The following is a 56,206-nucleotide window of genomic DNA, read 5'->3' on the forward strand; positions in this document are numbered from 1 at the left end:
ACACACTATTGAGTTCTCAAACAACACGCCGTTTTCGGGCAACCCCACCAACCTACTACCTCTTGGTCGGGCTGTCAAGCTCTTGCTCTGGGCTTTTTCGGCCCCGCTCGCTGCTGACTTGGAATACATTAGCGGGCTGATCTTGATTTTACAAAACGGCTGCATATGGGCGGTTTTTCGGCGAAAACGCGTTGCACAGCTGTCCGTCGGAACGGTCAGTGCGACACGCCAATCCCCGTCAACTGACCCGTTCGATCTCCGCGCCCAGACTTACGAGGTTCTCCACGAACAACGGGTACCCCCGGTCGATGTGGAAAACGTCGTGAACCTCGGTGTCACCGTCGGCGACCAATCCCGCCAACACCAAACCGGCGCCGGCGCGAATATCCGACGCCCATACCGGTGCACTCGACAACAGCGGAATTCCGCGGACCACCGCATGGTGTCCGTCGGTCCGCGCATCGGCGCCCAGGCGGATCATCTCCTCGACGAACCGGAACCGCGCTTCGAACACGTTCTCGGTGATCATCGAGGTGCCTTCGGCGATGCACGCCAAGCCGATGGCCATCGGCTGCAGGTCGGTCGGGAATCCGGGATACGGCAGCGTCGCGACGTTGACGGCCTTCGGCCGTTCGTACTGCACGACGCGGAAACCGTTGTCGTGCTGGGTCACGGTTGCGCCGGCGTCGTGGAGTTTGTGCAGCACCAGCTGCAGGTGCTGCGGGTCCACCCCGGTCACGGCGACATCGCCCCGCGTCATCGCCGCGGCAATTCCCCAGGTCGCTGCCACGATCCGGTCACCGATCACCCGGTGCTCGGTCGGATGCAGCTTGTCCACCCCGGTGATGGTCAGGGTCGAGGTCCCTCCCCCACTGACCTTGGCACCCATCTGGTTCAACATGTCGCAGATGTCGACGATGTCCGGCTCACGCGCAGCGTTGTGGATGACCGTCACGCCCTCGGCGAGCACGGCAGCCATCAGGATGTTCTCGGTCGCACCCACCGACGGGAACTCGAGCTGAATCTCGGCCCCACGCAGGTGATCGGCCTCAGCGACCACGCAACCGTGCTCGATGTTGCATCGGGCACCGAGTTGCCGCAGACCGGATTGATGCATGTCCAGCGGCCGTGATCCGATCGCATCGCCACCGGGCAACGCGACTTTCGCCTTCTTGCAGCGGCCCACCAACGGCCCGAGCACACACACCGAAGCGCGGAACTGCCGGACCGCGGCGAAATCCGCGTCGTACTTGGGTTCGTCAGGTGAGGTGATTCTGGCCACGTCACCTTCGAGCTCGACGGTGGCCCCAAGACCGCGCAGCACCTCGGCCATCAATGGCACATCCAGGATGTCCGGACAGTTGGTGATCGTGGTGGTGCCCTCGGCCAGCAGTGCCGCGGCCATCAGCTTCAGCACGCTGTTCTTAGCGCCCCCCACGGCAACTTCGCCGGACAACCGGCTACCCCCAGTCACCACGAAACGCTCGCTCACGCGGCTAAGTGTAGACAGCGGCGTCGGCCGGTGTCAGGCCACGAAGAAGTCTCCGCGAGTACGGTTTGACCATGGCTGTTCACCTGACCCGTATCTACACCCGGACCGGCGACGACGGGTCGACCGGACTCAGCGATTTCAGCCGCGTGTCGAAGAACGATTCGCGCCTGGCGGCGTACGCCGACTGCGACGAAGCCAACGCCGCGATCGGCGTCGCCGTCTCCGCGGGCGCACCCGACGAACGAATTCGCTTGGTACTCCTGCAGATTCAGAACGATCTCTTCGATGCCGGCGCGGACCTCTCGACGCCGGTGGTCGAGAATCCGGAATACCCGCCGTTGCGGATCACCCAGCCGTACATCGATCGGCTCGAATCGTGGTGTGACGAGTTCAACGAACCACTGCCGAAACTGACGTCGTTCATCCTGCCCGGCGGCACTCCCCTGTCGGCGTACCTGCACGTCGCCCGGACCGTGGTGCGGCGGGCCGAGCGAGCTGCCTGGCAGGCGATCGACGAACACGGCGACGGCGTCAGCATCCTGCCGGCCAAATATCTGAATCGGCTGTCGGATCTGCTGTTCATCCTGTCGCGGGTCGCAAACCCCGATGGCGATGTGCTGTGGCAGCCCGGCGGCGGGATGCAGTAGCAGAAATCAGACCGCGCGGCGGCGCGACCGCGGCGACGGCCGGGCCTCCAGCCACGACGTGAAAGCCGTCAAAGCCCCACGGTCCAAAGCGATTTCGTAACCGCTGCGCCGTTCGGGGCTGTTGTCGCGCAGCTCGAGAATGACCGTTTCGATGGTCATGATGTCGAATTCGTCGCCCCGCGGGGCGCGGCGCCCGACGACTTCCAGGCCACGACGGGACAGTGTCCGGTCGGGCCACCAGCGCAGGCTCGACAAACGATAAAAGCCGGCCTCACCACCGCGGTAGCGCATGACTCCATGCCGCCACCCGTGGCCGCCGGCAGCCGGGTAGTCGCGCAGGATGGCGGCAGTACCGCCAACCTGACGCAACTTCCACAGCCGATAACTCAGTGCGGCTACAGCCAGCACCAACACACCGACGAGCGCGACCATCATCAACATGGACGCGCTCATCGGGATATCAGTCGAGCTGGCCTACGGCGCGTAGACGCGCCCGGCCCCACGCAGCGGTCGCCTCGTCGTCCGACGCGGCATCGGCCTTGGCCGCATGCGCATCGATCTCCGACTCCAGCGCCGCGTCTTCCACCAGAATCCGCACGGTCTCCTCGGTCACCGAGAGGAACCCGCCGGACACTGCGATCCGCAGATCATCCTCGCCCTCGCGCTCGACCCGGACCATCGCGTCCTCGACCAGCTGGCCGACCAACGGGATGTGCCGGGGCAGGATGCCGATCTCGCCGGCGGTGGTGCGAGTGAAGACGAATGTGGCCTTGCCTGTCCACAGCGCGCGCTCGACGGCGACGATCTCGACGTCCATTTCGGCCATGTCACACCACCTTTCGTGCTCGAGTAACTACGACGGTCACAGCTTGGCGCCGAGGCTTTCGGCCTTCTTCGCCAGGTCGTCGAGACCACCGATGAGGAAGAACGCCTGCTCGGGCAGGTGGTCGAAGTCGCCCTTGGCGAGACGGTCGAACGCCTCGATGGTCTCCTTCAGCGGCACCGTCGAACCCGGCTGGCCGGTGAACTGCTCGGCGGCCATCATGTTCTGGCTCAGGAAGCGCTCGATCTTACGGGCGCGGTACACCAGCACCTTGTCCTCTTCCGACAGTTCGTCGATACCGAGGATGGCGATGATGTCCTGAAGGTCCTTGTAGCGCTGCAGGATTCGGATGACTTCCTGAGCCACGCGGTAGTGCTCGGCACCGACGACGCTGGGGTGCAGGATCGTCGAGGACGATGCCAGCGGGTCCACGGCCGGGAAGATGCCCTTGGAGAACACCGCACGAGAAAGCTCGGTGGTGGCGTCCAGGTGGGCGAACGTGGTGGCCGGGGCCGGGTCGGTGTAGTCGTCGGCGGGCACGTACACGGCCTGCATCGATGTGATGGAACGACCACGGGTCGAGGTGATGCGCTCCTGGAGCTCACCCATCTCGTCGGCCAGCGTCGGCTGGTAACCCACGGCCGAAGGCATACGACCCAGCAGGGTCGAGACCTCGGAACCGGCCTGGGTGAACCGGAAGATGTTGTCGATGAACAGCAGCACGTCCTGGCCCTGCTCGTCGCGGAAGAACTCGGCCATGGTCAGGGCCGACAGGGCGACGCGCATACGGGTGCCTGGCGGCTCGTCCATCTGGCCGAACACAAGCGCGGTGTCCTTGAGCACGTTCGCGTCCGCGAGCTCGACCCACAGGTCGTTACCCTCACGGGTGCGCTCGCCGACGCCGGCGAACACCGAGGTACCACCGAAGTTGCGGGCAATACGGTTGATCATTTCCTGGATCAGAACCGTCTTACCGACACCGGCACCACCGAACAGGGCGATCTTGCCACCACGCACGTACGGGGTCAGCAGGTCGACGACCTTCAGACCGGTCTCCAGCATCTCGGTGCGGGGCTCCAGGTCGGCGAAGGCCGGCGGCTTGCGGTGGATGGACCAGTGCTGGAAGTCCTTGCCGTAGCCGGGCTCATCCAGGCAGTCGCCGAGGGCGTTGAACACGTGGCCCTTGACGCCGTCGCCGACGGGCACCGAGATGGACGCGCCGGTGTCGCGGACCTCGGTGCCACGCACCAGGCCGTCGGTCGGCTGCATCGAGATGCAGCGCACCAGGTTGTCACCGAGGTGCTGAGCAACCTCGAGGGTCAGAGTCTTTGCCAGCGCACCGAAGGTGATGTCGGCGTGCAGAGCGTTGAACAGCTCGGGCACCGAGCCGCGCGGGAACTCGATATCCACCACCGGGCCGGTGATGCGAACCACGCGACCGGCGGTCTTGGTCTCTACGGCAGAAGTCATATCTCTCTTCGCTTCCTACGGGGCCTATTTCGCGTCGGCCAGCGCGTTGGCGCCACCGACGATTTCGCTGATTTCCTGGGTGATCTGGGCCTGGCGCTCGCGGTTCGCGGCGAGCGTGAGGGCCTTGATCAGGTCGTCGGCGTTGTCCGTTGCCGACTTCATGGCGCGTCGACGCGAAGCCGACTCCGAGGCCGCGGCCTCAAGCAGTGCCGCGTAGACACGGGTCGCGATGTACCGCGGCAGCAGCGCATCGAACAACACGTCCGCGCTCGGCTCGAACGAGTACAGCGTCTGGATGCCGACCGGCTCGTCCGAGTACTCGACGGCCAGCGGGGCGATCCGTACGGCCTCGGCGGTCTGCGACAGCATCGACTTGAACTCGGTCGAGACGATGTGCAGCTCGTCGACGCCCAAGATGCCATCGGCACCCGGTCCGTCACCCTCGTCGTCGGCTCCTGCCATGAACGCCGCCACCAGGGTGTCGGCGATCTCCTTGGCGTTGGTGTACTCCGGACGCTCCGAGAAGCCGGTCCAGGACTCCGCGACGGCACGCTGACGGAAGCTGTAGTAGCCCAAGGCCTTTCGGCCGACCACATACAGCACCGGGTCCTTGCCCTCGTTGCGCAGCAACGTGAACAGTTCCTCGGCCCGACGCAGCACGTTGGCGTTGTAACCGCCGCACAGGCCGCGGTCCGACGACACCACCAGCACCCCGGCACGGCGAGGATTCTTCCGCTCGACGAGCAGCGGGTGGTCCAGCGCGCTGGCCCCCGCAAGCTCGGTGAGCATGTTGGTGATCTCGGTGGCGTAGGGCCGGGCTGCATCAACCCGGGCCTGCGCCTTGGCGATCCGCGACGTGGCGATCAGCTCCTGCGCCTTCGTGATCTTCTTGATCGACGAGGCGGATTTGATCCGTCCGCGTAGCTCGCGCAGTGTGGCTGCCATTGGTTACCTAGGCCTTCTTCGGTGCCGGCTTGTGGACCTTCACCGACTCCTGGCCGAGCTCAGCAGGATCCAGTGCCTCGACACCGGCTTCCTTGACCACGACCGAGCTGCCGTCGGTGGCGGCGAAGCCCTTCTTGAACTCGTTGATGACCGAGACCAGCTTCTCCTCGTTCTCCTCCGAGAGCTTCTTGGTCGTCTTGATCCCGTCGAGGATCTCGGCGTGGCTGGCCTTCACGTGCTCCAGCAGCTCGGCGGAGAAGCGCGAAACATCCTCGGCCGGAACCGAATCCAGGTGGCCCTGGGTACCGAGGAAGATCTCGACGACCTGATCCTCGACGGCCAGCGGGCTGTACTGCGGCTGCTTGAGCAGCTCGACCAGGCGAACACCGCGGTCCAGCTGAGCCTTCGACGCCGCGTCCAGGTCCGAGGCGAAGGCCGCGAAGGCCTCCAGCTCGCGGTACTGCGACAGGTCGAGGCGGAGACTTCCTGCCACCTCTTTCATCGCCTTGATCTGAGCGGCACCACCGACGCGGGACACCGACACACCGACGTTCACGGCCGGGCGCACACCCTGGTTGAACAGGTCGGACTCCAGGAAGCACTGGCCGTCGGTGATCGAGATGACGTTGGTCGGGATGAACGCCGAGATGTCGTTGGCCTTGGTCTCGATGACCGGCAGACCCGTCATCGAACCGCCGCCGAGCTCGTCGGACAGCTTCGCGCAACGCTCCAGCAGACGCGAGTGCAGGTAGAAGACGTCACCCGGGAACGCCTCGCGGCCCGGCGGGCGGCGCAGCAGCAGCGAGATGGCGCGGTAGGCGTCAGCCTGCTTGGACAGATCGTCGAACACGATCAGCACGTGCTTACCGGCGTACATCCAGTGCTGGCCGATGGCCGAGCCGGTGTACGGAGCCAGCCACTTGAAGCCGGCGGGGTCGGAGGCGGGGGCCGCGACGATGGTGGTGTACTCCATCGCGCCACCCTCTTCCAGCGCGCGCTTCACGCTGGCGATGGTGGTGCCCTTCTGGCCGATCGCGACGTAGACGCAGCGGACCTGCTGCTTCGGGTCGCCGGTCTCCCAGGCCTCACGCTGGTTCAGGATGGTGTCGACGCAGACCGCGGTCTTGCCGGTCTTACGGTCACCGATGATGAGCTGGCGCTGGCCACGGCCGATCGGGGTCATGGCGTCGATGGCCTTGATACCGGTCTGCAGCGGCTCGCCGACGCCCTGGCGCTGAACCACCGAAGGGGCCTGGAGCTCGAGCACGCGGCGGGTCTCGGCGACGATCTCGCCCTGACCGTCGATCGGCTCACCCAGCGGGTTGATGACGCGGCCCAGGAAGGCGTCGCCGACAGGCACCGAGAGCACCTCACCGGTGCGCTTGACCTGCTGGCCCTCTTCGATCTTCTCGAAGCCACCCAAGATGACCGTACCGACGCTGTGCTCGTCGAGGTTCAGGGCCACGCCCAGAACACCGCCGGGGAACTCGAGGAGCTCCTGCGTCATAACCGAGGGCAGACCCTCGACGTGTGCGATGCCGTCACCGGCGTCGACGACGGTGCCGATTTCCTCGCGATCGTTCGAGGCCGAGAACGTCGTTACGTAGTTCTCGATGGCACCTTCGATATCAGCAGCCGAGATTGTCAACTCTGCCATGGTTTTTGGTCTTCCTACCTAGTCTTGGGTGTTTCGGAGTCTGGGTTAGTCCGGCAGCCGGTTGGAGGCGGCGGCCAGTCGTGACGAGATGGATCCGTCGATCACCTCGTCACCGACGGTGATGGTCAGACCACCGAGGAGGCTCGGATCGACATGCAGCTGGACGGACACCGGGTGGCCGTAGATGCGGGTCAGGACCGACGTGAGTCGGGTCCGCTGGGCATCGGACAGTGCCGCGGCGGCTTCCACGTGGGCAACAACCTCACCGCGGCGGGCAACTGCCAGCTCTGCCAGGTCGAGGACTGCCTCATCGGCACGTTCGCCGCGCAGCAGGCTCACGGTCTGCGTCAGCAGCGCCTTGACGGAGCTGTTGACCGAGCCGTTGGCACCGGTAAGGACCTTGTCCAGCAAGGCAACTCGGCCATCGACCGGAGTGCCGTAGTCACCGAGCAGCGTCGACAGGCGCGGCTGCGCGTCCAGCACACGGCTGAACCGGAACAGCTGGTCCTCGACTTCGGCGACCTCACCGCTGACATCGGCCCGCTTGATCAGCGCCAGGCGAGCGATGTGCTCGACGGCGTCGACCAGGTCGGACTGCTCCGACCACCGCGACGACACCGCGGAGCGCAGCAGCTCCAGGGCGGGGGCGCCGATCTTGCCGGACAGCACCGCGTCCAGCAGCGCGACCTTGGGAGCCGGGTCATCTGCGGGCTCGGCCAGATGCCGGTCGAGGTTGACCTCGGTCAGCAGCAGCCGGGCGACGGCGGCCAGATCGTCGGCCAGCGCCGTGAGCGCAGCCGCATCCAGTCCGTTGGCCGTGGCGTCGAACTTGCCGACCAGCGCGGTCAGTGACTCCCGGCTCGCGGCCCGCAGCTTCACCTCGGCGTGGGTACCGACCTCAGCCGAGGACGGCGCCATCTGCTCGAGATCGGCGAGGAAGCGGTCGACGGTGCCGGCCTGAGCGGCGGGCTCGGCGACGAACTGGCGCACCAGCTCGTCGGCCTTGGCCACCGACTCCGCACCCAGCCCCTGACGGAGCTCGCGGATGACGCCCTGGCGCATCAGCTCGACGTGCTGGACGCCCTGCGCCTTGATGCGCTCGGCGTCGACGCCGGCCTGCTCGCTGAGCTGCTCGACGATGCGCCGCGAATCGTGCCGGGCCTCGTCGGTCACCTTGCCCGACTCGGCCTTCGCGTCGGCGAGAGCCTTGGCGTGCATCTCGTCGGCGTCAGCGAGTTTCTTTGCGGCTTCGGCACTTTCGGCCAGCGCGACGCGAACGGCCTCCTGCTGCTTGGCCATCAGACCCTTCACCGGAGGTACCACGTACTTCCAGATGATGGCCACGATGACGGCAAAGCCGATCAGCTGCCCGATGAAGATTTCCATCTACTGGCTCCCGCCTGATTTCACGTCCACGCCGAGGATTCGGCTCGCCAGCGTCTGGGACAGGTTGTCAACCGACGACTGCAGTTCGGTCTGCGTGGACTGCCGCTTCGCGGACAGTGCCTGGTCGGCACCCTTGAGGGTTTCGGCCACCTCACCACTCGCCGCTGCACGCGCCTGGTCGACGACCTTGCGGCCCTCGTTGCGGGCCTCGTCACGGATGGCCGAGGCCTCCGTGCGAGCGCCCGCCATCGCCGCGTTGTAGTCCGCCTCTGCGGCGGCCACCTGCTCAGCCGACTTCCGGTTATCAGCAGCGGTCTTGGCCAGCATTTCCTCGCGTTCGACCAAGACCTTGCTGATCGGTGGCACAACCCACTTGCCGATCACGCCGAGCACGATCAGGAAGATGATCAGCACGACGAAGAAGGTCGCGTTGGGGATCAGGAAGTTCTGACCCCCGCCGCCTTCCGCTGCTGCCTGGCCCGAGGCCAGGATGGTTGCGCTCAATTCACCCATGTCGACGGATTACGACAGGCCCGGGGTGGCGAACACGAAGAGCGCCATGAAAGCCAGGTTGATGAAGTACGCGGCTTCCACCAGACCGACGGTGATGAAGAACGGGGTGAACAGGCGGCCCTGGGCCTCCGGCTGGCGGGCGATGCCCGAGATCAGCGCGTTGCCGGCGATACCGTCACCGATACCGGCGCCGATGGCGCCACCGGCCATGATCAAGCCACCGCCGATGAGGGCGCCCTGGATGATAGTGGCGTTCGTTGCTGCGTCGGCCATTCTCTTTTTCCTCCTTGGTAACTGGTAGCTGCGCTACCAGGGTCTTATTTGCGGTTCCTACAGGTCTTGCTGATTAGTGGTGCTCGTCGAGTTCCATCGACTGGCTGAAGTACAGGATCGTCAGCAGCGCGAAGATGAACGCCTGGATCAGGCCGACGAAGAGGTCGAAGGTCTTCCAGATGGCGTTCGGCGCCCACTGCACGTACCAGGGGAACATCGCGATCAGCGCGACCAGGATGCCGCCGGCGAACATGTTGCCGAAGAGTCGCAGAGACAGCGAGACCGGCTTGGCGATCTCCTCGACGATGTTGATCGGCGCCAGGACCGCGACGTGGCCCTTCAGCAGCTTCTTGAAGTGGCCGAAGAGGCCCCGGCGCCAGATGCCCGCAGCGTGGTAGCAGAGGAACACGAACAGCGCGAGCGCCAACACGTAGTTGATGTCCGAGGCCGGCGGAGCCAGCAGCTCCTTGGCGCCGCCGCCTTCCCCACCGAACTGCACCGGCAGGACCGAGAGCCAGTTGGAGATCAGGATGAAGGTGAAGATCGTGACGGCCAGCGGCAGCACGAACGGCGCGACCTTCATACCGATCGCGGTCTCGATCTGCTGGCGCATCTGGATGGTGATGGCCTCGAAGAACAGCTGAACACCACCGGGAACTCCGGTCGAGGTCACCTTCGCCTTCACGAAGAAGGCCAACGCAATGACGATGACCGCGGCCACACTGGTGGCGATGATCGTGTCGACGTTGAAGGTGTAGCCCCACAGCTCGTGCTGCTCGTGGTGGCCGACCTCAATGGCGGCCTCGGCGGTGAATTGTTGAATCACTTGGGTCGTCAGTCCTTTGCTTCTGATCCGTCGTGTGCGTCTGGTCCGTCGGCGCCGGCGCCACCCTCACGCTGGCCGGCGCGCACCTTCTTCATGACCGGCAATGCCGTGCTCATGACAAGAATCGCCTGGAACAATGCCACCCCGAACAGCACGCCGATGCCGGTTGGCTTGAAAAACCATGTGATCAGCAGGGCGATCACAGAGATGGCCACCAACCGCATCGCGGAGTTGGCTGCCATCTGCATCTTCAGCGGGTGGTCCTTGGCGGTGACCTTGGCAACCGCGCGGCGGACCATCATGGCGTTGGCCAGACCGAGCGCCATCCCCAGGCCGAAGAAGGCGCCGAATTTGAGATTGCCGCTCACTGTGTAGCCGCCACCGAGCGCGATGGCCGTGACGAGGAGCGAGATAGCAAACAAACGCACGGGCTGAAAAGCCACTGCCGGCAACACCAAAGGCGCGTCTTGCGCTGGCGTCGTCATGGTATTCACCTCAATCCCGCGGTCACGAGTGCCGTCCCCATATACCTGGCAATCCTGTGTGCGTGCCCACAGAGCGTATCGAAGATCACATCGAGCGCGTCGGGCACACTGGAATCACCCAAGGGGAAGCTCCCTTTGTCGGTCGTCATTCGGCGCCGATCGGCTTGTGTGAACCGATGGGCCGGGCCGGCAACCCGCGAGGTTTTTCGGGTTCTGCCAGAACCGTACCACATGGTGGGCACCCAAAAACGGGCACCTACTACTTTTTGTCGTACTCGCCTTCTGGCAGGTCATCGCGCCGCCGCAGCAGCGGGATCAGGGTGAAAATGGCGGCCAGCAGGATGGCTCCGAGCATGACCGCACCGGTGTATCGGGGGTCGAAGAATATGGTGCTGGCCGCCCCCAGCGCGACGATCCCGACCCATAGGTAGATGAGCAGTACGACGCGTCGGTGCGAGTGGCCGATCTGCAGCAGCCGGTGGTGCAGATGCATCTTGTCGGGGCTGAACGGACTGAGGCCGGCACGGGTGCGGCGGACGATCGCCAGCAGCATGTCGAGGGCCGGCACGAACATCACCGCAACGACCAACAGGAACGGCGACAGCAAAGCGAACACGTCGCGCGCGCCGTAGGCGTTCTGGGAGATCGGGCCGGCCGCGGTGGTCGACGCGGCGGCCAGCATCAGGCCGATCAGCATGGACCCGGAATCCCCCATGAAGATGCGGGCCGGATGGAAATTGTGCGGCAGGAAGCCCAAGCACGCGCCGGCAAGCACCACCGAGATGACGGCCGGCGGGTAGAACAGCACGTCACCGCCGTGGTCGCGCAGCAGCCCGACCGAGAAGATGCAGATGGCCGACGCGGTGATCAGTCCGAGCCCGGCAGCCAGGCCGTCGAGGCCGTCGACGAAGTTCATCGCGTTGACGATCGAGACCGTCAGCGCCAGGGTCAGCAGGATCGATGACGCCTGGTCCAGCACGATGGTGCCAACGCCGCCGATCGGGATGTACAGCACACTCCAGGCCACGCCCATGGTGACCAGGACGCTGGCCGCGGTGATCTGGCCGGCAAACTTGGTCAGGGCGTCCAGGCCCCAGCGGTCGTCGATCAGACCGATCAGCATGATCAGGCCGCCCGCCACCACGACCGCGGGCATACCGGAGGAATAGACGAAACCGCGTGTCAGCGCGGGCAATTGGGAAGCCAGCAGAACGGCGGCGGCCACCCCGATGTACATGGCCAGCCCGCCCATCCGCGGGACCGGCTGGACGTGGACGTCGCGTTCGCGCGGGTAGGCGACCGCACCGAACCGGAAGGCCAGCGCCCGTACCCAGCCGGTGGCGAAGTACGTGATGATCGCCGCGGTGAGACCGACCAGCACCAGCTCCCGGAGCGGGACCCCGGTGCCACGATCGATCTGCGCGAGCAGCCTGCCGGCGTCGGCAACTACGGTCACGGCACCTCGCCGGTCAGGGACTCCGCGTCGACACCGAGCACTTCGGCGATCTGCGCGGCAGAGATCGGCCCTTCGCGCAGCACGCGCGGCGTCGCGCCGGTGAGGTCGACGATCGTGGACGCGGCCTGCTTGGTCGCCGGGCCGGCATCGAGGTACACCTCGACCTTCTCGCCCAGCTGCTCGCGCGCTTCGTCAGCGGTGACCGCGGGCGGCTGGCCGGAGATGTTGGCGCTGGACACGGCCATGGGACCGACCTCGCGCAGCAGCTCGATCGCCACCGGGTGCAGCGGCATACGCAGCATGACGCTGCCGTTGGTGTCGCCGAGATCCCATGACAGCGACGGGGCCTGGCGCACGACCAGGCTCAACGCTCCGGGCCAGAACGCCTCGATCAGATCTCGGGCCGAGGGCGGGACGGTGTAGACCAGGCCGTCGATGGTGCGCCAGGAACCGACCAGAACCGGGACCGGCATGTTGCGGCCCCTCCCCTTCGCGGCCAGCAGCGCCGCGACGGCCTCACTGTTGAAGGCGTCGGCGCCGAGACCGTAGACGGTGTCGGTGGGCAGCACGACCAGGCGCCCGCCTTTGAGGGCACTTATGGCCGACGCGATCCCGGTGCTGCGTTTCGCCGCATCGCCGCAGTCGAACGTCTCCATCTATGACTCCTCACGCAAGCGTTCGTCGGTTGCCATGACCCGTTTACCGTCGAGTCGCGGTGACGAACCGGGGCCGCCCGGTCAGATCGCGCCGTGCGGTGATGTCACCGAACGTACCGTCGCGGTCCAACGCGGCCACCACCTGATCCGCCGTGGTGTCGTCGTGCTCAATACCCAACTTGCCGCCCGGACGCAGCAACCGGGCCGCCAGCGCGATGATCGGCACGATGACGGACATGCCGTCGGGCCCGCCGAACAGGGCCGCGGCCGGGTCGTGGTCGATGACTTCGGGATCGAGCTCGGCGCCGTCGGGGATGTAGGGCGGGTTGGACACCAGCAGGTCCACTGTGCCGTCCCTGTCTGCCAGCAGGCTGGGAACGGTGACGTCGGCCTCCAGCACCTCGACGGCGCTTCCGGCACAGTTACGCCGGGCATAGACCAGGGCCTCCGGGGACTTCTCGACGGCCACGACCTGCGCCTGCGGCCAGGTGTGCGCGAGCGCCAGGGCCAGCGCTCCCGACCCGGTGCACAGGTCCACGATCACCGAGCTCGGCGGCAACGGCTGGTTCATCGCCCACTCCAGCAGCGCCTCGGTCTCCGGGCGGGGAATGAACACCCCCGGACCGACCTGCACCTCGACCGGGCCGAACGCGGCTGTTCCGATCAAGTGCTGCAAGGGAATTCGCTGTGCGCGACGCTTGACCAGATCACTGAACCGCGGATAGAACGCCGGGTTGGGCTCGGCGAACATCACCCGGGCCCGGTCCACCCCGGCCGCGTGCGCGGCGAGGTATTCGGCGTCCACCCGCGCTGAGTCGACGCCCGCGGCGGCCAGCACGGCCGCGGCGTCAGCGATCGCTTGTCTGACGGAGTTCACTCGGGCCGGTCACTCTTGCGCGAGCCGGGCCTGCTTGTCGGCGGCGGCGAGGGCGTCGAGCAGCGCGTCCATGTCGCCGTCGAGCACCTGGTCGAGGTTGTGGGCCTTGAAGTTGATGCGGTGGTCGGCGATCCGGTTCTCCGGGAAGTTGTACGTCCGGATGCGCTCGCTGCGGTCGACGGTGCGGATCTGGCTGGCGCGGTCAGCGGAGGCGTCGGCGGACGCCTGTTCCTCGGCGAGGGCCTGCAGGCGCGCGGCGAGCACCACCATGGCGCGGGCCTTGTTCTGCAGTTGCGAGCGCTCGTTCTGGCAGGTGACGACGATGCCGGTGGGCAGGTGGGTGATGCGGACCGCCGAATCGGTGGTGTTGACGCCCTGACCGCCCTTGCCGGATGACCGGTAGACGTCGATGCGCAGGTCGGATTCGTCGATCTGCACCTGCTCGACGTCTTCGGGCTCCGGGTACACGAGGACGCCGGCTGCCGACGTGTGGACGCGGCCCTGCGATTCGGTGACGGGCACGCGCTGCACGCGGTGGACGCCGCCTTCGAACTTCATGCGCGACCACACGCCGTCGGCGGAATCGCCCTTGCTGGCGATGGTGATGGTGGCGTCCTTGTAGCCACCAAGGTCCGACCAGGTCTCGTCGAGCACGGTGACGGTCCAGCCGTGGCGCTCGGCGTACCGGATGTACATGCGCGCGAGGTCGGACGCGAACAGCGCCGACTCTTCGCCGCCCTCACCGGATTTCACCTCGAGCACGACATCGTCGGCGTCGTGCGGATCACGCGGGGCCAGCAGATCGGTCAGCTTGGCATCGAGTTCGGCGACGCGGGCCTCCAGCTCGGGCACCTCCGCTGCGAACGCGGCGTCCTCTGCCGCCAGCTCGCGGGCCGCTTCGAGGTCGCCTTGGGCGGCCTCGAGCTTGCGGTAGGTCACGACGATCGGCGACACCTGTGCGAAACGACGACCGACCTTGCGGGCGGCGCCGGCGTCAGCGTGCAGACCCGGGTCCCCCAGTTGCCGTTCGAGATCGGCGTGCTCGGCCAGCAGCGCCTCGATGCGGGGCGCTGTATCTGTCTGTGCCACTTGAGGACTCCTGCGGTAGTTCTGGGGTGCCGGGTTCTGGATACGAAAACGGCGCCCGGACCTGACGCGAATGCGACAGATCGGGCGCCGCCCGTGAAAGCTAGCTCTCGGACTCGGCCTTCGCGCCGGCGTTGCGCTTGCCGTACCGCTTCTCGAAGCGAGCCACGCGGCCGCCGGTGTCGAGAAGCTTCTGCTTGCCCGTGTAGAACGGGTGGCACTGCGAGCACACCTCGACCACGATGTGGCCGCTGTCCTTGGTGCTACGAGTCTGGAAGGTGTTGCCGCAACCGCAGACCACAGTGGTCTCGACGTATGCGGGGTGAATACCCGATTTCATTTCATGGTCCTCTGCGATCGATGGCGCCGGGTCGCCCGATTATTCGGACGTGAACCGGAACCGAGGGGGTTCGGCGGTCGATTATGCCAGGTCAGCCGCCAAGGTCCTAAACGCGGCCGGGCCGCCGGCTATTCCGTGGCGGTGCCACGATGCAGCTCGGCCAGCCGGCGCTCCAGGAATCGTCGTTCCGCCTCGGTCGTGGCCAGTGCCAGCGCTCGTTCGAACTCGCCGCGCGCCTCATCGGTGCGGCCCAGCCGGCACAACAATTCCGCCCGAGTGGACGGCAGATAACGGTAATCGCCCAGGTCAAGCGCGTCGATGAGGTCCAGCGCCCGGGCGGGATCACCGGCCTCGGCGACCGCCACCGCACGGTTGAGTGCGACGACCGGTGATCCGGTCAGCTCTTCGAGCCGCTCGTACAAGACCACGACCTCGTCCCAATCGTTCTCCTCATCGGCCTGCAACGAGGCGATGGCCGCCTGCAGCACGTACGGCCCGGCGGCCAGCCGCAGCGCCAGCGCCCGGTCGAGGGCGGCCCGCCCGGCGTCGACCTTGGTCTGGTCGTGCAATGTCCGATCCTGTTCGGCGAGCGGCACCACTTGGCCGTCGACCACGCGGGCCGCGCGTCGCGAATCGTGCAGCAGCATCAGCGCCAGCAGCCCGTAGGCCTCGGGTTCGTCGGCCAGTAGTTCGGCGAGCAGCCGACCGAGCCGGATCGCTTCGGCGGCGAGGTCGTCCCGCTCGGTGAAGCCCTGGTTGAAGATCAGGTAGATCGCCGCGAGGACCGCAGCCACCCGGTCGGGCAGCAGCCGGTCGGCCGGCAGCGCGAAGGGGATGTTCGTCGCCTTGATCTTGGTCTTGGCGCGGGAGAGACGCCGCTTCATGGTGTCCTCGGAAACCAGGAACGCGCGCCCGATCTCGGCGGTGGTCAGCCCGCCGAGGGCCCGCAGCGTGAGCGCCACCTGGGCCTCACGTGCCAGCGCCGGATGGCAGCACATGAAGATCAGCTGCAGGCGCTCGTCGCCGATGGTGCTGTCATCGAGGTCGATCTCGTCCATCGTCGTTGCCTGTTGATCCGCTTCGAGCAGCCGGGTCTTGGCGCGCAGCGTCTGCTCGCGGCGCAACCGGTCGATCGCCACATTGCGTCCGGTGCGCACCAGCCAGGCCACCGGCGCAGCCGGCACGCCGTCGCGGGACCACCTCTCGGCGGCTCGGGCGAACGCCTCCTGCGCGGCATCCTCGGCGAGGTCGAAGTCGCCGAGGATGCCGATGAGCGCGGCCAGCACGCGGCCCCACTCGCGCTGGAAGATCGCCTCGATCAGTAGCCCGTCTCCACCGGTACCTCGAAGAGCGGCCGTACCTCGACGCCACCACCGAGTCGTACGGCCGGGATCCGCTGGGCGAATTTGAGGGCCTCGTCCAGATTGTCGGCCTCGATGACGAAGTAGCCGGCGAACACCTCTTTGGTGTCGGCATACGGGCCGTCGGTGATCAGGCCGTCACCGCGCACCGTGGTGGCCGTCTCGACCGGCTGCAGGTGGCCGCCGCCGACGCATTGCGGCTCGAACCGCAGGGCCATGTACTCCGCGCTGAGCGCGGCCTGCTCGTCGTCGGTGAGCTCCGCGTCATGGCTGCCCGGCCGGGTGTAGATCAGCGTTGCGTATTTCATGGTGGTCTCCTTCTGGGTTGATCGTCCAACAGCAGTGAGACGAACGGGGGCCCGTTGAGGGGACACGTCGGCAGAAATCAGTTTTCGGTCAGCTGCCGGTACTCGGTACCGTCGCGCTTCCACACCAGCCGACCGACCGGATCCGCGCCGAGGACGACCAGTTCCCGCTTCAGAATCTTGTTGGTCGCGGTGCTGGGCAGGTCGTCGGCGAGCCAGACATACCGCGGCCAGGACTTCGGGGACATGTCCGGCTGGGCGGCCAGGAATTCCGCGAATGACGTCGCGTCGAGGGTTTGTCCGTCACGCAGCACCATGGCGGCCATCACCTGGTCGCCGACGAACTCGTCGGGCACCGGATAGACAGCGACCCGGCTGATCACCGGGTGGCGCAACAGGATTCGTTCGATGGGGGCCGCCGTGATGTTCTCCCCGTCCACCCGCATCCAGTCGGCGGTGCGGCCGGCCAGATAGATCCAGCCGTCGGCGTCGCGGTAGGCCAGATCGCCCGACCAGTACATGCCGTGCCGCAGCCGTTCGTCGGTCGCGCCCTGGTCGTTGTGGTAGCCGCGGAACATCCCGCTGCCGTTCGTGTTCACCAGCTCGCCGGTGGCGGCGTCGCCGTTGACCAGCGCGCCGGTCTCGTCGAAGCGGGCGACCTCGCACTCTTCGACGGTCTCCGGGTGGTAGATCGCGACACCCGGGAAGCCCTGTCCGACGCTGCCGGCCGGGGTGCCCTCGGAACGGGTGATGATGATCGCGAGCTCGGTCGAGCCGAAGCCGTCCCACACGCTGCAGTCGAACCGGCGGCTGAACTCGTCGATATCGCGGTCGGCGGCCTCGTTGCCGAAGGCCACCCGCAGCGGGTTGTCGTGGTCGTCGGGCTGCTCGGCGGTGGCCAGGATGTAAGCCAGCGGCTTGCCGACGTAGTTCATGTAGGTCGCACCGTAGCGGCGGATGTCCGGGAGGAATCTCGACGCGGAGAACTGTGCCGGCGCCATCGCCGCTCCAGACCCGAGGGCGACACCCCAACCGGCGTAGACGCCGTTGGAGTGGAACAGCGGCATCGCCAGGTAACAGGTATCGGCCTCGGTGAGGTGGTAGCGCTGCACCAGCGCCGCGGCCGAGAACAGCACGATGGTGTGCGCCACCTCGACGGCCTTGGGCTCGCCGCTGGTGCCCGAGGTGAAGATCATCATGAAGGTGTCGTCGGGCCCGACTTCACGATGCGGCGTCAGGTCCTGCTGCGGCCACTCGGTCGCGGTGACGTCGATGACGGTGACGCCCGGCAGTTCGACGTCCTGGAGGAGCTCTCGACCCGCCTGATCTACGAGCACGATCTGGCATTCGACGCGCGCGATGTCGCGCGCGAGCGCCTCACCTCGACGGGTGTTGTTGATGCCGCACAGCACGTAGCCGCCCAGCGCCGCGGCGGCCAGCGCCGTCAGCATGTCGGGGGTGTTGCCCAGCAGCGTGCCAACGTGCAGCGGCCGCAGCGGGTCGGCCTGACCGACCAGGGCGGCGGCCTGCGCCTTGGCTCCGGCGACGTACTCTCGCCACGTCCAGGTCGTCTCGCCATACTTGACGGCGACGGTGTCCTGGTCGGCGCGTTCGCGAAGCAGCTGCTGAAGGGTCTCCGCCATTTAGGCTCCCGGTGCGGTGGGCGGTCACGAACCACCCAGAGTGAACAGATTCTAGAAAGTGTCTACCATGGCTGAGGGGTAGCGCACTAGCGTCCGCGCCCTGGCAGAATCGTCGTTCGCCCGGTTGACAAGTGAGGAGACATCCGGTGGCTAGCCCAGAATCCCCGAAAAGTGTGCGCGATCGACTGATCGACGCCGCTGAAGAGTGCATGCGCGCCAAGGGAATTCGCGCCACCACGGTATCCGAGGTCGCCGAGGCCGCCGGCGTCTCACGCGGCTGGCTCTACCGGCATTTCCCGGACAAGGTGACACTGCTGGGCGCGGCGATCGTCCGCCTGAACAACGCCTACTGGACCGACGCGCACGCCATGCTGGAGTCGATCGACGGCCTGGACAACCAGATGGTGACCGGAATCCAGCACGGCCGCACCGCCTACGACGACCCCGGCGCCCTGCTGATGAAGCTACGCGTCGAAGAACCCGACGAGTTCGCCGCCTGCGCCGGCGCCGGCGTGCAGGGCCTGGTGCCCGACCTCGCCGATTTCTGGTCGCGGTACCTCGTCAGCGCCCGCGACAACGGCGAGATCCACCCCGACACCGACATCGACGACGCCGCCGAGTGGGTCGCGCGGGTCATCCTGTCGCTGGCCACCATGCCCGGGCAGCGGCTGGACGCCAACAATGCCGAGGAACTGCGCGCGCACGTCCGCCGCTACGTGATGCCGGGGTTGAAGGCGCAGCCGTAGCAGTACCCCAGAACGCACTGAAGGCCGCAACTCGGGCAGAGTTGCGGCCTTCAGTTTCAAGAACTGCGACGGTTAGTCGTTGTCCGGACCGCCGGGGGCAGTCTTGGAGACCTGGACCAGGAACTCGTAGTTGGTCTTGGTCTTGCGCAGCTGGCTCATCAGCAGGTCGATGGCCTGATGCGGATCCAGACCGCTGAGCACGCGACGCAGCTTGTGCACCACCGCAAACTCGTCGGTGGACAGCAGCAGCTCGTCCTTACGCGTACCGGACGGGTTGACGTCGACCGCCGGGAACACCCGACGCTCGGAGATCTTGCGGTCCAGTTTGAGCTCGGCGTTACCCGTGCCCTTGAACTCCTCGAAGATGACGGTGTCACCGGTGGAGCCGGTCTCGACCATCGCGGTGGCGATGATGGTCAGCGAGCCGCCGTGCTCGATGTTGCGGGCAGCACCGAGGAACCGCTTGGGTGGGTACAGGGCGGTGGAATCGACACCACCGGAGAGGATGCGGCCCGACGCCGGCGACGCGTTGTTGTATGCGCGGCCCAGACGGGTGATCGAGTCCAGCAGCACCACGACGTCCTTGCCCTGCTCGACCAGGCGCTTGGCCCGCTCGATGGCCAGCTCGGCGGCCTGGGTGTGGTCTGACGGCGGACGGTCGAAGGTCGAGGCGATGACCTCACCCTTCACCGAGCGCGTCATGTCGGTGACCTCTTCCGGACGCTCGTCGACGAGCACCACCATGAGGTGGCATTCCGGGTTGTTCTGAGTGATCGCGTTGGCGATGTCCTGCATGATCGTCGTCTTACCGGCCTTCGGCGGGGACACGATCAGCGCACGCTGGCCCTTACCGATCGGCATGATCAGGTCGATCACACGCGTGGTCAGCCGGTCCGGAGTGGTCTCCAGACGCAGCCGCTGGTTCGGGTACAGCGGGGTGAGCTTGTTGAAGTCTGGACGGTTGCGGGCAGCCTCGACCGGGCCGCCATTGACGCTGTCCAGCCGCACCAGCGGGTTGAACTTCTGACGGGGGTTGTTTCCACTGCTGCTGGCGCCGGTTTCGCCCTCGCGCGGGACCCGCACGGCGCCGGTCACCGCATCACCACGGCGCAGGCCGTTCTTGCGGACCATGTTCATCGAGACGTAGACGTCGTTGGAGCCGGCCAGGTAGCCCGAGGTGCGGACGAACGCGTAGTTGTCCAGCACGTCGAGGATGCCGGCGACCGGCTGCAGGACGTCGTCCTCGCGCAGTTCGGTCTCGGCGTTGCCGCCGCCCTGGTTGTCGCCGCGTTCCCCACGACGACGACGGTCACGGTCGCGGAACCGACGGCCGCGACGGCCTCCACGGCTGTCGTCGTCGTCATCATTGTTGGAGTTGTCGTTGCCGCCCTGGTTGCGGTTGCCACCCTGGTTGCGGTTGCCGCCCTGGTTGTCGCCACCGCGATCGCGGTTGCCACCCTGGTCGCGGTTGCCGCCCTGGTTACCTTCGGACTTGTTGCCGCCCTGGTTGCTGTTGTCGGCGTTCCGCTCGCGGTTGCGCTCCTCGCGCGGGGCGTCGGTGTTGTCCGCGTTCTCGGCGGGCTTGTCGCCGGCATCGCCGGATTCGCCGTCGGCGGGCGCACCGGCCCGGCGCGCCGAGCCGCGGCGTTCGCGGCGCGGGGCCTGCTCAGCGGCGGGCGCGTCAGCGGCAGCTTCGCCGCCGGTGTTCGCGGCCGCGGCCGGGGCTTCCTTGGCCTCGTTGGCGGCGTCGTTGCCGTTCACAGCCTCGGCGGCCTTGGTTTCGGTCTTGGGTTCAGCCTTGGCGGCCTTGGCTTCGCTCTTGGCGCCGTTTGCCTCGCCGCGGTGTTCCCGGATGGCGGCGATCAGTTCGCTCTTGCGCATGCCGGAGGTGCCCTTGACGCCGGCTTCGGAAGCGAGCGCACGCAGGTCGGGGAGCAGAAGACTGGTCAGCGATCCGGAGCGTCCGGCCGCCGGCGCTTCAGTTGCCGGGGCATCAGTGGTGCCATCGGCGGTGAAGAGGTCCGTATCAGTCACGGATTTCCTTTCTGTGCCCTCGCGCATCGGATCAGGCGAGGGTTTTGTTCGCAGTCGGACGGCTTCCCCGAACCGCAATCGGCAAGAGCCCTGGTCAGCTGAGGCAGTGCAACAGCCAAGCACCGGGATTTGCCGCCGTGCGGCGAACCATCAGTCCACGAGTTGAACATCTAAGAGAAGAGTGGTCGTCCTACCGTAGGCGCAGGTACTAGAGCCTGCGATTGCTGGACGGTGCGAGAATATCTCTGATCCGACAATGAAGCAAGAAATGCCACTCCGGCGTGTGCTTTTCGTTAGACGCCGGCACCGACGGTCCAGCGAACCCCTTGGCCCACAGCCATCTTTTCGACGACGAACCCGTTGGCAGCGCCGAATTCGAGGACTTCGGCGGGCAACTCGGGCTCGGTGCTGAATGCGATAACCGCAGGTCCAGCACCGGAAAGCACTGCTGCCACTCCAGAACGCCGCAGCATCGCCAGATATTCCGCCGAGGCCGGCATGGCAGCTGCCCGCTGCGGTTGGTGCATGACGTCCTCGGTTGCCGCCATCAGCAAATCCGGGCGCTGCGTCAGTGCCACCACCAGCAGCGCGGCGCGGCTCACGTTGAACGTCGCGTCAGTGTGAGCGATGACTTCCGGCAGCACAGCCCGAGTCTCCGCGGTCGACGACCGCACCTGCGGAATGGCCGGGAACAGATGAATGTCGGGATGCAGCGCCAGTGGCACCGCCGCGTACACCGGGCCGGGCTCGGTGTAGGACACCACCGCGCCACCCAGCACCGCAGCCGACGCATTGTCCGGATGCCCCTCGAATTCCGAAGACAGCTGCACCAGCTGATCGAGCGTGAGCGGCTGCGAACCCGATTGTGCGATAAGGCCATTGGCGACGGCCAGGCCGCCGACCACCGCTGCCGCCGACGACCCGAGTCCCCGCGAATGCGGAATGACGTTGCGGCACTTGATGTTCAGGCCAGAAGCCGAGACTCCGCCGGCAGCCAGACCACGCCGGATCGCCCGCGCGACCAGATGAGACTCGTCGAGCGGAACCTGCCCGGCGCCCTCCCCCGTCACCTCGATGACGAGGCCGGATTCGGTTGTCTCCGCCTGAATTTCGTCGTACAGACTCAAGGCCAGGCCCAGGCTGTCGAAGCCGGGGCCGAGATTGGCGCTCGAGGCGGGGACGACGGCGGTGGCGAGCAGGCCGGCGGGCAGGCTTTCGGTCACTGGCGTCAGACCAGTCCGAGCTGTTCGACCACGGCGATCGGATCGACCGGGATGGCCTTGACCTCGGGGATGCCCTTGAGTGCGGTATCGGGATCCTTGAGGCCGTTACCGGTGACGGTGCAGACCACGGTCGAGCCGGCCTTGACCCAGCCGTCCTCGATGGACTTGAGCAGGCCCGCGATGCTGGCGGCCGACGCCGGCTCGACGAACACGCCTTCAGCCTTGGCCACCAGGTGGTACGCGGCCAGGATCTCTTCGTCGGTGGCAGCCAGGAAGCGGCCGTCCGACTGCTCTTTGGCGGCGACGGCGCCGTCCCACGAAGCCGGAGAACCGATTCGGATCGCGGTCGCGATGGTCTCCGGGTTCTTGACGGGCTCGCCGAGCACCAGCGGCGCCGCACCGGCGGCCTGCGTGCCGAGCATGCGGGGCAGCCGATCGGAGACGCCGTCCCGGTGGTATTCGCTGTAACCCCGCCAGTAGGCGGTGATGTTGCCGGCGTTGCCGACGGGCAGCGAGTGCACGTCGGGCGCGGCGCCGAGCGCGTCGACGATCTCGAACGCCGCGGTCTTCTGGCCCTCGATGCGGACCGGGTTGACGGAGTTGACCAGAGCGATGGTCGGGTAGTCGGCGGTCAGCTTGCGGGCCAGCTCCAGACAGTCGTCGAAGTTGCCGTCGACCTGAATGATCTTGGCGCCGTGCATGACTGCCTGCGCCAGCTTGCCCATGGCGATCTTGCCCTGCGGGATCAGCACCGCGCAGGTGATGCCGGCACGCGCGGCGTAGGCGGCCGCCGAGGCCGAGGTGTTGCCGGTGGACGCGCACAGCACGGCCTTCTGGCCCTTCGCCACGGCGTCGCTGACGGCCATGGTCATGCCGCGGTCCTTGAACGAACCGGTCGGGTTGAGGCCCTCGACCTTCAAATGCACTGTGCAGCCGGTCAGTTCACTGATCCGCTTGGCGTGGATCAGCGGGGTGCCACCCTCGAGCAGGGTTACCGGCGTCCAGTTCTCGGTGCCGGGCAGACGATCCCGGTAGGCCTCGATCAGGCCGGGCCACGGCTTGTGCACGCTCATTTACTCGTTCCTTCCATGCGCAGCACACTGTTGATGCTCTGTACTGCTTCGTGATCTGCAAGGGCCGCAACGGTTTCCGACAGCGCCTCATCGGTGGCCCGGTGGGTGACGACGACGATCCGGGCGCCGCTGCGCTGGCCGGACTCGTCCTCCATGCCCTCCTGGCGAACCTCGGCGATGCTGACCTCGCGCTTGCCGAATTCGGCTGCGACAGAAGACAACACACCGGGCTTGTCCGCGACGTTCATGCTGACGTAGTAGCGGGTTTCGATGGCGCCGATCGATGCGATGGGCAGCTTGGCGTACTTGGATTCCCGCGGACCGCGGCCACCCTGCACGCGGTTACGCGCAGCCATGACCACGTCGCCCATGACGGCCGACGCGGTCGGAGCGCCGCCGGCGCCGCGACCGTAGAACATCAGCTCGCCGGCAGCCTCGGCCTCAACGAAGACCGCGTTGAACGCACCGTTGACCGAGGCCAGCGGGTGGTCCAGCGGCACCAGCGCCGGGTAGACCCGGGCCGAAACCCGTTGCTTGCCTTTACCGGTGGTCAGGCGCTCACAGATGGCGAGCAGCTTGATGGTGCAGCCCAGCGCCTTGGCGGACTCGAAGTCAGCGGCGCTGACCTTGGTCATGCCCTCGCGGTAGACATCGTCGGCGGTGACGCGGGTGTGGAACGCGATGGATGCCAGGATCGCGGCCTTGGCAGCGGCGTCGTAGCCCTCGACGTCGGCGGTCGGGTCGGCTTCCGCGTAGCCCAGCACACCCGCTTCGGCCAGCGCGTCGGCGTAATCGGCGCCGGTCTCACTCATCGCCGACAGGATGTAGTTGGTGGTGCCGTTGACGATGCCGGCCACCCGCAGCACCACGTCACCCGCGAGCGACTGCGTGAGCGGACGGATCACCGGGATCGCGCCGGCCACGGCCGCCTCGAAATACAAGTCCACGCGCGCCTTTTCGGCGGCCTGGGCGAGTTCGCCGGTGGACTGGGCCATCAGCGCCTTGTTGGCAGTGACCACCGACTTGCCCTTTTCCAGCGCGGCCATGATGGCCTTGCGGGCCGGCTCGACGGGACCCATGAGCTCGATCACGATGTCGACGTCGTCGCGCGAAACCAGCGCCTCGATGTCGTCGGTGAGCAGGTCGACCGAAACGCCGCGACCCTTGGCCACCTTGCGGACGCCGACGCCGCGCAGCTCCAGGGGCGCACCGATGCGAGCGGCCAGGTCGTCGGCGCTGTTCTCGATGATGCGGACCACCTCGGTCCCGACGTTCCCGAGTCCGAGAACTGCTACGCCGATTGGCTTTTCACTCATTGACCACTCACCTCCAGGCTCAACAGGTCTTCGACGGTCTCCCGACGCAGGATCAGCCGTGCGTTGCCGTCCTTCACCGCGACGACGGCGGGACGGGTCAGCAGGTTGTACCGGCTGGACATCGAGTAGCAGTAGGCGCCGGTGGCGGCGACTGCCAACAGGTCACCGGGCCCCACATCGTCGGACACCCAGGTGTCGCGGACGATGATGTCGCCACTCTCGCAGTGCTTTCCGACGATCCGGGCGAGGACCGCGGGGGCGTCGCTGACGCGCGACACCAACCGGGCGTCGTACTGGGCGTCGTACAGCGACGGCCGGATGTTGTCGCTCATGCCGCCGTCGACGCTGACGTAGCGCCGGTACTTGTCGGCCGAAACGGCAACGTCTTTCACGGTGCCAACTTCGTACAGCGTGATGGTGCCCGGGCCCGCGATGGCGCGGCCGGGCTCCACGACCAGCTTGGGCGTGGGCAGCCCGACGGCCGCCGACTCGGCCTTCACGATGGCCTTGAGCTTGTCGGCGAGTTCCTTCATGGGCGGCGGGTCATCGCTGGGCAGGTACGAGATACCCAGTCCCCCACCGAGATCCATGACCGACATCTGCGCGGTCTTATCGACGCCGAATTCGGCGACGACGTCGCGCAGGAGGCCGATGACGCGGTGGGCGGCGATCTCGAACCCGGCCACATCGAAGATCTGCGAGCCGACGTGGCAGTGCAGACCGACCAGCCGCAGGTTGTCGGTGGCGAAGACCTTGCGCACCGCGTCCATCGCCGCACCGCTGGCCAGCGACAGACCGAACTTCTGGTCCTCGTGGGCGGTGGAGATGAACTCGTGGGTGTGCGCCTCGACACCGGGCGTCACGCGGACCAGGACGTCCTGGACGACGCCCGCCGCACCGGCGATGGCCTCCAGGCGTTCGATCTCGATCTCGGAGTCCAGCACGATGTGCCCGACGCCGGCCTTGACCGCCGCGGTCAGCTCAGGAACCGATTTATTGTTGCCGTGCACGGTGATTCGCTCGGCCGGGAAGTCGGCGTGCAGGGCCACGGCGAGCTCGCCGCCGGTGGCCACGTCGAGGCACAGGCCTTCCTGCGCGACCCAGCGGGCAATCTCGGCGCACAGGAACGCTTTTCCGGCGTAGTGCACGTGCTCGCCGCCACCGAAGGCGTCGGCGATCTCGCGGCAACGGGACCGGAAGTCGTCCTCGTCGATGACGAACAGCGGCGTGCCGAACCGCTCGGCCAGTTCACCGACGGTGACGCCGGCGACGCTGACCTGGCCATCGGCACCCCGAACCAGGTTGCGCGGCCAGACATTCGAAGCCAGCAAGTTGACCTCGTCGGCGGACCGTGGCTTCTCCGGCACAGTGTTGCCGGTCGGCTGCCCGCTCACATCCGCTCCGGAGCGGTGACGCCGAGGATGTGCAGACCGTTGGCGATGACCTGGCGGGTGGCCGCGCACAGCGCGAGCCGGGCCCGGTGCAGGTCACTGTGCTCTTCGTCGCCCATCGGCAGCACGCGACAGGAGTCGTAGAACCGGTGGTAGTCACCGGCCAGGTCCTCCAGGTACCGGCACACGCGGTGCGGTTCCCGAAGGGACGCAGCGGTTTTGAGCACCCGCGGGAACTCGCCGATGGTGCGCATCAGGGTGGCTTCACGGTCGTGGTCGAGCAGGTCGAGGTGACCGAGGTCCAGCCCCAGGCCGAGGTCTGCGGCGTTGCGCGCCAGGGCCGAGAGCCGGGCGTGCGCGTATTGCACGTAGTAGACCGGGTTTTCGTTGGACGCACTGGCCCACAGGCCCAGGTCGATGTCGATGGGGCTGTTTACCGACGACCGGATCAGCACGTAGCGGGCCGCGTCCACGCCGATGGCGTCGACCAGGTCTTCCAGGGTGATCACGGTGCCGGCGCGCTTGCTCATGCGCATCGGCTGGCCGTCCTTGACCAGGTTGACCATCTGGCCGATCAGCACCTCGACGGTGGCCGGATCCTCACCCAGCGCGGCGGCGACGGCCTTCAGGCGGCCGATGTAGCCGTGGTGGTCGGCACCGAGCATGTAGATGCACAGGTCGAACCCGCGCTGGCGCTTGTCCAGGTAGTACGCGATATCGCCGGCGACGTACGCCGGGTTGCCGTCACTCTTGATGACGACGCGATCCTTGTCGTCACCGAAGTCGGTGGTGCGCAACCAGATTGCGCCGTCCTGCTCGTAGATCGAACCGTTGTCGCGCAGCTTGTCGATGGCCTGCTGCACCCGGCCCGAGGTGTGCATCGAGTCTTCGTGGGTATAGACGTCGAAGTCGGTGCCGAAGTCGTGCAGCGACTGCTTGATCTGACCGAACATCAGATCCACGCCGACCTCTCGGAAGACTTCCTGGCACTCGTCGGCCGGCAGCTCCAACGCGTCGGGCCGCTTGGTCACCACGTCGGCGGCGATGTCCTTGATGTAGTCGCCGCCGTAGCCGTCCTCCGGGGCCGGCTCGCCCTTGGCGGCCGCGACCAGCGAGCGGGCGAACCGGTCGATCTGCCCGCCGTGGTCGTTGAAGTAGTACTCGCGGACGACGGTGGCGTCCTGCGTGGCCAGCAGGCGGCCCAGCGCGTCACCGACGGCGGCCCAGCGGGTGCCGCCGATGTGGATGGGTCCGGTCGGGTTGGCCGAGACGAACTCCAGGTTGATGTGGCGGCCCTTGAGCTCCTCGGACGTGCCGTAGCTCGCCCCGCCGCCCAGGACGTTGAGGACGACGACGCTCTGTGCGGACGCCTCGATGCGCAGGTTCACGAAGCCCGGACCGGCGATGCTGGCGTCGGCGATGCCGTCGGCGTTGATCAGGGCCTCGGCCAGCCATTCGCCCAGCTGACGCGGGTTGACGCCGACCTTCTTGCCCAGCTGCAGCGCCAGGTTGGTGGCGTAATCACCGTGCTCAGGGTTGCGCGGACGCTCGATGACCACTGTTTCGGGCAGCGCGGCAATGTCCAGGCCGTGTTCGACCAGGACCGCTGCGGCGGTGTTCTTTAGCAGTTCAGCCAGATCGGCGGGGGTCACGGGGGTCCATCCTATGGGCTGAGCTGCTCACGCTTGTCATCGGTCGTCCGCTGGTCGGTAGGCACCTAGCACCGATTCGGGAGGCAGACCACCGATGCGCTAGTCTGTGATCGCCCAACGGCGCCGCTGGCTCGCCAGCATCAAGCGCCCCCGTAGCTCAGGGGATAGAGCGTCTGCCTCCGGAGCAGAAGGCCGCAGGTTCGAATCCTGCCGGGGGCACTTTCCAGCCAGTGCGCTGCTTTCCCGCACAAATTTCCACGTAACGACCGCTGATCAGGCGTCTGTCGGCAATTTCGTCCCAAGAAATCGCCCAGCGCTCCGGCGCAGTCTGTCCTCACTAACAAGCACGAGGACGGACCAGATCATGAACCGACGAATCGCAGCATTGGCAGCCGCCTCGTTGGCGACCAGCGCGGCATGGCGCCGGCAACTCCCGCCCGGGCCGGCCCGTTGCCGCCGCACACGCGGTGCCCGGGGTGAGCAATCAAAGATCGCTCAGCGACGTCCGCTACCGGAGTTGTAGCCGGGCGAGGCCACGTCCGCTTCCGACAGATCGAACGGCGCCGGAGCGACGACTTCCGGGGCAAAGAAATTGCCACCGGTCGGAGTTCCGACCTCGGCAGGCGCCGGCGCGCTCTCGGCCGGTGGCGTGCTGATGATCTCGCTGGTCCCGACCGGGGTGTCCGACTCCTCTTCCGATACGCCGCCGACCGGACTGCGAGGCACCCAGACCAGCAAGTCCTGCATGCCGTCGTTGTAGACGACGCTGTTCGGCACGTCGCCGACGACGTCGAAATAGAGCTTGCCGGTCGTCGTCCCTCCAGGCGGTGCCGACCCGACGCCGCCGCCGATGACCCGGTAGTTCGCCCCGCTCTCGGCACGGGCGTTGAAGAAGCCGACGATCGGGTTGGCCCAGCCGCCGAGCCCTTCGACTGTCACGGTCGCTGAGTAGAGCTGACCGTTGTGGGGCACGGGGTCCGAACTCGGCTTGAGCCCCTTGACCGTGTAGCCGATCTCGTTCAGCGTCTCCTGCTGGCCGAATGGCTTGATGTTGTTGGCCGCCGAGGCGGTGCCTGCGGTTACGCCGGCCATGCCGAACACGATCGCGGCGATGCCGACGGGCGCCACAAGTTTGATCTTCACGGTTACTCCCGTTCCCACACCGAGGAAGTTTTCAAGGCGGACGTTACCCCGATGCACCACTGTGCAAACGCAACTTGCGCAAGATCGAAGCCGAGTGCTCGAGGCTCTGCGGCCATCGCGCTGTGCGTGCTGGCCGCGTGTGTCTTCGAGATCGCCTACCGCCCAAAGGACTACAACCAGGACAGCGCGGCCACCACGAGCGCCTCGGTGCCGGTGTCCAGCGTCGGCTGAATCACCGGGCCGAATGTCGGCGAGTGATTCACCGGGATGTCCTGGCTGATCCGGCCGGCTTCGGCCGCACGAGTGAACTCGGCGGCATCGATACCGCCGAACATCCAATACGTGTACGGCACGCCGAGGGCCCGTGGGATGTCGCTGAAGTCCTCACTGGCGGCCGCCGGCGGGACGGTCAGCGCGCGGTCGCCGAAGTGCTCGACGAAGGCGTCGTGGGCGCGGGTCGTGACGGCCTCATCGTTGTCGGTGACCGGAAACTGGTCGTAGAAGTCGAATTCCGGCTCCTTCGGTGAATCCGAGGCCTGACATTCAGCGATGACGATCCGCTTGATCGCGGCGATGACAGCGGTGCGGACGGCGGCGTCGTAGGTGCGCAGGTTCAGTTCCAGCACCGCCTGGTCACCGATGATGTTGCTCTTGGTTCCCGAGTGGATGCTGCCGACGGTGAGGACGACGGTGTCGGTGGGCGCCACCTCGCGGGACACGATGGTCTGCAGCCGGATCACGATCATGGCGGCGAGCACCACGGGATCGATGGTGGCGTTCGGCATGGACCCGTGGCCCCCGCGCCCGTACACCGTGACGCGGATGCTGTCGGCCGCAGCGAGTATCGGGCCGCTGCAGGTGCCGACGTATCCGGCCGGGGCGGGGGCGACGTGCTGGCCCAGCGCCACGTCGACCTTGCCGACGATGTCCGCCAGCCCGTCGGCGACCATGCCGGCGGCGCCGCCGCCGAGTTCTTCGGCCGGCTGGAACAACGCAATCGCCGTGCCCTGCCAGTGATCTCGCCCGTCGGCCAGCAGCGCGGCTGCGCCCAACAGGCAGGTGACGTGGGTGTCGTGACCGCACGCGTGCATGACGGGGACGTCCTTGCCTGCGGCGTCGGTGGCGTGCACCGTGCTGGCGTAGGGCAGCCCGGTGGCCTCGGCGACGGGCAACGCGTCCATGTCGGCGCGCATCAGTACCGACGCGCCGTCGCCATTGCGCAGGATGCCCACCACGCCGGTGCCGCCGACGCCCTCGGTCACTTGGTAGCCGAGCTCATTGAGCCTGTCCGACACCAGTTTTGCGGTGCGGTGCTCCTGGTGCGACAACTCGGGGTGCTCATGCAGGTCCCGGTACAGGTCCTCCTGCCAGGCCCGCACCGTGGGCAAGCCGGCCAGCACGTCCGTCGCACGGCTCATAGCGATGCCTCTCCGGTGAAGTCCTTGACCACGTCGGCCACCCGGCGCAGCTGGTCGATGTCCGAACTGGTGGGAATCAGATGCACCTCGTCGGCGCCGATGTCATCGAATTTCTGCAGCACGTCGAGCAATTCGTCTTCGGTGCCGGCCCAGCCGGTGGTGGGTGCCATCGCGTCGACGTATTCCTCGGGAATCCAGTTCATGTACCGGCGCAGGTGGCGGTGCACCTGGTCACGTGCGGTGTCCTTGTCACCGAGGGCGAACCAGAAGGAGGTGGCCAAGTGCGGCTTGGGTTTTCCCGCCTCGGCCCACGCCGTGCGAGCGACGTCGAACAATTCGCTCTCGCGCTCCATGCTGAGGTCCAGCGTCGTGCCCGCCATGCCGTCGGCCCAATTCGCCGCACTGCGTATGGTTTTCGGCCCGATGGTGCCCACCAATAGCTGCGGGCCGCCGGGCTGCACCGGCTGCGGACCGACGGGCAGCACGGAGTCGGTGAGCTTCTCCCCCGCCCAAACCCGTTTCATCAGCGCGACGCGCTCGGCCATGCCGCGCATCGTCTGGGTCTTGGGGTCGGCGCCGACGGCGTTGTAGTCCTCGTGTCGGCCCCCGACACCGATCCCGACCGTGAGCCGTCCGCCGCTGAGCAAGTCACCGGTGGCAAGCGCTTTGGCCAGCATCACCGGATCGTGCAACTGCGGGACGATCACGGTGGTGACCAGGCGCACCCGGTCCGTCCAGGCCGCGAGTGCGCCGAGCAGGGTCAGTGAATCCGGGTTGTCGAAGGCGATGCGCTCACCCCAACACAGGGACGAGAATGGCCCTCCGTCGATCACGCGAGCCCACGCCGTCAGCGTGGCCGCGTCGAGGTTGGACTCCATCACTGGCATCGTCATCCCGATCTGCACACAGCCGATTCTGGCACGCGCGTCCAGTGCACGGTCCGAGTTGGCGAGTCGAGTGGGGGTTTNCCCCCACTCGACTCGAGGGAAAACGCCGTGTCGCCAGGCACCGCCAGTGCCTAGGTTGGAGGCATGGTTGTAACAGCTACTGGCACCGCTTCGGCCGAGCCGATAAATCCGACGACGGCACCGCCAGCGCGGCGCGCACCAGACCTCGGCATCGTCCCGACCGCGTCGATGATCGTCGGCGCCATGACCGGCATGATCTGGTTCTGGATACCGCTGTCGCTTCTCATCCTCACCGTCAGCTCGATTCCCTCGGTGATCGGGACCGTGTTCGGTGGGGTGGTGTTTGTCTACGCCGTCCGTGCCACCGACCGGGTGGAGCGGGTGCGCAGCGAAGCCATCTTCGGCTTCGGCATCGCCGTTCCGTACCGAAAGATGACTCCCTACACCGGTTTTCAAGGGTGGGCGCATCAGCTCTGGCTAGACGTGAGCAGCGGCCGATTCTGGAAGGTGTTGGCGCACAGCTACCTGCGCATGGCTTTCGACATCTTCGCGGTCGGGTTGGCGTTCACCCTGCTGGCCTTCGCGCTGATCGGTCCTGCCGCCGCGACCGCCATCCATAACAGTGACCCGGCCGCCGGGTTGAGCTTCATCTCGCCGCCGTTGTCCTGGCTGCTGGCCGTCATCGCGATGGCGGCCGCCGGAGCCATCCTGGTGTTCGGCCCGAGGGTGGACGCGGTCATCGATCGGTGGCTGCTGCCGGCCTCGCCGACAGCGGCACTGCAGCACGAGGTGACCGCCCTGCACCAGGCCCGCCGCGGCGCGGTCTCATCGGCGTCCACCGAACGGCACCGCATCGAACGCGACTTGCATGACAGTGTGCAGCCCCGGCTCGTGTCGTTGGCCATGACGATCGGGCTGGCGCAGACCAAACTCGACTCGGATCTGCCTGAGGCTCGCAAGCTGATCGCCGAAGCCCACGACGACGCCAAGGCCGCGCTCCTCGAACTACGAAATGTGGTGCGCGGCATCGCGCCGACGATCCTGGCCGACCGCGGCCTGGACGCCGCGCTGTCGGCGGTGGTCCAGCGCACCGAAACAGCCGGGGTGCCAGTGACGCTGGAACTGCAACTGCCGAAACGCTTTTCCGATGAGGTCGAGTCGTGCGCATACTTCGTCGTCGCCGAGTCGTTGACCAACATCGCCAAGCACGCCCACGCCACCCACGCCGTCATCTCGGTGCGCTACCACGAGCCCACCGACCAGTTGCACATCTCGATATTCGACGACGGGATCGGCGGGGCCCAAACCACCGGTGACGACACGACGGGCCTGCGCGGGCTCGGCGAGCGGGTACGCGCGGCACGGGGCACCTTCGCTGTCTCGAGCCCCGAAACCGGAACGACGACCGTGACGGCGGTGCTGCCATGCGCATTGTGATCGCCGAGGATTCGGCTCTGCTGCGCGCGGGCATCGAGCGCATCCTGATCGACGCCGGCCACGACGTACTCGCCGGAGTACCCGACGCCACGGAGCTGCTGCGCGCCGTCAACGAGCACCAGCCTGACCTCGTCATCGTCGATGTCCGGATGCCACCGACCTTCACCGACGAGGGCATCCGCGCCGCCGCCCTGCTCCGCAGCCAGAATCCCGAGTCACCGGTGTTGGTGTTGTCGCACTACGTCGAAGAACGGTACGCAGCTGACCTGATCACCTCGGACACAAGGGGTTTCGGTTATCTGTTGAAGGACCGGGTCGCCGACGTCCCGGCGTTCCTGGACGCCGTCACCACGGTGGGCACGGGCGGCACTGTCCTGGACCCGGAAGTGGTGTCGCAAATCCTGGTGCGCACGCACCGCCGCTCCACCCTCGCGGTGCTCACCCCGCGCGAGCAGGAGGTGATGCAGCTGATGGCCGAAGGCAAGACCAATTCGGCCATCGCAGCGCTACTGCACATCTCGATCGGCTCCGCGGAAAAACACATCGCATCGATCTTCACCAAGCTGGACCTGACCCCCGACGACAGCGAGAACCGTCGCGTCCTCGCCGTCTTGCGCTACCTCGAATCCTAAAGAGAGAAAAGGATATTCATGACTTCCAATTTGGACTTCGAACCAGTGACCGGGCCGGCCCCTGCGGCCAAACCGCCCACACTGTCACCGGGAGCGCGCTCGGCGATCCGCACGATTCTGGTACTCGTCGCGTTGGTCGTGACCACATCGGCTGCGCTGGGACTCGGTGGGTTGGCCTGGGGTATCGGCTCGGTACGCGTCGCCGCCAACTCCGAGACACTGCCGGCCGATCTGAGCTCGCTGACCATCGATACCGGCGATCTGCCGACCGCCATCCGGATCACCAGTGATCGCAATGTCCGCGAACCGCGCGTCCGGATGCGGCTGCTGAACTCCGCGCAAAACGACGAGCAAGCGCTGAAAGTCACGCGGAACGGCAGCGCAGTCAGCCTGACCGTGGCCGGTTCACCGTCCCCGCTGTTCAACTTCGGCCCGCCCGGGGAAATCACGGTGACGCTGCCGCCCTCTGCCGCACACCAGCTTTCCGTGACCACCAAACAGCAGGTCGGCGCGCTGCTGACCCAGACCAATCTGGACCAGCTGACCGTGCACAACACCGACGGCGCGGTGATCCTCGGTGGCAACGCCCGGCGGATCGAAATCCACACGCAGAGCGCCGATGTGCAGACCCGCGACCCGATCGTGGTCAGTGACGCCTTCATCGCCGACTCCACCGATGGCCACATCGCCGTGGACTTCAAGGAGATCGCCCCACGCACCGTGGACATCACCACACAGAGTTCTGACGTCGACATCACCCTGCCGCCGGGTGGGCCGTACCTGGTTCGGGCGGAGGCCGGCGATGATGCGAAAGTGCGAGTTCCTCAGACCAGTGACGCGTCTCGCGCGGTTGCACAGATCACCGCACGCGCCCCCGAGGGCAGCGTCGCCGTCACTACGCGCCGGTGAACGGCCCTACTCGCAACGTCGGGTATGCCGTACTGGCACAGGCGGTATCGGCGTGGCCGACGATGATCGGATCGGTCTCACCCGGCAGGTTGACCTGTAAACCGCTGACCGGTACAGCATTACAGTCGGCGGGGAAGTTGCCCGCGTTGACGATGCCCAGGTTCGCCGACGTGGACTGGCCGGGTCCGATCACCACGACGCCGATGGTGGTTTCCACTTCCTGGCTGGCGGCCACCCCGACCAGATGATTGTCCGAGCCTGCGATGAACGACACCGCCGGATAGCCCGACATGCTGCACGGGGCGTCCCCGGAGTTCTTCAGGATCACCGGATAGAAGGTGGTGCCGGCGGCACCGTCGGGCGGGCCGAGGCTCGGCGTCAATTGGGCACTGGCACAACGCGGCACCTGTACGGGGTCGGCATGAGCGACGGTGATCGGCCAGACACAGGCCACCGCCAACGGGATCGCCACAACGGATCGCATGCCGGCTCCTTTCACGACGCTCACACCAGTCCGGCCATGATGTCGGCGACCGACCCCGACCGGATTTTGCGGAATCCGGTGCCCGCCCACACATTTGTGCCGTCCGGATCGCCGGCCGCCACGGCCCCTTTGCGCACCGGGCTGGTGAGGTAGTGCACCTCCGGATAGGCCAGCGGCGCGTGTTCGTCGTGCTCGTCGATGAACCGGTTACGCAACCCCCGCGCGTAGCGCCCCGAGAATGCCTTGGTGACAACGGTTTCGGTGAACCGCGGATCGACGAGTGCGGCGCGGTGCACCGGGCTGGAGCCGGACTCGTCGGCGAGCAGAAACGCCGTGCCGAGTTGTGCGGCCACCGCACCGGCCGCGATCACGGCGGCGACGTCGTCGGCCGTCATCAGACCGCCGGCCGCGACCACCGGCACCGTCGTCGCGGCGAGCACGTCGGCCAGCAGTTCGGTGAGTGCCTGCGTCGCGGGCGCGGCCAGCGGGTCGTAGGTGCCGCGATGGCCACCGGCGCCGGGCCCCTGAACGGCGAGCGCATCGACACCCGAGGCGACGGCCTGCACCGCTTCGGCCCGTGTGGTGACCGTCGCGACCGTGGTGATGCCGGCCTGCCGCAACCGCGCGCACTCACCGGCGGTGGGCCCGCCGAAAGTGAACGACACGACCTCGGGTCGCAGGTCGGCGACGACGTCGAGCTTGGCGGCCCAGTCGTCGTCGTTAAATTTCGGATCGCCGAGTGCGGCGCCGTAGCGGGTGGCTTCACCGGCGAGGTCGGTTGCGTAGCGCTCGATCTCGCCGGGCCGGGCGGTACTGGGCTGCGAGGCAAAGAGATTCACGCCGAGCGGGCCGGAGGTCAGCGCGCGGGCGGCGGTGATCCGATCGGAGAGGGCCTGGGCGGTCAGGTAGCCGGCCGCCACGAATCCCAGACCGCCGGCTGTCGAACCGGCGGCGGCCAGCTCAGGCGTCGTCGGCCCGCCGGCCATGGGCGCAACGATGACCGGAACTGCCAGCTCTCGCAGGTCGAACGCCATGCCTAGATCATGACAGGCCAGGACCTCCCACACCGGCAGTGACGCGGCACGCGCGACGGGGTAGAACAGAGATCTATGGCCATCACCTTCAACCACACCATCGTCCACTCGACTGACCGCTCGGCCGCGGCCACTTTCTTCACCGAGCTCTTCGGCCTCCCGCCCGCGAAAGAAGCCGGGCATTTCCTCGCTGTCGAACTCAACCACGGCGTGGGCCTCGATTTCGCCCAGATGCCGGAGGGCACCGCCGTTGTGCCCCAGCACTACGCGTTCCTGGTGTCCGAGGACGAATTCACCGCGATCTACGGCCGGATTCGTGAACGCGGGCTGGAGCATTGGGCCGACCCGCGGGCACAGCACCCCGGCGAGATCAATCACAACGACGGTGGCCGGGGCGTCTACTTCCAGGACCCCAGTGGGCACTACCTGGAGATCATCACCCGGCCGTACGGGTCTGGCGGCTGAGCAGCCGGTCGGCCAGTATCTCGGCGCCTGCTCCCCGCAGCCGAGGCAACACCTTCGGCCGGTTGCCCAGGACCGAGATCAGCTCGGCGGCCGTCCCCTCCACGGTCGGCCCAGCATTGCCGTGGCGCCATCCCGTGTCGACGGCGACAAGCCGCAGGTCCTGGCTGTTGCGATAGGCCGGAACGAACTGGTTGGGGAAGGCCACCTGGGTGTCCAGCACCGCATTCAGCAGGTGCGGTGGGATGTTCGGTTCCCGGCTGGTGGCGAACAGGATGTCCAACTCATGGGTGATGTGGTCGCCCAGCAGGAGCCGCGCCGGAAAGTACCTACCGACTCCTTCCGGACGTGCACTGACTGCGCGGAAATCGGTCAAGAGCGCTTCTGCGCTGCGGTCCCGCGCCGCGTCCCTGGCAATCGCGGTGTTGGCGCGATCGAAATTCCGGTGCCGGACCAGCGCACCGAGAAACGTGCCGACGGGATGGCTGCATCCGACCACCAGATGCCCCAACACCTCACGATTGCTCCACTCCGTACACAGGCTCGGCGCGGCCCATTCTTCGGGGGTCAGTCCGGCGGCGACGTCGGCGAAGCGTTCATCGTTGGCGCGCAATACATCTCGCGGCGATATCACAGATGCTCCTTCAGAAAGGCGACCTGATCGTCGAGCACTCGCCGCACCAGCGGCGGGTGATAGATCGCGAAGTGGTCGGATTCGTAATGCCGGGCAATACCCCGCGGTGCTCGTTGGGCCACCAGTTCGGCGTAGCGCGGATCCATCAGCGTCTCGCCGTCGCAGACGCACACCAGCAGTGGCGCCTGCACCCGCGCCGCGTGGCTCAGCGCCGATCGCGTGATCAATAGCGCTGCATCGACGGCCGTCATTCGATTGTCGAAGGCCGCTCCGTCGGGCACCGTCGAGCGCCACCCGTCCTCCGCTCCGGCGACTGTCACCATCGCATCGGTACCGGGCTGCCCGACGATCGGCACGTAGCGACGGCCGCGCCGGAATGCCGCGCGCACCACGTCCTCGGCGATCGCCGGCGTCAGCCGTAGCGCTCCGCGGATGCCGACGGTCCCGGCCGCCGCCGGCCCGTGGGTGATCGGGCATTGCACCACCGCCGCGGCGATATCGCTGCGGCTACCGGCCACCCGCACCACATTCATGCCGCCGAGACTGGTGCCCCACAAGCCGATTCGGCCGGCATCCACGTGCGGGAGTCGCTGCAGAAAGTCGATGGCGGCGGCGACGTCACGGCATTGTTCGGGGATCGAAATTCGTTGCCGCGGTTGACCTCCGGATGCTCCAGTGAATCGGTAGTCGAAGGACAGCACCGCGATGCCCGCGGCGGCGAAGTGCTGCTCGTATTGCGGCAGCATCATCTCGCGGGTAGCGCCGAGACCGTGTACCAACACCACGGCGGGGTGCGGCCCAGGGGTCGGCGGCAGCGTGAGCCAGGCGGCACACCGGTCACCGCCACTGTCGAAGTCCAACCGCTCGACTGAAATCGCTGATGTCATGACAACTCCTCGCATAAGTACGTTGTACGTATGAACTACACTTCAACACGTACGACGTACTTGTCAAGGGGTTGCTCATGCGCGCACGGTTCACCAGGGACGAAATCGCTTCGGCCGCACTGCGAATCGTCGATGAATCGGGATTGTCGGCGCTGAGCATGCGGAGCCTGGCGAGCACACTCGGGACCGGTCCGATGACGATGTACAACTACGTCGCCGACAAGGAAGGCCTGGAGGAACTGGTCGTCGCCGCGGTGGCGGCCGGCATCGTCGTCCCCGAACCGACTGACGACTGGGCGGCCGACGTGCACGCGACGGCGTCCGCGATGTGGCGCGGCGTCCGCGCGCATCCCGCAGCCATCCCGTTGGTCCTGACCCGGCGGATGAATTCGGCAACAGGATTCGGCATTGCCGACGCCCTGGTCGGCGCATTGGGGCGCGCAGGGCTGTCAGACGCCGACCGGCTGTCGGCTTTTCACGCGGTACTCGGGCTGGTCACGGGGTCAGCGCAGGCCCAGCTGGCCGGTCCCTTTTCCGGCGACGCCGCCGAAACCGCAGCCCGTATCGGGTCGGCGGCCGGGGCCCAGTACCCGCACATCGCCGCGCTGTCCGAGGTGGCCGTCACCACGTCGGTCGAGGACGATTTCGACGGCGGCCTGCGGATGCTGATCGCGGGGATCGCCGCGGCGGGCAGTTAGCGCACGCTCGCGGGAAGTAGCCGGCTAGTGGCCGCGGCGGGCTTCCTGCGTCCGGTAGTCCCCCGCCAGCGCGCTGACGTGGTTGGGCAGGTGGCCCGTGGCCACGTCGGCCAGGCTGGTTTGTTCGAGCACCGAACGCATGCTGGCCCGCAGCGCCCGCCACACATCGGTGAGCGAGGCCGTCGGTCCGGAGTACGGCAGGTCCCCCAGCCCCATGTCCCGCACGCTGGCCAGTGGACCGTCGATGCAGCGCAGGACGTCGGCGATGCTGATGTCCGCGGCCGGGCGGGCCAGCTCGTAGCCGCCGTCGCGGCCGCGGTGGCTGCGCACCAAACGGTCGGTACGCAGGTTGGTGAGGATGTCGACCAGGAACTGCGCCGGGATGCCCTGTGCCTTGGCCAGGTCGTCGGTTTTGACCAGCACACCCGCGTCGGCGGCGGCCAGTTCGACCATGGCGCGGACGGCGTACTCCGCCTTGGCTGACATCCGCATCAGCCAATCATGCCATTTCAGGTCGGATTAGTCCGGAATAGCGGCTGCGTTGGGGGCCACCACTGCCACCAGATCGGCCAGCCCGGCGAGGCTCGCCGCTTGCAGCGCCGCAGCCGGCACCGGCTGACCGTCGGGGCCGGCCAGGGCGCGGGTCGCCGTCGCGGCGGCCACGACCGTCGGTGCGTACCCGAGACTGAACGCGCCGCGGGCGGTGGAGTTCACGCACATGTGCGTCATGAACCCGGCCAGCACCAGGTTCGACGCGCCGAGGGCCTTGAGCCGCTCATCTAGTTCGGTCTGCACGAACGAGTTCGGGTACTGCTTGACGATCACCGGCTCGTCGCCGCGCGGAGCCACCCGATCGACGATGGCACCGATATCGGCACGGATGTCGTAGAGCGACCCCGGCCCGTCGTCGTGCTGGATATGAATGACGGGAATGCCGGCGGCGCGGGCCCGGTCGAGCAGTGCTGCAGTCTCATCGAGTGCGGCCTGCACGCCCTCGAGTTCCATCACCCCGTGCGTGTAGGTGTTCTGACAGTCGATCAGCACGAGAGCCGAGTCCGCGAGGCTGACGGGTTCGACAGGGAGACTGGACAATTCACGCAGAGTCGGGCGGGTCATATTGGTGAGCGTACCGGTGCGTGGCGGCGGTTAGGCTGTATTCGTGGGGCTACCAGACTGGTCAAGGCCAAAGATCATGCTGGTAATGCTGGCCATTGCTGTGCCGATCATGGTTCTCATTGCTGTGAGCAAACGGGACAGTTCGAGTGCACCGCAACAGCCAGAGGTCAGCGCCGACTGCCAACAAGTCGACCAAGCTGTGCGGCATTGGGCACTCGCCCTGCCGTCCATTCAGTTCGGCCTGACCCGGGCCGCTGATGCCGTCACCATTTCGCGTGATGCTGCCGCCGCGGCGGCCTCGGTACGCAATGACGCGGCATCAATCACCGATATGTCATTGCGCAACAAGGTCACTACGCTCGCGGACAAACTCGACATGGTCAGTCGAGGCAATCCGAGTGCGCCGCCGGACGGGTTACCCGACCAGACCTACATGGGTGGATACCAGCCGATGCTGCCACTCGTGCACCAGCTCAAAGTCGCGTGCCCGAACATCGGCAACGATCCAGTACCGGCTGGCCTCCCCGCCGGGCCGACGAAATAGCTTCAGCCGAAACGGCTTTCAACCACTAGTGTCGCGCGTCATTAATTAGTTTACAGTGTGCGATGATGGTGTATGCCGTCATCTGCGTTGGTGATCAGTGATGAGGATCGTGCGACATTGCAGTCGTGGACACGGTCCTCGACGATGCCTGCCGGCCATGTTGAGCGGGCCCGGATCGTGTTGGCCGTGGGCGATGGTGCGGGCACGTCGGGAGCGGCCCGACTGGTGGGGGTGTCGCGGCCGACGGTGATCAAGTGGCGGGATCGGTTCGCCGCGTTAGGCATTGACGGTCTGGACGATGAACCCCGTAGTGGTCGACCTAAGACTGTCGATGACGCGGCGATCCTGGCGGCCACACTCGATCCGCCGCCGGATTCGTTGGCGGTGACGCACTGGTCGAGTCGTCTGCTGGGTAAGTACCTCGGCGTCGGGGATGCCACCGTGGCCCGGGCGTGGCGACGCTACGGGGTCAAACCGTGGCGCCGCCAGACGTTCAAGTTTTCCACCGACCCCGAACTGGAAGCCAAAGTTCGTGACGTCGTCGGGCTGTATCTGAACCCGCCCGAGAAAGCGATCGTTTTGTGCGTAGACGAAAAATCGCAGATTCAGGCACTGAACCGGACCCAACCGATCCTGCCGATGCGCCCGGGTCTGCCAGAGAAGGCCACACACGACTACCAGCGCAACGGCACCGCGACCCTGTTCGCGGCACTGGAGATCGCGACCGGGAAAGTGACCGACCGCTGCTATGAACGTCACGGCAAAGCCGAGTTCCTCGACTTCCTCAAGACCGTGGCCCGGGCGTATCCGAGGCGCCGGCTACATGTGGTGTGCGACAACTACCACACCCACAAGCATGCGGACATCAACGCGTGGCTAGCCAAGAATCCGCGTGTGACACTGCATTTCACCCCGACATCAGGTTCCTGGCTGAACATGGTCGAAGTGTTCTTCTCGATCATCACCCGCCAAGCGATCCGCCGGGGATCGTTCGACAGCGTCAAAGAACTCATCGCAGCCATCGGCGCATTCATCGACGGTTGGAACCAACGTTGCCACCCATTCGTGTGGACCAAGACCGCCGACGAAATCCTGCCCCACGCCCGTAAAACAAATTCAGACGCGCGACACTAGTTGTTGCCGTTGATCCCCGGATGCAGACCAGGTGCCACGCTCGGCGCACCCGGCGCGGTGACCCCTGGCGTGAACAGGTTGCCGCCGGTAGGGCTGATGCTCTTCTCTGTCGCCGTCGGCGAGGGAGAGGTCGTGGTGGTCGTGGTCGTCGTGGAGGGCGATTGCCCGCCGTTGCTACTACAACCTGCGGTGAGCACCCCCATCGCAACAAGGGCGGCGCCTCCGGCCGCGGCCATCAACCGACGAGTGGACAGATGTGTGCTCATACGAACCCAAACTAGCCCTGACCGGCAGTTATCGCCACCGCTAGCTCAGCCCTGCTGCCCCAGGATCGCGGCGCCCAGCCAACGCCGGATGAAAGCCCGCAACTCCTCGGGAGTTCGTCCGTCTCCGGCCGGCGCCAGGAAGTAGGACAGCATGATGCGCAGCGTGAATTCGACCAGATCACGCAGCGCCACGTCGTCGTATCCATAACTGGCCCAGTCGACGTCGAATCGGGTGATCATCTGCATGCCGAAGTCCTGCGCCTCGGCAGAAGCCAGGTCGCTGCTGTGCGCGCCGACGTACGGCGCCGACATCAGGATGCCCAGATGCGGCGTGCGGGTCACCGCGTCGAGTGTGTAGAGGACACCCTCTGTCATCGCGTCGGCCGGATCGTGGATCCCCCGCACGTGCTCGCTGAGCTGGTCCAAAAAGCCTGCAACCGAGGCGATCGCGGCAGCCCGCATCAGCTCGTCGGCCGTCGGGAAGTAGCGGTACACCGTCTGCCGGATGACTCCGAGCGACTCGGCGACATCGGCGATGGTGATCGCCGTGCCCGTCGTGGACAGCAACTCGACCGCAGCCGCGACGATGCGCCGCGTCGCCTCTTCGTCGTCGGCGGGCGGCTCCCCACCCCAACCGCGACGTTTGCGTGCCATTCGCCGGACGGTACACGTCGGACCCCACCCGGGCATTGACGGATCGCGTCGACACTGTAACCATACAAACAAGACATCCTTTGTATGATTACTGAACGAGGTGCCCTGTGACCGATCTCCAGGTCCGCAAGATGCGGTTCGCTTTCGCGGACCACCCCGTGCCGTTCCTCTGGAACGAGACCAACCCCGCCTTCTCCGCGATGGCAAATGCCGTGTCCTTCTTGGCAATTGCGTTCGAGAAGATGATCGTCAGCACCATGGCCGAGGCCAAGCCGCTGCTGACCGACCCGGTGATCGCCGAGGAGGCCGAGGCGTTCGTCCGGCAGGAGGGCCAGCATTCGATGGCCCATCGCGCACATGCCCGGGGCCTCATCAAGGCCCACCCGGAGCTCAAAGAGACGCTCGACGACGTGATCGCCGCGTTCGACGATCTCGTGGCCAACAAGCCGCTCAAATATCGGCTGGCCTACACCGCCGATCTGGAGGCGACGTTCACGCCCGTGTTCAAGCTGATGCTCGACCACGACGACACGCTGTTTGCGCCGGGCGACGACCGGGTTGCGTCATTGTTCCTGTGGCACTTCGTCGAAGAGGTCGAGCACCGGAGCTCGGCGCTGATCATCTACAACGGCCTCGTCGACGATCCGTGGTACCGCATGCGCGTGGCGCCCTCGATCTTCAAGCACGTGATGGACGTCGTGCGGCTGGCGTGCGACGGGTTCAACAAGCATCTGCCGCTGGAAGTCCGCAAGGTCGATGCGCTGTCGGCGTTCGCGCTCGAACGCCGCAAGAACACCATTCTGAAGCGGCTGGGCCGCATCCCTGACTTCGGGCCGTTCGCGAGCGCCTTCCACGATCTCCCGGTCCGGGAGCAATTGGTGGCATTGTCGGGCATTGTGCGCAGCCAGATCCCGGGTCACAACCCGGAGCACGAGAAGCTGCCCGCACTGGCGGCCGAATGGTTCGAACGCTACGACGCCGGCTACGACGTCACCCACTGGTACACCGCCGGAAAGCAGAGCGCCCATGTCTGACCTGTGTTCCGCGACGTTCGCTGATCTCGCTGGGCGCCTTGGGTTTTCCTGCCAGACGGCGGGCGGCCTGCTCGAGGTCCGCAATCCCCTGCAGCTGGAGAACTGGACCCTGCCGGTCCTCGAGTTGACCGTCATCGCCGGCGCGGTGCTGACCCTGGTCTACGCGATCGTCCGGCTCCGTCGCCACGGTGACGCCACCAACATCGCATTGTGGTTCGGCGCGGTCGCCTACCTGTTGATCATCGAACCACCGCTGTACTTCCCGGCGGCCTTCGGCATCGCCGATCGCGTCGACACCATGTTCGCGCACAACGTGTTCACGGTGGACTTCCTGTGGGGACGGCTCCCGCTGTACATCGTGGCGATCTACCCGATGATGGCAACCGTCGCGTTCGAAATCGTCCGCAGTCTTGGGGTTTTCCGCCGCTACGGCACCCTGGTTGGCGCCGTGTGCGTGGGCTTCGTCCACCACGCGTTCTACGAGATCTTCGACCACCTGGGCCCGCAACTGCGGTGGTGGGAATGGTCGGTGCACAACCCGATGAACCAGCCGATGTTCGACTCCGTGCCGCTGCCCAGCGTGGTGGTCTTCGCCGCGCTGTGGCCGATGTCGCTGGCGCTGTGCGTGCAGTTCTTCGTCGGACGCCACGCCGACCGGGGCCGCCGCTTCACCGGTATCCAGATCGCTTGGCGCACTGTGGTGGCCGGGGTGTTGGCGTCTTTGGGCACCGCGATCCTGCCGCTGCCCGCGACCGTGATCGGCGGCGTGACGGGGAGTTCCACCGCGGGTGGCATCGCCTACGCCGCCGAACTGGTGGCTGTCTGCGCCGTGGCAATCTGGGCACTGGTCACCCAATGGCGCCGACTGCGCAGCACCGCCGCCAGCCCGACCGAACCACGCTATGTGAGCCCGCCGTGGTTGGTCGGCTACGGCGTCGCTTACCTGGTGATCATGGCAGTTCTTTGGCTCAGCGCGCTGCCGGACTACTTTGGCGCGGTCAATGGCGTTACCGCACAAGGAGATCCGACCGGCAGCCTGTGGTATACGGCGATGTGCTTCGGTATTGCGGTGGCGTGCGTGGTGGCGGTGCGCACCGTGGCACGGACGCCGTCGGATGCGCCGCTGCCGGTTACCGCGTCGACGTAGCCGTCAGAGAAAATCCTCTCACGAGAAATCCGTAGCTTCAATTACGCGGCACGCTCGACGCCCGTTTTTGAGGCCAGGTACTTTTTCGGGCCGCCAGGGGTCCCTGATTGCAATAACCATCAGCAGACCGCCCGTACCGCAGTCGGGTTCATGTCGAGGCTTCAGTACGCGCTCGTGCTGGGCACTCGACAAGCAAAAGCCTTGTGGGCGTTGACTGTGCGCTGACGTTCACAAAGTTCGAGTAGCGAAGGCCCAGGGTGCAGGATCAACGCAAGGCTGACCGAGATAGCCGAAATGGCTGCGGGAACAAGCGTTCCCACAGCCATTTCGTCAATCTCGCGGAGGCTACTGCGTCGAAGTGATTGCCAGTACCCGCTCGGCCAGTTCCGGCCGGCACACGACCAGGTCGGGCAGCTTCGGGTCCTCGCGGTTGTAGACCAGCGGCGAGCCGTCGATGCGCGAGGTGTGCAGTCCGGCGGCGCGGGCCACCGCGACCGGAGCGGCGGAGTCCCACTCGAACTGACCACCGGCGTGGACGTAGATATCAGCCCGGCCCTGGATCACGGCCGCGACTTTCGCTCCTGCCGAACCCATTTCGACCAGAACGCCGTCGAGCGCATCCCGCACCGCGAGCGCGACGGCCGGCGGGCGGGTACGCGACACCACGATGCGCGGCGGCCCGTCGACCGCGCGGGGCGCGGCCACCTCGGGCGTGTGCAGCGTGGTGTTCTGCGCGGGCAGCGCGACGGCGCCGGCAACCAGCTCGCCGGATTCCCACAGCGCCACGTGCACGGCCCAGTCGTCGCGGTCCAGTTCGGAGAATTCGCGGGTGCCGTCGAGCGGGTCGATGATCCACACGCGGTCGGAGGTCAGGCGGGCGCTGTTGGCCCGCTCTTCCTCGGTCGCTTCCTCGGACAGCACCGCGTCGTCCGGCCGCAGCCGGGCGAGCTCCGTCATCAAGAACTCGTGAGAGCGCTTGTCCCCCGCGGCTTTCCGCTCGACAGCATCGGCGTTGGCGAACTCGGCCCGCACGTCCAGCAGCAGATCACCGGCGCGGGTGGCCAACCGCTCGGCGACATCGTGATCGATCATCACCGGCCCACCAGCAGGTCGACGACGCGCTGCGCCTGGGCATCCAGGTCACCCGGCACCAGAGCCAGAGCCGGGTTCTTCGGCCGCTGGTACGGGCTGTCGATACCGGTGAAGTGCGTGATCTCACCGGCACGCGCCTTGGCGTAGAGGCCCTTGGGGTCCCGGGCCTCGCAGTCGGCCAACGGGGTGTCCATGAACACCTCGAAGAACTCGAATCCCTGGTCGGTGTGGACCTTTCGCGCCAGCTCGCGGTGCTCTTCGAGCGGACTGATCGCCGGCACCAGCACGATCTGGCCCGAGTCGGCGAGCAGCGTGGCGATGTGGGCCAGGCGGCGCAGGTTCTCCGAGCGGTCGGCCATGGAGAAGCCCAGGTCCGCGTTCAGCCCGTGGCGCAGGTTGTCACCATCGAGAACGTAGGCGGGACGGCCCAATTCGAGCAGTTTGCGCTCCACCAGCATCGCCACCGACGACTTGCCCGAGCCGGACAGGCCGGTGAACCACACCGTGCTGCCCTTGGACAACCGGTCCTCGGCAGTGACGAGGTTGGCGTGCCGCACCGCATTCGGGGTGGCAGCCCGGCCGGCGGCCGGCGTGGTCTCGCGCACCATGCCCGCCGCGACGGTGCCGTTGGTGTCCGGGTCGATCAGGATGAACGAGCCGGTCACCGCGTTGCGCGAGTACTCGTCGAGCAGCAGCGGCTGCTGCGTGCGCAGCGTGACGCGGCCAAGTTCGTTGAGCTTCAACGCCGTTGCGCTCTTGTCCCGGTGCAGGGTGTTGACGTCCAGCCGGTAGTCCAGGTCAGTCACCCGGGCCCGCGTGGTGCGGGTGGTGTGCTTGATGATGTAGTCCCGACCCGGCTCGAGCGTCGCGTCATCGGACATCCAGCACACCGTGGCGTCGAATTCCTGCGTGGTGTGCGGCTGGTTGTGCACACGGGCGATCATGTCGCCGCGCGAGATGTCGATGTCGTCGGCCAGGCTGACCGACACCGCCATCGGCGCGAACGCCTCGTCGACCGGCCCGGTGGGTCCGTCGATCGCGGTGATGGTGCTGGTCTTTCCCGCTGGGAGAACGACGATTTCGTCGCCGGGGCGCATGACGCCACTGGCGATGGTGCCCGCGTAGCTGCGGTGGTCGGCGTGCTCGTGGGTCTGCGGCCGGATCACGAACTGGACCGGGAACCGCACGTCCTTCAGGTTGCGGTCACCGGCGATGTACACCTCTTCGAGGTGCGCCAGCAGGGCCGGTCCCTCGTACCACGGCGTCTTGTCCGACTTGGTCACCACGTTGTCGCCGGTCAGCGCCGACAGCGGAATGGTGGTGACGTCCTTGATGTCGAGGCGGGCGGCGAACTCGTGGAAGTCGTCGCGGATCGTCTCGAAACGCTCACGGTCCCAATCGATCAGGTCCATCTTGTTGACGGCCAGCACGATGTGCTGGATGCCAAGCAGCGAGGCCAGGAAGGCGTGCCGGCGCGACTGCTCCAGCAGACCGTGGCGGGCGTCGACCAACACGATGGCCAGCTGCGCCGTCGAGGTACCGGTGACCATGTTCCGGGTGTACTGGATGTGCCCCGGGGTGTCGGCAATGATGAATTTCCGCTTGGCCGTGGCGAAGTAGCGGTAGGCGACATCGATGGTGATGCCCTGTTCCCGCTCGGCACGCAGGCCGTCGGTGACCAGAGCGAGGTCGGTGTACCCGTGGCCGCGTTCCTTGGACGTGCGCTCGACGGCGGCCAGCTGGTCTTCCATGACGGCCTTGCTGTCATAGAGCAGCCGGCCGATCAGCGTGGACTTACCGTCGTCCACCGAACCGGCAGTGGCGATACGAAGCAACGTTGCCATATCAGAAGTAGCCTTCCCGCTTGCGGTCTTCCATGCCGGCCTCAGAAATCCGGTCGTCTGCGCGGGTTGCGCCGCGCTCGGTCAGTCGGGACACCGCGGTCTCGGCGATGACTTCTTCGACAGTCGAAGCCTCCGACTCGACGCAACCGGTGCAGGTGACGTCACCGACGGTGCGGAACCGCACGGTCTTGGTGATCACCGGTTCGTTCTCGCCCGGCTTCAGGAATTCGTGCACCGCCAGCAGCATGCCGTCGCGCTCGAAGACCTGGCGCTCGTGCGCGTAGTAGATGCTCGGCAGCGCGATCTCCTCGGCGCCGATGTAGGCCCAGATGTCGTACTCGGTCCAGTTCGACAGCGGGAAGACGCGGATGTGCTCGCCCTTGCGGTGCCGGCCGTTGTACAGGTTCCACAGCTCGGGGCGCTGGTTCTTGGGGTCCCACTGACCGAACTCGTCGCGGAAGCTGAAGACGCGCTCCTTGGCGCGGGCCTTCTCCTCGTCGCGCCGGGCGCCACCGAAGGCGGCGTCGAACTTGTTCTCGCGGATGCCGCGCAGCAACGACACGGTCTGCAGCGGGTTGCGCGACGGACCGTTGTCGACGACGCGTCCGGCGTCGATGTCCTCCTGCACGCTGGCCACGACCAGGCGCAGGCTGTGCTTCGCGACCAGGGCGTCGCGGGTGGCGATGACCTCTTCGAAGTTGTGACCCGTGTCGACGTGCATGACGGGGAACGGCAGCCGGCCGGGCGCGAACGCCTTGATGGCCAGGTGGAGCATCACGATCGAGTCCTTGCCACCGGAAAACAGCAGCACCGGCCGCTCGAACTCCGCGGCGACCTCGCGGATGATGTGGATGGCCTCGGCCTCCAGCGATCGCAGATGGCTCAATTCGTATTTGGCGGCCCGGTGGTCCACCTTGGACGCCTCGGCGGCGTCGGGAGTGACGGTCATCATTTCCCCGTAAAGTTGGTAGAACTGGTCAAGTTAAGAACCATGGTCAGAATTTACGTGCCCGGTCCTGCGGTGTCAACGGTTGTAACCACCGAGATCAGTCCGCAACGACACGCACGTCAGCACCATCACTACCTGGCAGGTAATTGATCCGGCGAGCAGCCGAGCGAACACTTCGATGTCATGAGCCCGAGTACCGGCGCCGAGGTCATGGCGCAGTTCATCCCGCAGTCCCCACTGGTCGCCAAGCTGGGCATCGTCGCCGAGGCGCTCGACGCCCCCGAGGTGCGATTGCGGATGCCGTGGGATCCGTCCAACACCACGCTCGCCGACATGGTGCACGGCGGCGCGATCGCGGCGCTGGCCGATGTCACCGTGATGGCTGCGGCATGGTCGACCGAACAGGCACCGGAATCGCTGCGCGGCGTGACGATCTCGATGTCGGTCCAGTACCTGGCACCGGCCCGGTCCACCGACCTGATCGCCGTCGGCCGCGTCCTGCATCGCGGAAAGTCCTTGGTGCACTGCGAAGCCGAGGTCTCGACGCCGTACGGTGACCCGGTGGCCAAGGCCGTCGGCACCTACAAGATCGGCTGACCCGCCGAGATCAGTGGGGCGCCTCGAGGTCGTAGACGGTGGCGCCGCCAACCTCGAGCTTGGCGAAATGCCCCGTCACCCACGCGGTGATCTCCGCGGCACTTCCCCGTTCCCGACCACCGCCGGGGCCACGCTTGTGATCGCTGACGATGAAGTAGTGGATCTGGCCGTCCTCCACGTACTGGCGGAACTGCGCCAAGGTCGGCGCGTTGTCGCCGCCGGAGAATCCGCCGATCGCCATCAACGACTTGCCGGTGCTCAATTCCAGATCACCGGCCTGGAAGGACCCGACCGTCGCGGCCGCCCAGCGGTTGTCGGCACCACGGATCAGGTTCTCGAGTTCGGCATTGGGGCCGTCACGCTCGGGGCCGCCAGGACCGCCGCCCGGCCAGGCATCGCCGCCGGGCCGCGGCGGACCCGACATCGAGCCGGGCCCGCTGCTATGGGCTTGCGCGACGTTGTACAGCGTGAACGAGGCCGAGCCGGCCAGGGCCGCGGCGATTGCGATGCCGGCGATGACCGCCGTGATCCGTCCGGGGCGCGCTCCGACCGCCACGATGGCCACGGCCGCCAGAACGGCCACCACCGCGATGCCCCAGCGCAGGGCGGGCATCCAGTCCGGGGTACGCGACAGCAGCGCGAACGCCCACCCAGCGGAGCCGACCAGGAGCAACGCGAGGAGCAGGCGTGCCGACAATTTGCCTCGGCGCTGCCACAGATGCGTGACCGTCATACCGGCCAGCGCGGCGACCGCTGGGGCGAGCGCGACGTTGTAGTACGGGTGCACCGTGCCGTCCATGAAGCTGAACACGACGCCGGTCACCAGAAGCCAACCGCCCCAGAGCAATACACCGGCACGAAGTAGGTTAGGACGCGCTGCACCAGGACCGCCTGCGCGCAGAGCGCGGAGACTCGTCCACAGCAGCAGCACCAAGCCGATCAACGCCACAGGCAGCAACCACGACACCTCGACGCCCATCGACGGGCCGAACAGCCGGGTGATGCCTGCGTGCCCGCCGAAGAACAGGTTGTCGCGCATGCCCCCGCCGGGCCCGCCGCTGGGACGGTCGCCGCCGGTGATCCGCTCGATACCGTTGTAACCCAACGCCAGTTGCAGCAGGCTGTTGTCGGAGGACCCGGCGATGTACGGACGGGCGTCGGCGGGCCACAGGCTGACCAACGCGATGTACCAGCCGGCCGAGATCACCAGGGCCACACCAGACATCAGCAGCGCGCCGATCCGGCGTCCCACGCTGAACGGCGCGGCGACCAGGAACGCCAGCGCGAGCCCCGGCACCGGCAGGAAGGCCTGCAGCATCTTGGTCAGGAACGCGAAGCCAACGACCGCGCCGGTCAGCGTCATCCACCGGGCGGAGACGGTGAAGTCGGTGGACTGGATGGCCCGCACGGTGCAATAGGCCGCGGAGATCAGTAGCAGTACGAGCAGCGCGTCGGGGTTGTTGAACCGGAACATCAGGGCCGCAACGGGAGTCACCGCCAGGACCAGACCGGCCAGCAGGCCCGCGGCCGCGCCGCTGGTGCGGCGGACCGTCGCGTAGAGCATCCCGACGGCGGCCACACCCATCAGTGCCTGCGGCAGCAGCATGCTGAACGCGCTGAATCCGAACAGCCGGCCCGACAGGCCCATCAGCCACAAGGCGGCCGGCGGCTTGTCGACCGTGATGGCGTTGCCCGCGTCGAACGAGCCGAACAGCAGCGCTTCCCAGTTCTGGGTACCGGCCTGCGCCGCGGCGGCGTAGTAGGAGTTGGCCCAGCCCGACGAGCCGAGCGCCCACAGGTACAGCACCGCCGTCCCGGCCAGCAGGGTCAGCAGCGCGGACCGTTCCCAGACCGGGCGGGCCCAGATTGCCGGGCCGCGGCGGGCCTTCGGCAGCTGAGCGACGGTGGGTGCAGTGGCGATCACGGGTGGGTCTCCTCCGAAACAGTTGGTACGCGGGTCAATTCGTGCACTGGGTGGAACACCCTAATTTGAACGCCGTGGGTGGAACACCCAACCGCGCAGCAGCACGAACCGCACCGCGGTCGCAACCAGGTTGGCGGCCACCAGCACACTCAGTTCGAGAAGATGGTGGGCGTGCGGCGCGAACACGTGCAGGCCCGCCAGCGCGCCACTGGTGATCCCGAGGGCGATACCGAAGACGATCAATCCTTCGAACTGATGCCGGGTCGCGCTCGCGGCTCCCCCGCCCGTGACGCCGAAAGTGAAGCGCCGGTTGGCGGCGGTGTTGACGATCGCGGTGAGCAGCAGGGCGACCAGGTTGGCCGTCTGCGCGCCGAGCGCCGTGTGCATCATCATGAACAGCAGCAGGTAGGCCAGGGTCGACGCGACGCCGATGGTCCCGAACCGGACGACCTGGCGCAGCAGCGAGCCGGGCGCGGCTGCTTTGGTCGACGAACCCAGCTGAGCGGCAATGGTATTCACCGGGATGCTGCCGTTGGCGAAACCGCGCAGCAGCCGGCCGACGCCCTTGAGGTCCGCGGCGGCGGTGGCGATGATGTCCACCCGGCTGTCGGGGTCGTCGACCCAGTCGACCGGGACCTCGTGGATACGCAGGCCCGTGCGCTCGGCGAGTACCAGCAGCTCGGTGTCGAAGAACCAGCCGGTGTCTTCGACCAGCGGCAGCAGCGCCTGGGCCACGTCGGCCCGGATGGCCTTGAAGCCGCACTGGGCGTCGGAGAACTTCGCAGACAGGGCGCCACGCAGGATCAGGTTGTAGCAGCGCGAGATGAACTCCCGCTTCGGTCCCCGCACGACTCGGGAAGACCGGGCCAGCCGGGTGCCGATCGCCAGGTCGGAGTGGCCGGAGATCAGCGGGGCCACCAGCGGGCCGAGGGCGGCCAGATCGGTGGAGAGATCGACGTCCATGTAGACCAGCACGGGAGACGGCGAGTGCGACCACACCTCGTGCAGCGCCCGACCGCGGCCCTTGAGCTCCAGTCGCACGACGCGGACGTTGTCCAGTTCGGCGGCGAGCTCGGCTGCGACCCGTGGGGTGTCGTCGATGCTCGCGTTGTCGGCGATGGTGATCTGCACCGGGTACGGGAAGTGCTCTTCCAGGTGGCGGTGCAGCCGGCGGATCGAGCCGGGCAGTGCGACCTGCTCGTTGTAGACGGGGACCACGACGTCCAGCACCGGCACGCCGGCGGCCTGAGCAACAACCGCGGCATTCTGGCGGGTGGTGAAGCGGCGTTCCGTGTCGCTGTCGAGCAGGTTTGTCATGACACTGATTTTTCGGCCACAGCTTTAGGCCGCCATTGGGTGAAGCTATGCGGAAGCTATGTGTTTCGAGCCGGGCGGGTCAGGTCGTAGACAACGGTGTTGTCGACCGTGGTGGCGGTGAAGTGCTCGCTGACCCACGTGGCGATCTGCTGAGATTCCTGCTTGCCGTCGTCCTGGCCATGCGGTCCCCAGCCCATCTTGACATCGCCCTCGACGAAGTAGTGGACCTGACCGGCCGCGACGTACTGCTGGAACTGCGCGAGCGTGGGCGCTGGATCGGTGCCGTTGAAGCCGCCGATCGCCATCACCGGGACGCGGGCCGCCAGCTGATAGCCGGCGGCGTTGTTGGAGCCGACGACGGCGGCCGCCCAGCGGTAGTGCGCGGCATCGTTGCCCAACAGCGTGGTCAAGGCGGCCCCTGGAACCGGCGAATCGAGGAGCCCACCGCCCGGCCGAAACCCTTGCGGTGGTGCGCCCATCGCACGGCCCGATCCACCGGCCGAGGCCTTGCCGTGTCCGGGCCGTGGCCCCCAGCCGGCACTGTGCCCGCCGGGACCGCTCACGGACGGCATTGCCCCGGTATGCGAAACCTTCGCGGTGGCAATCGAATACGCGGTTGGGGCGGCCAGGCAGACCAGGACCGCCGTGGCCGCCGCCAGGCGCGCGGGTCCGAATCGTGGCGGCGCGAGCAGCAGCAGTGCGGCGACCGCGCCCACGATCAGTACCGACGTCCGCAACCAGGTCACCTCACCGCGGCCCAGCAGAATCGCGGCCAGCGCCGCCGTGGCCACCACGGTGCTCGCCATGGTCAGTCGGGCCTGCCACGCAGTGCGGTTGCGCCACAACAGGATCGACCCGATACCGACGCACGCGCCGATGGCCGGAGCCAGCGCGACCGTGTAGTACTGGTGCACGATGCCGTTGGCGAAGCTGAACACCGCGGCGGTGAACACCAGCCACCCGCCCCACAGGATCAGGGCGGCCCGGGTCGGATCGGTTCGCGGCGCCCGCCGGGTGAGCACCAGTCCGGCGACCAGACAGATCAGCGCCGCCGGCAGCAGCCAGCCCGCGTAGCTGCCCATGCTCGCACCCACCAGCCGGTCCCACCCGACGTCGAAGTTCGGGTTGCCCAGTCCGCCGGGCTCGTTTCCGCTGAGCCGGCCGACGCCGTTGTACCCCAGCGCCAGTTCGATGATCGAATCGTGTTGCGATCCACCGACATATGGGCGCGACGACGCGGGCCACAATTCGACCAGCAGCAGGTACCAGCCGCCGGAGACGATCATCGCCGCGGCGGCGCCGAGCAGGCGCCACAGCCGGGTACGCACCGACGGCGGCCCGGCCACCAAGTACGCAGCCGCGAAGGCCGGCAGCACCAGGAACGCCTGCAGCATCTTGGCCAGGAACGCGAACCCGGCGGCCACCCCCGCGGCGATCAACCACCAACGGCCCGCGTCTTTTTCGCAGGCGCGTTGCACGCAGTACGCACCGATCACGAGAAGCAGCACCAAGAGTGCGTCGGGGTTGTTGAACCGGAACATCAAGGTGGCCACCGGCGTCAGCGCGAACACCGCACCGGCGATCAAAGCGGCGGCAGGCCCTGCGGCGCGGCGCACGGCGGCATACAGAACCGCGACCGCGGCGACTCCCATCACGGCCTGCGGCACCAGGATGCTCCAGGAGCTGAGCCCGAACAGCCGCACCGAGAGGTCCATCACCCACAGTGCACCCGGGGTCTTGTCGACGGTGATGGCATTGCCGGAGTCGCTGGCGCCGAACAACATTGCGGTCCAGTCGCTGGCTCCGGCCTGTGCCGCGGCTGAATAGAAGCTGTTGGCCCAACCACTCACCGACAGGTTCCACAGGTACAGCACAGCGGTACCCGCCAGCAGCAGTCCGAGCTGGAGTCGCTCGCCCAGCGGGCGGCGTAGTACAGGAGTCACCAGTCTGATTGTGGGTGCGCTGGTTAGGCGGATGTCGAGGCGACGCTATGCGGTGGCTGTGAGGCTGAATCTGCCGGGCCAGCGGGCAGGCGCACCATGAATACCGTCGCTCCTGGTTGGCTGTCGACGCTGATGGTGCCGCTGTGCGCCTTGACCACCGCGGCGACGATCGCCAGTCCCAGCCCGGTGCTGCCGGCCTGTCGGGACCGCGACGAGTCACCGCGCGCGAACCGCTCGAACACCTCGGGCTGCAAGGTTTTTGGAATGCCCGGACCGTCGTCGGCGATGCTGATCACCGTGGCGTCCGAATCAGCGGACAGGGCGATCGTCACCGACGTGCCCGCCGGCGTGTGCGTGCGCGCATTCGCCAGCAGATTCACCAGCACCTGGTGCAGCCGCGCCGGGTCACCCTCGATGGTGACCGGTTCGTCGGGCAGGTCCAGCGACCAGTCGTGATCGGGACCGGCGACGTGGGCGTCGCTGACGGCGTCGACGACCAGTTGGGACAGGTCGACGGTCTCCATCTCCAGCGGCCGACCCGCGTCGAGCCGGGCCAGCAGCAGCATGTCCTCGACGAGCCGGGTCATGCGCGCCGTCTCGGATTCGACGCGGTTCATCGCGTGGGCGACGTCGTCGGGCAGCTGGTCGCTCTTGCGTTGCGCCAGTTCGGTATAGCCGCGGATCGCGGCGAGCGGGGTGCGGAGCTCGTGACTGGCGTCTGCCACGAACTGGCGTACCCGCGTCTCACTGGCATGACGGGCCGCGAGCGCGCCGGCGACCCGGTCCAGCATGCGGTTCAGCGCCGAACCCAATTGGCCGACTTCAGTGTGCGCGGCGACCGGGTCGACGTGCACGATCTCCGCCGGCAACTGCACCTCGCCCCGGTCCAGTTCGCGGTCGGCCACGTCGCGTGCGGCGGCGGAAACCCTTGACAGCGGGGCGAGTTGGCGCCGGATGATCCACACCCCGACCACCGTCGCTCCGATCAGCGCCAACGCTCCCACCGCGCAGAACATGCCGAGCACCCACAGCAGGGTGTTGTCGACATGCCTGGTGGGCAGACCGGTCACGATGGTCTGCGGACCGCCGTGCCGGGGATGCAGACCGATGACGCGGTAGCTGCCCAGCCCGTCGATGTCGATGGTCCGAACCTTGCGATCCGGCCGTATCTGCGCCAATTGCGCTGTGGCCGTAGCGCTTACCGAGTTGCGACTGCCCTCGGAGGTGATGACGCCCGCATCGACCTGGCCACGGAACACCACCGCCCCGACGGTGCCGACGGCCTGCCCAGGCGCGTTGAGGAAGCCGGGCCCGGGGCCGGCCTCGGGGTCGAAGCGCATCCGGAAATGCGGGTCCATGGACGGGCGCGGCACGCCGCCGGTCAGTGGCGGGGCCATCGGCGGGGGCGGCAGTTCGAAGATGGCGGCCGAGCGCCGGCCCGCCTCCAGCACCTGGTCGTCCAACTGATGCAGCAGAAAGCGTTGCAGCGCAAATTCGGTCGCCGCGCCGACCCCGATGATGACCAGTGCCAGCAGCAGCACCTGGGTGACCAGCAGCCGGACCCGCAGCGACCAGGTCCGCGGCTGCCAGATCCGCGTGCCGGCCGCCTCAGCGGGCAGGTCGGAGGACATATCCGGCGCCACGCAGGGTGTGGATCATGGGGTCGCGTCCGCTGTCGATCTTCTTGCGCAGGTAGGACACGTACAGCTCAACGATGTTGGAGCGGCCGCCGAAGTCGTAGCTCCACACCCGGTCGAGGATCTGTGCCTTGCTCAGCACCCGCTTGGAGTTCCGCATCATGTACCGGAGTAGCTCGAACTCGGTGGCGGTCAAGGTGATCTGCTCACCGGCGCGCGTCACCTCGTGACTGTCCTCATCGAGCACCAGATCGCCGACGACGATCTGCGCGCCACCGGCCTCGTTGGCCACCCCGGTGCGCCGCAGCAGCGCACGCAGCCGCAGCACCACTTCTTCGATGCTGAACGGTTTGGTGACGTAGTCGTCGCCACCCGCGGTCAGGCCGGCGATGCGGTCCTCGACCGAATCCTTCGCGGTCAGCAGCAGCAGGGGCAGTCCGGGAATCTGCTCGCGGAGCTTGCGCAGTACGTCGAGCCCGCTCATGTCGGGCAGCATGACGTCCAGCACGACGACGTCGGGCGGGTTGTCCTTGGCCAGCGAAATCGCGGTGGCACCGTCGCCGGCTGTGGCGATATCCCAGCCTTCGTAGCGCAACGCCATGGAGACGAGCTCGGCCAGGACGGGTTCGTCGTCGACCACGAGGACGTTGATCGGTTTGCCGTCGGCGCGGTGCATGACGACGCGC

The 56,206-nt window shown here is 67.0% G+C and carries 56 protein-coding genes and 1 tRNA gene; 13 read left to right on the plus strand and 44 right to left on the minus strand.

What is annotated here, in order from left to right:
• Window positions 1–238 precede the first annotated feature (238 nt).
• Window positions 239–1,492, minus strand: coding sequence for a UDP-N-acetylglucosamine 1-carboxyvinyltransferase (gene murA / locus A7G45_RS29615; protein ID WP_260942256.1), 1,254 nt, complete (start codon window positions 1,490–1,492; stop codon window positions 239–241).
• A gap of 71 nt (window positions 1,493–1,563) precedes the next feature.
• On the opposite strand from murA, the gene A7G45_RS29620 reads away from it, so the two are divergent.
• Window positions 1,564–2,139 (plus strand): cob(I)yrinic acid a,c-diamide adenosyltransferase, encoded by a 576-nt coding sequence (locus A7G45_RS29620; protein WP_260942258.1) that lies wholly within the window; start codon window positions 1,564–1,566, stop codon window positions 2,137–2,139.
• A gap of 6 nt (window positions 2,140–2,145) precedes the next feature.
• Here A7G45_RS29620 and A7G45_RS29625 read toward each other — a convergent pair whose 3' ends face one another.
• From A7G45_RS29625 to fadD1, 18 genes are all read right to left on the minus strand, one after another.
• A complete protein-coding gene (locus tag A7G45_RS29625; RefSeq protein ID WP_043397045.1) occupies window positions 2,146–2,592 on the minus strand; it encodes a DUF2550 domain-containing protein in 447 nt (148 codons plus the stop codon).
• 7 nt (window positions 2,593–2,599) lie between these two features.
• Entirely contained in the window at window positions 2,600–2,965 is a 366-nt protein-coding gene (locus A7G45_RS29630) for a F0F1 ATP synthase subunit epsilon (RefSeq protein WP_043397041.1), read from the minus strand.
• A gap of 36 nt (window positions 2,966–3,001) precedes the next feature.
• Window positions 3,002–4,432, minus strand: coding sequence for a F0F1 ATP synthase subunit beta (gene atpD, locus A7G45_RS29635; protein ID WP_260942267.1), 1,431 nt, complete (start codon window positions 4,430–4,432; stop codon window positions 3,002–3,004).
• Between the two features lie 24 nt (window positions 4,433–4,456).
• The gene (locus A7G45_RS29640) at window positions 4,457–5,377 is read right to left on the minus strand and encodes a F0F1 ATP synthase subunit gamma (RefSeq protein ID WP_043987160.1); all 921 of its coding nucleotides are present in this window, start codon (window positions 5,375–5,377) and stop codon (window positions 4,457–4,459) included.
• A 7-nt stretch (window positions 5,378–5,384) separates the two neighbouring features.
• Window positions 5,385–7,034, minus strand: a complete 1,650-nt coding sequence (atpA, locus tag A7G45_RS29645) for a F0F1 ATP synthase subunit alpha (protein ID WP_260942270.1) — start codon at window positions 7,032–7,034, stop codon at window positions 5,385–5,387.
• Between the two features lie 45 nt (window positions 7,035–7,079).
• On the minus strand, window positions 7,080–8,420 hold the full coding sequence (locus A7G45_RS29650) for a F0F1 ATP synthase subunit B/delta (RefSeq protein WP_043397031.1): 1,341 nt from the start codon (window positions 8,418–8,420) through the stop codon (window positions 7,080–7,082).
• Entirely contained in the window at window positions 8,421–8,933 is a 513-nt protein-coding gene (locus tag A7G45_RS29655) for a F0F1 ATP synthase subunit B (RefSeq protein WP_260942271.1), read from the minus strand.
• 9 nt (window positions 8,934–8,942) lie between these two features.
• Entirely contained in the window at window positions 8,943–9,206 is a 264-nt protein-coding gene (locus A7G45_RS29660) for a F0F1 ATP synthase subunit C (RefSeq protein WP_020104130.1), read from the minus strand.
• 73 nt (window positions 9,207–9,279) lie between these two features.
• Window positions 9,280–10,032 (minus strand): F0F1 ATP synthase subunit A, encoded by a 753-nt coding sequence (gene atpB / locus A7G45_RS29665; protein WP_260942278.1) that lies wholly within the window; start codon window positions 10,030–10,032, stop codon window positions 9,280–9,282.
• 8 nt (window positions 10,033–10,040) lie between these two features.
• Window positions 10,041–10,517 (minus strand): ATP synthase subunit I, encoded by a 477-nt coding sequence (locus A7G45_RS29670; RefSeq protein WP_260942281.1) that lies wholly within the window; start codon window positions 10,515–10,517, stop codon window positions 10,041–10,043.
• Between the two features lie 259 nt (window positions 10,518–10,776).
• Complete coding sequence (locus tag A7G45_RS29675; protein WP_043397025.1) at window positions 10,777–11,973, minus strand: glycosyltransferase family 4 protein; 1,197 nt, start codon at window positions 11,971–11,973, stop codon at window positions 10,777–10,779.
• Window positions 11,970–12,629, minus strand: coding sequence for an L-threonylcarbamoyladenylate synthase (locus A7G45_RS29680; protein WP_260942284.1), 660 nt, complete (start codon window positions 12,627–12,629; stop codon window positions 11,970–11,972). Before A7G45_RS29680 ends, A7G45_RS29675 begins: the two co-directional genes overlap by 4 nt.
• A gap of 43 nt (window positions 12,630–12,672) precedes the next feature.
• Window positions 12,673–13,506: a peptide chain release factor N(5)-glutamine methyltransferase gene (gene prmC, locus A7G45_RS29685; protein ID WP_260942286.1), complete on the minus strand. Its 834-nt coding sequence runs from the start codon at window positions 13,504–13,506 to the stop codon at window positions 12,673–12,675.
• A 9-nt stretch (window positions 13,507–13,515) separates the two neighbouring features.
• A complete protein-coding gene (gene prfA, locus A7G45_RS29690) occupies window positions 13,516–14,595 on the minus strand; it encodes a peptide chain release factor 1 (protein WP_043987165.1) in 1,080 nt (359 codons plus the stop codon).
• 100 nt (window positions 14,596–14,695) lie between these two features.
• Window positions 14,696–14,932 carry a 50S ribosomal protein L31 gene (rpmE, locus tag A7G45_RS29695; protein WP_043397017.1) on the minus strand — a complete coding sequence of 79 codons (237 nt, stop codon included), beginning with the start codon at window positions 14,930–14,932 and terminating at the stop codon, window positions 14,696–14,698.
• A gap of 128 nt (window positions 14,933–15,060) precedes the next feature.
• The gene (locus A7G45_RS29700; RefSeq protein WP_260942290.1) at window positions 15,061–16,218 is read right to left on the minus strand and encodes an RNA polymerase sigma factor; all 1,158 of its coding nucleotides are present in this window, start codon (window positions 16,216–16,218) and stop codon (window positions 15,061–15,063) included.
• A gap of 32 nt (window positions 16,219–16,250) precedes the next feature.
• Complete coding sequence (locus A7G45_RS29705; protein WP_260942292.1) at window positions 16,251–16,601, minus strand: YciI family protein; 351 nt, start codon at window positions 16,599–16,601, stop codon at window positions 16,251–16,253.
• Between the two features lie 77 nt (window positions 16,602–16,678).
• Entirely contained in the window at window positions 16,679–18,241 is a 1,563-nt protein-coding gene (gene fadD1, locus A7G45_RS29710; RefSeq protein WP_260942295.1) for a fatty-acid--CoA ligase FadD1, read from the minus strand.
• A 146-nt stretch (window positions 18,242–18,387) separates the two neighbouring features.
• On the opposite strand from fadD1, the gene A7G45_RS29715 reads away from it, so the two are divergent.
• Complete coding sequence (locus A7G45_RS29715; RefSeq protein WP_043397010.1) at window positions 18,388–18,987, plus strand: TetR/AcrR family transcriptional regulator; 600 nt, start codon at window positions 18,388–18,390, stop codon at window positions 18,985–18,987.
• Between the two features lie 72 nt (window positions 18,988–19,059).
• Here the strand turns inward: A7G45_RS29715 and rho are convergent, their stop codons facing one another.
• The 6 genes from rho to argS form a co-directional block, all read right to left on the minus strand.
• Entirely contained in the window at window positions 19,060–21,021 is a 1,962-nt protein-coding gene (gene rho / locus A7G45_RS29720) for a transcription termination factor Rho (RefSeq protein WP_260942297.1), read from the minus strand.
• 293 nt (window positions 21,022–21,314) lie between these two features.
• The gene (thrB, locus tag A7G45_RS29725) at window positions 21,315–22,244 is read right to left on the minus strand and encodes a homoserine kinase (RefSeq protein WP_260942299.1); all 930 of its coding nucleotides are present in this window, start codon (window positions 22,242–22,244) and stop codon (window positions 21,315–21,317) included.
• A 5-nt stretch (window positions 22,245–22,249) separates the two neighbouring features.
• A complete protein-coding gene (thrC, locus tag A7G45_RS29730; protein WP_260942301.1) occupies window positions 22,250–23,317 on the minus strand; it encodes a threonine synthase in 1,068 nt (355 codons plus the stop codon).
• Window positions 23,314–24,633 (minus strand): homoserine dehydrogenase, encoded by a 1,320-nt coding sequence (locus A7G45_RS29735; protein WP_043397000.1) that lies wholly within the window; start codon window positions 24,631–24,633, stop codon window positions 23,314–23,316. Before A7G45_RS29735 ends, thrC begins: the two co-directional genes overlap by 4 nt.
• The gene (lysA, locus tag A7G45_RS29740) at window positions 24,630–26,027 is read right to left on the minus strand and encodes a diaminopimelate decarboxylase (RefSeq protein WP_260942303.1); all 1,398 of its coding nucleotides are present in this window, start codon (window positions 26,025–26,027) and stop codon (window positions 24,630–24,632) included. Before lysA ends, A7G45_RS29735 begins: the two co-directional genes overlap by 4 nt.
• Window positions 26,024–27,676 carry an arginine--tRNA ligase gene (argS, locus tag A7G45_RS29745; protein ID WP_071285533.1) on the minus strand — a complete coding sequence of 551 codons (1,653 nt, stop codon included), beginning with the start codon at window positions 27,674–27,676 and terminating at the stop codon, window positions 26,024–26,026. Before argS ends, lysA begins: the two co-directional genes overlap by 4 nt.
• A gap of 146 nt (window positions 27,677–27,822) precedes the next feature.
• On the opposite strand from argS, the gene A7G45_RS29750 reads away from it, so the two are divergent.
• Window positions 27,823–27,895, plus strand: a tRNA-Arg gene (locus tag A7G45_RS29750).
• A 276-nt stretch (window positions 27,896–28,171) separates the two neighbouring features.
• Here A7G45_RS29750 and A7G45_RS29755 read toward each other — a convergent pair.
• From A7G45_RS29755 to A7G45_RS29765, 3 genes are all read right to left on the minus strand, one after another.
• Entirely contained in the window at window positions 28,172–28,819 is a 648-nt protein-coding gene (locus tag A7G45_RS29755; RefSeq protein WP_260942306.1) for a DUF1942 domain-containing protein, read from the minus strand.
• 170 nt (window positions 28,820–28,989) lie between these two features.
• Window positions 28,990–30,237 (minus strand): amidohydrolase, encoded by a 1,248-nt coding sequence (locus tag A7G45_RS29760; RefSeq protein ID WP_260942308.1) that lies wholly within the window; start codon window positions 30,235–30,237, stop codon window positions 28,990–28,992.
• Window positions 30,234–31,130: an LLM class flavin-dependent oxidoreductase gene (locus A7G45_RS29765; protein WP_260943316.1), complete on the minus strand. Its 897-nt coding sequence runs from the start codon at window positions 31,128–31,130 to the stop codon at window positions 30,234–30,236. Before A7G45_RS29765 ends, A7G45_RS29760 begins: the two co-directional genes overlap by 4 nt.
• 138 nt (window positions 31,131–31,268) lie before the next feature.
• On the opposite strand from A7G45_RS29765, the gene A7G45_RS29770 reads away from it, so the two are divergent.
• From A7G45_RS29770 to A7G45_RS29780, 3 genes are read left to right on the plus strand one after another with little or no spacing between them, the layout of a single operon-like run.
• On the plus strand, window positions 31,269–32,582 hold the full coding sequence (locus A7G45_RS29770) for a sensor histidine kinase (protein WP_043987172.1): 1,314 nt from the start codon (window positions 31,269–31,271) through the stop codon (window positions 32,580–32,582).
• Window positions 32,570–33,214: a response regulator transcription factor gene (locus tag A7G45_RS29775; protein WP_043396976.1), complete on the plus strand. Its 645-nt coding sequence runs from the start codon at window positions 32,570–32,572 to the stop codon at window positions 33,212–33,214. The genes A7G45_RS29770 and A7G45_RS29775 overlap by 13 nt, the downstream gene beginning before the upstream one ends.
• An 18-nt stretch (window positions 33,215–33,232) precedes the next feature.
• Window positions 33,233–34,123 carry a DUF4097 family beta strand repeat-containing protein gene (locus A7G45_RS29780; RefSeq protein ID WP_260942310.1) on the plus strand — a complete coding sequence of 297 codons (891 nt, stop codon included), beginning with the start codon at window positions 33,233–33,235 and terminating at the stop codon, window positions 34,121–34,123.
• Here the strand turns inward: A7G45_RS29780 and A7G45_RS29785 are convergent.
• Window positions 34,110–34,607, minus strand: a complete 498-nt coding sequence (locus A7G45_RS29785) for a DUF4232 domain-containing protein (protein ID WP_131630781.1) — start codon at window positions 34,605–34,607, stop codon at window positions 34,110–34,112. The genes A7G45_RS29780 and A7G45_RS29785 overlap by 14 nt on opposite strands.
• 20 nt (window positions 34,608–34,627) lie before the next feature.
• Entirely contained in the window at window positions 34,628–35,641 is a 1,014-nt protein-coding gene (locus A7G45_RS29790; protein ID WP_260942313.1) for a nitronate monooxygenase, read from the minus strand.
• A 75-nt stretch (window positions 35,642–35,716) separates the two neighbouring features.
• Between A7G45_RS29790 and A7G45_RS29795 the strand changes: the two genes are divergently transcribed.
• Window positions 35,717–36,106: a VOC family protein gene (locus A7G45_RS29795; protein WP_043396971.1), complete on the plus strand. Its 390-nt coding sequence runs from the start codon at window positions 35,717–35,719 to the stop codon at window positions 36,104–36,106.
• Here A7G45_RS29795 and A7G45_RS29800 read toward each other — a convergent pair.
• Both A7G45_RS29800 and A7G45_RS29805 read right to left on the minus strand, forming a co-directional pair.
• Window positions 36,078–36,737, minus strand: a complete 660-nt coding sequence (locus tag A7G45_RS29800) for a maleylpyruvate isomerase family mycothiol-dependent enzyme (protein ID WP_260942315.1) — start codon at window positions 36,735–36,737, stop codon at window positions 36,078–36,080. The two genes, A7G45_RS29795 and A7G45_RS29800, sit on opposite strands and share 29 nt — an antisense overlap.
• The gene (locus A7G45_RS29805; RefSeq protein ID WP_260942317.1) at window positions 36,734–37,624 is read right to left on the minus strand and encodes an alpha/beta hydrolase; all 891 of its coding nucleotides are present in this window, start codon (window positions 37,622–37,624) and stop codon (window positions 36,734–36,736) included. The genes A7G45_RS29800 and A7G45_RS29805 overlap by 4 nt, the downstream gene beginning before the upstream one ends.
• Window positions 37,625–37,701: 77 nt before the next feature.
• On the opposite strand from A7G45_RS29805, the gene A7G45_RS29810 reads away from it, so the two are divergent.
• A complete protein-coding gene (locus A7G45_RS29810) occupies window positions 37,702–38,322 on the plus strand; it encodes a TetR/AcrR family transcriptional regulator (protein WP_260942319.1) in 621 nt (206 codons plus the stop codon).
• A gap of 24 nt (window positions 38,323–38,346) precedes the next feature.
• Here A7G45_RS29810 and A7G45_RS29815 read toward each other — a convergent pair whose 3' ends face one another.
• Window positions 38,347–38,814 carry an Rrf2 family transcriptional regulator gene (locus tag A7G45_RS29815; RefSeq protein WP_260942321.1) on the minus strand — a complete coding sequence of 156 codons (468 nt, stop codon included), beginning with the start codon at window positions 38,812–38,814 and terminating at the stop codon, window positions 38,347–38,349.
• A gap of 27 nt (window positions 38,815–38,841) precedes the next feature.
• Complete coding sequence (locus A7G45_RS29820) at window positions 38,842–39,438, minus strand: isochorismatase family protein (RefSeq protein WP_260942323.1); 597 nt, start codon at window positions 39,436–39,438, stop codon at window positions 38,842–38,844.
• 43 nt (window positions 39,439–39,481) lie between these two features.
• Here A7G45_RS29820 and A7G45_RS29825 point away from each other — a divergent pair, with 43 nt between their 5' ends.
• On the plus strand, window positions 39,482–39,982 hold the full coding sequence (locus A7G45_RS29825; protein ID WP_260942326.1) for a hypothetical protein: 501 nt from the start codon (window positions 39,482–39,484) through the stop codon (window positions 39,980–39,982).
• A 72-nt stretch (window positions 39,983–40,054) separates the two neighbouring features.
• Window positions 40,055–41,116, plus strand: coding sequence for an IS630 family transposase (locus A7G45_RS29830; RefSeq protein WP_016895231.1), 1,062 nt, complete (start codon window positions 40,055–40,057; stop codon window positions 41,114–41,116).
• On the opposite strand, the gene A7G45_RS29835 is transcribed toward A7G45_RS29830, so the two are convergent.
• Entirely contained in the window at window positions 41,113–41,382 is a 270-nt protein-coding gene (locus A7G45_RS29835) for a hypothetical protein (protein WP_082068031.1), read from the minus strand. The two genes, A7G45_RS29830 and A7G45_RS29835, sit on opposite strands and share 4 nt — an antisense overlap.
• A gap of 45 nt (window positions 41,383–41,427) precedes the next feature.
• A complete protein-coding gene (locus A7G45_RS29840; protein ID WP_043987179.1) occupies window positions 41,428–42,036 on the minus strand; it encodes a TetR/AcrR family transcriptional regulator in 609 nt (202 codons plus the stop codon).
• Between the two features lie 107 nt (window positions 42,037–42,143).
• Here A7G45_RS29840 and A7G45_RS29845 point away from each other — a divergent pair, with 107 nt between their 5' ends.
• Window positions 42,144–43,070, plus strand: coding sequence for a metal-dependent hydrolase (locus tag A7G45_RS29845; protein ID WP_043987180.1), 927 nt, complete (start codon window positions 42,144–42,146; stop codon window positions 43,068–43,070).
• Window positions 43,063–44,217, plus strand: coding sequence for a DUF7802 domain-containing protein (locus tag A7G45_RS29850; protein WP_260942331.1), 1,155 nt, complete (start codon window positions 43,063–43,065; stop codon window positions 44,215–44,217). Before A7G45_RS29845 ends, A7G45_RS29850 begins: the two co-directional genes overlap by 8 nt.
• 345 nt (window positions 44,218–44,562) lie before the next feature.
• On the opposite strand, the gene A7G45_RS29855 is transcribed toward A7G45_RS29850, so the two are convergent.
• From A7G45_RS29855 to cysD, 3 genes are read right to left on the minus strand one after another with little or no spacing between them, the layout of a single operon-like run.
• Complete coding sequence (locus A7G45_RS29855; RefSeq protein WP_260942333.1) at window positions 44,563–45,309, minus strand: 3'(2'),5'-bisphosphate nucleotidase CysQ; 747 nt, start codon at window positions 45,307–45,309, stop codon at window positions 44,563–44,565.
• Entirely contained in the window at window positions 45,309–47,153 is a 1,845-nt protein-coding gene (gene cysN, locus A7G45_RS29860; RefSeq protein WP_043396949.1) for a sulfate adenylyltransferase subunit CysN, read from the minus strand. Before cysN ends, A7G45_RS29855 begins: the two co-directional genes overlap by 1 nt.
• Before the next feature lies 1 nt (window position 47,154).
• Window positions 47,155–48,105, minus strand: a complete 951-nt coding sequence (cysD, locus tag A7G45_RS29865; protein ID WP_192830278.1) for a sulfate adenylyltransferase subunit CysD — start codon at window positions 48,103–48,105, stop codon at window positions 47,155–47,157.
• A 180-nt stretch (window positions 48,106–48,285) separates the two neighbouring features.
• On the opposite strand from cysD, the gene A7G45_RS29870 reads away from it, so the two are divergent.
• Entirely contained in the window at window positions 48,286–48,699 is a 414-nt protein-coding gene (locus A7G45_RS29870; protein ID WP_260942336.1) for a PaaI family thioesterase, read from the plus strand.
• A 10-nt stretch (window positions 48,700–48,709) separates the two neighbouring features.
• On the opposite strand, the gene A7G45_RS29875 is transcribed toward A7G45_RS29870, so the two are convergent.
• The 5 genes from A7G45_RS29875 to A7G45_RS29895 are packed head-to-tail and all read right to left on the minus strand — an operon-like array spanning window position 48,710 to window position 56,196.
• The gene (locus A7G45_RS29875; protein ID WP_377041968.1) at window positions 48,710–50,623 is read right to left on the minus strand and encodes an ArnT family glycosyltransferase; all 1,914 of its coding nucleotides are present in this window, start codon (window positions 50,621–50,623) and stop codon (window positions 48,710–48,712) included.
• Between the two features lie 60 nt (window positions 50,624–50,683).
• On the minus strand, window positions 50,684–51,940 hold the full coding sequence (locus tag A7G45_RS29880; RefSeq protein ID WP_260942338.1) for a bifunctional glycosyltransferase family 2/GtrA family protein: 1,257 nt from the start codon (window positions 51,938–51,940) through the stop codon (window positions 50,684–50,686).
• A 56-nt stretch (window positions 51,941–51,996) separates the two neighbouring features.
• Window positions 51,997–53,892, minus strand: coding sequence for an ArnT family glycosyltransferase (locus A7G45_RS29885; RefSeq protein WP_260943322.1), 1,896 nt, complete (start codon window positions 53,890–53,892; stop codon window positions 51,997–51,999).
• A 14-nt stretch (window positions 53,893–53,906) separates the two neighbouring features.
• Window positions 53,907–55,514: a sensor histidine kinase gene (locus tag A7G45_RS29890; RefSeq protein ID WP_260942340.1), complete on the minus strand. Its 1,608-nt coding sequence runs from the start codon at window positions 55,512–55,514 to the stop codon at window positions 53,907–53,909.
• Entirely contained in the window at window positions 55,492–56,196 is a 705-nt protein-coding gene (locus tag A7G45_RS29895; RefSeq protein ID WP_043397151.1) for a response regulator transcription factor, read from the minus strand. Before A7G45_RS29895 ends, A7G45_RS29890 begins: the two co-directional genes overlap by 23 nt.
• Window positions 56,197–56,206: the final 10 nt, after the last annotated feature.

The sequence above is a fragment of the Mycolicibacterium llatzerense genome (genome assembly GCF_025331195.1).
GTDB lineage: Bacteria > Actinomycetota > Actinomycetes > Mycobacteriales > Mycobacteriaceae > Mycobacterium > Mycobacterium llatzerense.

Coding starts and splice junctions, on each gene's coding strand:
- A7G45_RS29835 (WP_082068031.1), bottom strand. CDS start 41,382: ATGAGCACACATCTGTCCACTCGTCGGTTGATGGCCGCGGCCGGAGGC.
- A7G45_RS29815 (WP_260942321.1), bottom strand. CDS start 38,814: ATGCGGATGTCAGCCAAGGCGGAGTACGCCGTCCGCGCCATGGTCGAA.
- A7G45_RS29650 (WP_043397031.1), bottom strand. CDS start 8,420: ATGGAAATCTTCATCGGGCAGCTGATCGGCTTTGCCGTCATCGTGGCC.
- A7G45_RS29890 (WP_260942340.1), bottom strand. CDS start 55,514: ATGTCCTCCGACCTGCCCGCTGAGGCGGCCGGCACGCGGATCTGGCAG.
- A7G45_RS29830 (WP_016895231.1), top strand. CDS start 40,055: ATGCCGTCATCTGCGTTGGTGATCAGTGATGAGGATCGTGCGACATTG.
- cysN (WP_043396949.1), bottom strand. CDS start 47,153: ATGGCAACGTTGCTTCGTATCGCCACTGCCGGTTCGGTGGACGACGGT.
- A7G45_RS29620 (WP_260942258.1), top strand. CDS start 1,564: ATGGCTGTTCACCTGACCCGTATCTACACCCGGACCGGCGACGACGGG.
- A7G45_RS29760 (WP_260942308.1), bottom strand. CDS start 30,237: ATGAGCCGTGCGACGGACGTGCTGGCCGGCTTGCCCACGGTGCGGGCC.
- A7G45_RS29660 (WP_020104130.1), bottom strand. CDS start 9,206: ATGGCCGACGCAGCAACGAACGCCACTATCATCCAGGGCGCCCTCATC.
- A7G45_RS29780 (WP_260942310.1), top strand. CDS start 33,233: ATGACTTCCAATTTGGACTTCGAACCAGTGACCGGGCCGGCCCCTGCG.
- thrC (WP_260942301.1), bottom strand. CDS start 23,317: ATGAGCGTGCACAAGCCGTGGCCCGGCCTGATCGAGGCCTACCGGGAT.
- A7G45_RS29625 (WP_043397045.1), bottom strand. CDS start 2,592: ATGAGCGCGTCCATGTTGATGATGGTCGCGCTCGTCGGTGTGTTGGTG.
- A7G45_RS29735 (WP_043397000.1), bottom strand. CDS start 24,633: ATGAGTGAAAAGCCAATCGGCGTAGCAGTTCTCGGACTCGGGAACGTC.
- A7G45_RS29850 (WP_260942331.1), top strand. CDS start 43,063: ATGTCTGACCTGTGTTCCGCGACGTTCGCTGATCTCGCTGGGCGCCTT.
- A7G45_RS29775 (WP_043396976.1), top strand. CDS start 32,570: ATGCGCATTGTGATCGCCGAGGATTCGGCTCTGCTGCGCGCGGGCATC.
- A7G45_RS29805 (WP_260942317.1), bottom strand. CDS start 37,624: ATGACATCAGCGATTTCAGTCGAGCGGTTGGACTTCGACAGTGGCGGT.
- rpmE (WP_043397017.1), bottom strand. CDS start 14,932: ATGAAATCGGGTATTCACCCCGCATACGTCGAGACCACTGTGGTCTGC.
- A7G45_RS29790 (WP_260942313.1), bottom strand. CDS start 35,641: ATGGCGTTCGACCTGCGAGAGCTGGCAGTTCCGGTCATCGTTGCGCCC.
- atpD (WP_260942267.1), bottom strand. CDS start 4,432: ATGACTTCTGCCGTAGAGACCAAGACCGCCGGTCGCGTGGTTCGCATC.
- A7G45_RS29655 (WP_260942271.1), bottom strand. CDS start 8,933: ATGGGTGAATTGAGCGCAACCATCCTGGCCTCGGGCCAGGCAGCAGCG.
- cysD (WP_192830278.1), bottom strand. CDS start 48,105: ATGATGACCGTCACTCCCGACGCCGCCGAGGCGTCCAAGGTGGACCAC.
- A7G45_RS29670 (WP_260942281.1), bottom strand. CDS start 10,517: ATGACGACGCCAGCGCAAGACGCGCCTTTGGTGTTGCCGGCAGTGGCT.
- A7G45_RS29870 (WP_260942336.1), top strand. CDS start 48,286: ATGAGCCCGAGTACCGGCGCCGAGGTCATGGCGCAGTTCATCCCGCAG.
- A7G45_RS29820 (WP_260942323.1), bottom strand. CDS start 39,438: ATGACCCGCCCGACTCTGCGTGAATTGTCCAGTCTCCCTGTCGAACCC.
- A7G45_RS29640 (WP_043987160.1), bottom strand. CDS start 5,377: ATGGCAGCCACACTGCGCGAGCTACGCGGACGGATCAAATCCGCCTCG.
- A7G45_RS29855 (WP_260942333.1), bottom strand. CDS start 45,309: ATGATCGATCACGATGTCGCCGAGCGGTTGGCCACCCGCGCCGGTGAT.
- A7G45_RS29705 (WP_260942292.1), bottom strand. CDS start 16,601: ATGAAATACGCAACGCTGATCTACACCCGGCCGGGCAGCCATGACGCG.
- A7G45_RS29795 (WP_043396971.1), top strand. CDS start 35,717: ATGGCCATCACCTTCAACCACACCATCGTCCACTCGACTGACCGCTCG.
- A7G45_RS29680 (WP_260942284.1), bottom strand. CDS start 12,629: ATGGAGACGTTCGACTGCGGCGATGCGGCGAAACGCAGCACCGGGATC.
- A7G45_RS29810 (WP_260942319.1), top strand. CDS start 37,702: ATGCGCGCACGGTTCACCAGGGACGAAATCGCTTCGGCCGCACTGCGA.
- A7G45_RS29895 (WP_043397151.1), bottom strand. CDS start 56,196: ATGCACCGCGCCGACGGCAAACCGATCAACGTCCTCGTGGTCGACGAC.
- A7G45_RS29785 (WP_131630781.1), bottom strand. CDS start 34,607: ATGCGATCCGTTGTGGCGATCCCGTTGGCGGTGGCCTGTGTCTGGCCG.
- atpA (WP_260942270.1), bottom strand. CDS start 7,034: ATGGCAGAGTTGACAATCTCGGCTGCTGATATCGAAGGTGCCATCGAG.
- fadD1 (WP_260942295.1), bottom strand. CDS start 18,241: ATGGCGGAGACCCTTCAGCAGCTGCTTCGCGAACGCGCCGACCAGGAC.
- A7G45_RS29630 (WP_043397041.1), bottom strand. CDS start 2,965: ATGGCCGAAATGGACGTCGAGATCGTCGCCGTCGAGCGCGCGCTGTGG.
- A7G45_RS29770 (WP_043987172.1), top strand. CDS start 31,269: ATGGTTGTAACAGCTACTGGCACCGCTTCGGCCGAGCCGATAAATCCG.
- A7G45_RS29765 (WP_260943316.1), bottom strand. CDS start 31,130: ATGACGATGCCAGTGATGGAGTCCAACCTCGACGCGGCCACGCTGACG.
- A7G45_RS29880 (WP_260942338.1), bottom strand. CDS start 51,940: ATGACAAACCTGCTCGACAGCGACACGGAACGCCGCTTCACCACCCGC.
- A7G45_RS29840 (WP_043987179.1), bottom strand. CDS start 42,036: ATGGCACGCAAACGTCGCGGTTGGGGTGGGGAGCCGCCCGCCGACGAC.